52 protein-coding genes (1 of these 52 running past the window's edge) are annotated in these 57,671 nt (G+C 50.2%); 33 read left to right on the plus strand and 19 right to left on the minus strand.

Annotation, left to right across the window (positions count from 1 at the left end; genetic code table 11):
* Nucleotides 1-83: 83 nt before the first annotated feature.
* From wrbA to ACN0R1_RS14105, 9 genes are all read left to right on the plus strand, one after another.
* Nucleotides 84-644, plus strand: a complete 561-nt coding sequence (gene wrbA, locus ACN0R1_RS14065) for an NAD(P)H:quinone oxidoreductase (protein ID WP_417584022.1) — start codon at nt 84-86, stop codon at nt 642-644.
* Between the two features lie 86 nt (nt 645-730).
* Nucleotides 731-1,921: a winged helix-turn-helix domain-containing protein gene (locus ACN0R1_RS14070; protein ID WP_417583916.1), complete on the plus strand. Its 1,191-nt coding sequence runs from the start codon at nt 731-733 to the stop codon at nt 1,919-1,921.
* 95 nt (nt 1,922-2,016) lie between these two features.
* Nucleotides 2,017-3,039 carry a sodium:calcium antiporter gene (locus ACN0R1_RS14075; protein WP_417583918.1) on the plus strand — a complete coding sequence of 341 codons (1,023 nt, stop codon included), beginning with the start codon at nt 2,017-2,019 and terminating at the stop codon, nt 3,037-3,039.
* 112 nt (nt 3,040-3,151) lie between these two features.
* Entirely contained in the window at nt 3,152-3,700 is a 549-nt protein-coding gene (locus ACN0R1_RS14080) for a hypothetical protein (RefSeq protein WP_417583920.1), read from the plus strand.
* A 318-nt stretch (nt 3,701-4,018) separates the two neighbouring features.
* Nucleotides 4,019-4,234 (plus strand): AbrB/MazE/SpoVT family DNA-binding domain-containing protein, encoded by a 216-nt coding sequence (locus ACN0R1_RS14085; RefSeq protein ID WP_417583922.1) that lies wholly within the window; start codon nt 4,019-4,021, stop codon nt 4,232-4,234.
* Nucleotides 4,231-4,644, plus strand: a complete 414-nt coding sequence (locus ACN0R1_RS14090) for a PIN domain-containing protein (RefSeq protein ID WP_417583924.1) — start codon at nt 4,231-4,233, stop codon at nt 4,642-4,644. The genes ACN0R1_RS14085 and ACN0R1_RS14090 overlap by 4 nt, the downstream gene beginning before the upstream one ends.
* Nucleotides 4,645-4,973: 329 nt before the next feature.
* Nucleotides 4,974-5,744 carry a hypothetical protein gene (locus ACN0R1_RS14095; protein ID WP_417583926.1) on the plus strand — a complete coding sequence of 257 codons (771 nt, stop codon included), beginning with the start codon at nt 4,974-4,976 and terminating at the stop codon, nt 5,742-5,744.
* On the plus strand, nt 5,741-5,965 hold the full coding sequence (locus ACN0R1_RS14100) for a hypothetical protein (protein WP_417583928.1): 225 nt from the start codon (nt 5,741-5,743) through the stop codon (nt 5,963-5,965). Before ACN0R1_RS14095 ends, ACN0R1_RS14100 begins: the two co-directional genes overlap by 4 nt.
* 285 nt (nt 5,966-6,250) lie before the next feature.
* Nucleotides 6,251-6,814 carry a hypothetical protein gene (locus tag ACN0R1_RS14105; protein ID WP_417583930.1) on the plus strand — a complete coding sequence of 188 codons (564 nt, stop codon included), beginning with the start codon at nt 6,251-6,253 and terminating at the stop codon, nt 6,812-6,814.
* A gap of 432 nt (nt 6,815-7,246) precedes the next feature.
* Here ACN0R1_RS14105 and gap read toward each other — a convergent pair whose 3' ends face one another.
* From gap to ACN0R1_RS14130, 5 genes are read right to left on the minus strand one after another with little or no spacing between them, the layout of a single operon-like run.
* Nucleotides 7,247-8,248, minus strand: coding sequence for a type I glyceraldehyde-3-phosphate dehydrogenase (gap, locus tag ACN0R1_RS14110; protein WP_417583932.1), 1,002 nt, complete (start codon nt 8,246-8,248; stop codon nt 7,247-7,249).
* Between the two features lie 26 nt (nt 8,249-8,274).
* Complete coding sequence (locus ACN0R1_RS14115) at nt 8,275-8,937, minus strand: HAD-IA family hydrolase (protein ID WP_417583934.1); 663 nt, start codon at nt 8,935-8,937, stop codon at nt 8,275-8,277.
* Between the two features lie 60 nt (nt 8,938-8,997).
* Nucleotides 8,998-9,651 carry a response regulator gene (locus tag ACN0R1_RS14120; protein ID WP_417583936.1) on the minus strand — a complete coding sequence of 218 codons (654 nt, stop codon included), beginning with the start codon at nt 9,649-9,651 and terminating at the stop codon, nt 8,998-9,000.
* Between the two features lie 2 nt (nt 9,652-9,653).
* Nucleotides 9,654-10,097 (minus strand): response regulator, encoded by a 444-nt coding sequence (locus tag ACN0R1_RS14125; RefSeq protein ID WP_417583938.1) that lies wholly within the window; start codon nt 10,095-10,097, stop codon nt 9,654-9,656.
* Between the two features lie 35 nt (nt 10,098-10,132).
* Complete coding sequence (locus ACN0R1_RS14130) at nt 10,133-10,858, minus strand: DNA-binding protein (protein WP_417583940.1); 726 nt, start codon at nt 10,856-10,858, stop codon at nt 10,133-10,135.
* A 148-nt stretch (nt 10,859-11,006) separates the two neighbouring features.
* Here ACN0R1_RS14130 and rimO point away from each other — a divergent pair, with 148 nt between their 5' ends.
* Nucleotides 11,007-12,323, plus strand: a complete 1,317-nt coding sequence (gene rimO / locus ACN0R1_RS14135) for a 30S ribosomal protein S12 methylthiotransferase RimO (RefSeq protein WP_417583942.1) — start codon at nt 11,007-11,009, stop codon at nt 12,321-12,323.
* On the opposite strand, the gene ACN0R1_RS14140 is transcribed toward rimO, so the two are convergent.
* The gene (locus ACN0R1_RS14140; RefSeq protein ID WP_417583944.1) at nt 12,324-12,959 is read right to left on the minus strand and encodes a hypothetical protein; all 636 of its coding nucleotides are present in this window, start codon (nt 12,957-12,959) and stop codon (nt 12,324-12,326) included.
* A 66-nt stretch (nt 12,960-13,025) separates the two neighbouring features.
* Between ACN0R1_RS14140 and ACN0R1_RS14145 the strand changes: the two genes are divergently transcribed.
* Nucleotides 13,026-13,358, plus strand: coding sequence for a DUF1904 family protein (locus ACN0R1_RS14145; protein ID WP_417583946.1), 333 nt, complete (start codon nt 13,026-13,028; stop codon nt 13,356-13,358).
* Nucleotides 13,330-14,208 carry an NAD-dependent protein deacetylase gene (locus ACN0R1_RS14150; protein ID WP_417583948.1) on the plus strand — a complete coding sequence of 293 codons (879 nt, stop codon included), beginning with the start codon at nt 13,330-13,332 and terminating at the stop codon, nt 14,206-14,208. The genes ACN0R1_RS14145 and ACN0R1_RS14150 overlap by 29 nt, the downstream gene beginning before the upstream one ends.
* Nucleotides 14,209-14,214: 6 nt before the next feature.
* Here the strand turns inward: ACN0R1_RS14150 and folM are convergent, their stop codons facing one another.
* From folM to ACN0R1_RS14170, 4 genes are all read right to left on the minus strand, one after another.
* The gene (folM, locus tag ACN0R1_RS14155) at nt 14,215-14,919 is read right to left on the minus strand and encodes a dihydromonapterin reductase (RefSeq protein WP_417583950.1); all 705 of its coding nucleotides are present in this window, start codon (nt 14,917-14,919) and stop codon (nt 14,215-14,217) included.
* A gap of 40 nt (nt 14,920-14,959) precedes the next feature.
* The gene (gene folE, locus ACN0R1_RS14160; RefSeq protein WP_417583952.1) at nt 14,960-15,598 is read right to left on the minus strand and encodes a GTP cyclohydrolase I FolE; all 639 of its coding nucleotides are present in this window, start codon (nt 15,596-15,598) and stop codon (nt 14,960-14,962) included.
* Nucleotides 15,599-15,629: 31 nt separating this feature from the next.
* Nucleotides 15,630-15,995, minus strand: a complete 366-nt coding sequence (gene folX, locus ACN0R1_RS14165) for a dihydroneopterin triphosphate 2'-epimerase (protein WP_151055365.1) — start codon at nt 15,993-15,995, stop codon at nt 15,630-15,632.
* Nucleotides 15,996-16,117: 122 nt separating this feature from the next.
* Nucleotides 16,118-17,659 (minus strand): GNAT family N-acetyltransferase, encoded by a 1,542-nt coding sequence (locus ACN0R1_RS14170; RefSeq protein ID WP_417583954.1) that lies wholly within the window; start codon nt 17,657-17,659, stop codon nt 16,118-16,120.
* Nucleotides 17,660-18,068: 409 nt separating this feature from the next.
* Between ACN0R1_RS14170 and ACN0R1_RS14175 the strand changes: the two genes are divergently transcribed.
* The 9 genes from ACN0R1_RS14175 to yeiP all read left to right on the plus strand — a co-directional run bounded on the left by ACN0R1_RS14175 (nt 18,069) and on the right by yeiP (nt 28,227).
* Nucleotides 18,069-19,049, plus strand: coding sequence for a DUF4123 domain-containing protein (locus ACN0R1_RS14175; RefSeq protein WP_417583956.1), 981 nt, complete (start codon nt 18,069-18,071; stop codon nt 19,047-19,049).
* Between the two features lie 45 nt (nt 19,050-19,094).
* Complete coding sequence (locus ACN0R1_RS14180) at nt 19,095-21,056, plus strand: hypothetical protein (protein WP_417583958.1); 1,962 nt, start codon at nt 19,095-19,097, stop codon at nt 21,054-21,056.
* Nucleotides 21,057-21,108: 52 nt separating this feature from the next.
* A complete protein-coding gene (locus ACN0R1_RS14185) occupies nt 21,109-22,083 on the plus strand; it encodes a hypothetical protein (RefSeq protein WP_417583960.1) in 975 nt (324 codons plus the stop codon).
* 430 nt (nt 22,084-22,513) lie between these two features.
* The gene (gene alaC, locus ACN0R1_RS14190) at nt 22,514-23,731 is read left to right on the plus strand and encodes an alanine transaminase (RefSeq protein ID WP_417583962.1); all 1,218 of its coding nucleotides are present in this window, start codon (nt 22,514-22,516) and stop codon (nt 23,729-23,731) included.
* Nucleotides 23,732-23,795: 64 nt separating this feature from the next.
* Entirely contained in the window at nt 23,796-24,710 is a 915-nt protein-coding gene (locus ACN0R1_RS14195; protein WP_417583964.1) for an ABC transporter substrate-binding protein, read from the plus strand.
* A gap of 44 nt (nt 24,711-24,754) precedes the next feature.
* Nucleotides 24,755-25,891: an ABC transporter permease gene (locus ACN0R1_RS14200; protein ID WP_417583966.1), complete on the plus strand. Its 1,137-nt coding sequence runs from the start codon at nt 24,755-24,757 to the stop codon at nt 25,889-25,891.
* Nucleotides 25,888-26,838: an ABC transporter ATP-binding protein gene (locus ACN0R1_RS14205; protein ID WP_417583968.1), complete on the plus strand. Its 951-nt coding sequence runs from the start codon at nt 25,888-25,890 to the stop codon at nt 26,836-26,838. The genes ACN0R1_RS14200 and ACN0R1_RS14205 overlap by 4 nt, the downstream gene beginning before the upstream one ends.
* Nucleotides 26,831-27,589, plus strand: coding sequence for an ABC transporter permease (locus ACN0R1_RS14210; protein ID WP_417583970.1), 759 nt, complete (start codon nt 26,831-26,833; stop codon nt 27,587-27,589). Before ACN0R1_RS14205 ends, ACN0R1_RS14210 begins: the two co-directional genes overlap by 8 nt.
* Before the next feature lie 71 nt (nt 27,590-27,660).
* Complete coding sequence (yeiP, locus tag ACN0R1_RS14215) at nt 27,661-28,227, plus strand: elongation factor P-like protein YeiP (RefSeq protein WP_417583972.1); 567 nt, start codon at nt 27,661-27,663, stop codon at nt 28,225-28,227.
* Between the two features lie 51 nt (nt 28,228-28,278).
* Here the strand turns inward: yeiP and ACN0R1_RS14220 are convergent, their stop codons facing one another.
* On the minus strand, nt 28,279-30,048 hold the full coding sequence (locus ACN0R1_RS14220) for a SulP family inorganic anion transporter (RefSeq protein WP_417583974.1): 1,770 nt from the start codon (nt 30,046-30,048) through the stop codon (nt 28,279-28,281).
* Nucleotides 30,049-30,227: 179 nt separating this feature from the next.
* Here ACN0R1_RS14220 and ACN0R1_RS14225 point away from each other — a divergent pair, with 179 nt between their 5' ends.
* Nucleotides 30,228-30,674 (plus strand): SulA-like leucine-rich domain-containing protein, encoded by a 447-nt coding sequence (locus ACN0R1_RS14225; protein ID WP_417583976.1) that lies wholly within the window; start codon nt 30,228-30,230, stop codon nt 30,672-30,674.
* A 34-nt stretch (nt 30,675-30,708) separates the two neighbouring features.
* Here ACN0R1_RS14225 and ACN0R1_RS14230 read toward each other — a convergent pair whose 3' ends face one another.
* Nucleotides 30,709-32,877, minus strand: coding sequence for a methyl-accepting chemotaxis protein (locus ACN0R1_RS14230; RefSeq protein ID WP_417583978.1), 2,169 nt, complete (start codon nt 32,875-32,877; stop codon nt 30,709-30,711).
* Between the two features lie 140 nt (nt 32,878-33,017).
* Here ACN0R1_RS14230 and ACN0R1_RS14235 point away from each other — a divergent pair, with 140 nt between their 5' ends.
* From ACN0R1_RS14235 to ACN0R1_RS14260, 6 genes are all read left to right on the plus strand, one after another.
* Nucleotides 33,018-34,070: a YcjF family protein gene (locus tag ACN0R1_RS14235; protein ID WP_417583980.1), complete on the plus strand. Its 1,053-nt coding sequence runs from the start codon at nt 33,018-33,020 to the stop codon at nt 34,068-34,070.
* Nucleotides 34,051-35,607 carry a GTPase family protein gene (locus ACN0R1_RS14240; protein WP_417583982.1) on the plus strand — a complete coding sequence of 519 codons (1,557 nt, stop codon included), beginning with the start codon at nt 34,051-34,053 and terminating at the stop codon, nt 35,605-35,607. Before ACN0R1_RS14235 ends, ACN0R1_RS14240 begins: the two co-directional genes overlap by 20 nt.
* Nucleotides 35,608-35,728: 121 nt before the next feature.
* Nucleotides 35,729-36,607, plus strand: coding sequence for a DMT family transporter (locus tag ACN0R1_RS14245; protein ID WP_417583984.1), 879 nt, complete (start codon nt 35,729-35,731; stop codon nt 36,605-36,607).
* 125 nt (nt 36,608-36,732) lie between these two features.
* Nucleotides 36,733-37,743 carry a methionine ABC transporter ATP-binding protein gene (locus ACN0R1_RS14250; protein ID WP_417583986.1) on the plus strand — a complete coding sequence of 337 codons (1,011 nt, stop codon included), beginning with the start codon at nt 36,733-36,735 and terminating at the stop codon, nt 37,741-37,743.
* On the plus strand, nt 37,740-38,405 hold the full coding sequence (locus tag ACN0R1_RS14255) for a methionine ABC transporter permease (RefSeq protein WP_417583988.1): 666 nt from the start codon (nt 37,740-37,742) through the stop codon (nt 38,403-38,405). The genes ACN0R1_RS14250 and ACN0R1_RS14255 overlap by 4 nt, the downstream gene beginning before the upstream one ends.
* Before the next feature lie 29 nt (nt 38,406-38,434).
* Nucleotides 38,435-39,205 carry a MetQ/NlpA family ABC transporter substrate-binding protein gene (locus ACN0R1_RS14260; RefSeq protein ID WP_417583990.1) on the plus strand — a complete coding sequence of 257 codons (771 nt, stop codon included), beginning with the start codon at nt 38,435-38,437 and terminating at the stop codon, nt 39,203-39,205.
* A gap of 97 nt (nt 39,206-39,302) precedes the next feature.
* Here the strand turns inward: ACN0R1_RS14260 and ACN0R1_RS14265 are convergent, their stop codons facing one another.
* From ACN0R1_RS14265 to ACN0R1_RS14275, 3 genes are all read right to left on the minus strand, one after another.
* Nucleotides 39,303-40,280 (minus strand): NADPH:quinone reductase, encoded by a 978-nt coding sequence (locus ACN0R1_RS14265; RefSeq protein ID WP_417583992.1) that lies wholly within the window; start codon nt 40,278-40,280, stop codon nt 39,303-39,305.
* Nucleotides 40,281-40,385: 105 nt separating this feature from the next.
* Nucleotides 40,386-45,257, minus strand: a complete 4,872-nt coding sequence (locus ACN0R1_RS14270) for an OmpA family protein (protein WP_417583994.1) — start codon at nt 45,255-45,257, stop codon at nt 40,386-40,388.
* Nucleotides 45,258-45,284: 27 nt separating this feature from the next.
* Entirely contained in the window at nt 45,285-47,057 is a 1,773-nt protein-coding gene (locus ACN0R1_RS14275) for a C1 family peptidase (RefSeq protein ID WP_417583996.1), read from the minus strand.
* A 299-nt stretch (nt 47,058-47,356) separates the two neighbouring features.
* On the opposite strand from ACN0R1_RS14275, the gene ACN0R1_RS14280 reads away from it, so the two are divergent.
* From ACN0R1_RS14280 to ACN0R1_RS14300, 5 genes are all read left to right on the plus strand, one after another.
* Nucleotides 47,357-48,106 carry an ABC transporter substrate-binding protein gene (locus tag ACN0R1_RS14280; protein ID WP_417583998.1) on the plus strand — a complete coding sequence of 250 codons (750 nt, stop codon included), beginning with the start codon at nt 47,357-47,359 and terminating at the stop codon, nt 48,104-48,106.
* Nucleotides 48,103-49,143, plus strand: a complete 1,041-nt coding sequence (locus tag ACN0R1_RS14285) for a FecCD family ABC transporter permease (protein WP_417584000.1) — start codon at nt 48,103-48,105, stop codon at nt 49,141-49,143. The genes ACN0R1_RS14280 and ACN0R1_RS14285 overlap by 4 nt, the downstream gene beginning before the upstream one ends.
* Nucleotides 49,140-49,910 (plus strand): ABC transporter ATP-binding protein, encoded by a 771-nt coding sequence (locus ACN0R1_RS14290; protein WP_417584002.1) that lies wholly within the window; start codon nt 49,140-49,142, stop codon nt 49,908-49,910. Before ACN0R1_RS14285 ends, ACN0R1_RS14290 begins: the two co-directional genes overlap by 4 nt.
* Before the next feature lie 191 nt (nt 49,911-50,101).
* Nucleotides 50,102-51,571 (plus strand): acetamidase/formamidase family protein, encoded by a 1,470-nt coding sequence (locus ACN0R1_RS14295; RefSeq protein ID WP_417584004.1) that lies wholly within the window; start codon nt 50,102-50,104, stop codon nt 51,569-51,571.
* A gap of 59 nt (nt 51,572-51,630) precedes the next feature.
* Nucleotides 51,631-54,090 carry an acetamidase/formamidase family protein gene (locus ACN0R1_RS14300; protein ID WP_417584006.1) on the plus strand — a complete coding sequence of 820 codons (2,460 nt, stop codon included), beginning with the start codon at nt 51,631-51,633 and terminating at the stop codon, nt 54,088-54,090.
* Here ACN0R1_RS14300 and msrB read toward each other — a convergent pair.
* The 4 genes from msrB to ACN0R1_RS14320 form a co-directional block, all read right to left on the minus strand.
* The gene (gene msrB, locus ACN0R1_RS14305) at nt 54,060-55,139 is read right to left on the minus strand and encodes a peptide-methionine (R)-S-oxide reductase MsrB (RefSeq protein WP_417584024.1); all 1,080 of its coding nucleotides are present in this window, start codon (nt 55,137-55,139) and stop codon (nt 54,060-54,062) included. The genes ACN0R1_RS14300 and msrB overlap by 31 nt on opposite strands.
* A gap of 172 nt (nt 55,140-55,311) precedes the next feature.
* Nucleotides 55,312-56,787 (minus strand): ATP-binding protein, encoded by a 1,476-nt coding sequence (locus ACN0R1_RS14310; RefSeq protein WP_417584008.1) that lies wholly within the window; start codon nt 56,785-56,787, stop codon nt 55,312-55,314.
* Between the two features lie 3 nt (nt 56,788-56,790).
* Entirely contained in the window at nt 56,791-57,492 is a 702-nt protein-coding gene (locus ACN0R1_RS14315; protein ID WP_417584010.1) for a response regulator transcription factor, read from the minus strand.
* A gap of 36 nt (nt 57,493-57,528) precedes the next feature.
* Nucleotides 57,529-57,671 carry the 3' portion of a hypothetical protein gene (locus ACN0R1_RS14320; protein ID WP_417584012.1) on the minus strand. 124 nt of this gene lie beyond the right edge of the window, so only the last 143 of its 267 coding nucleotides appear in the window; its start codon lies beyond the right edge, outside the window — the gene reads right to left on this strand; it ends in the stop codon at nt 57,529-57,531.

The raw sequence follows: 57,671 nt of genomic DNA on the forward strand, positions 1-57,671 counted from the left end.
GGGAGTATCTGTTAGAGTTTTTCATAGCCTTATTCTCTCAAAGAAATAGGCCTCCACGAAAGCCGGTGTGATTCAATGGTCATATCGAAACCATGGCGAAAGCGGTGGCAGAAGGTGCTCGTAGCGTCAATGACACCGAGGTCACTATCAAGCGTGTGCCGGAAATTATGTCGGAAGAAGCGGCTGCAAAAGCAGGCGCCAAGCTCGACCAATCGGCACCAGTCGCAACACCTGATGAACTGGCAGATTATGATGCCATTATATTTGGTACGCCTACACGCTTTGGCAATATGTGTGCACAGATGCGCAACTTCCTTGATCAAACTGGTGGACTGTGGGCTGGCGGAAAATTGATAGGGAAGGTGGGTAGCGTATTTACGTCGACAGCTACACAGCACGGCGGACAGGAAACCACCATCACCACGTTTCACATCACCTTGTTGCATCACGGCATGATTATTGTTGGCGTTCCCTATACTTGCCAGGAAATCACCGATATGAATGAAATCACCGGTGGATCGCCTTATGGTGCAAGCACCCTTGCTGATAGCGATGGTAGTCGGCAACCGTCTGAGAATGAAATTAAAATTGCTCGGTTCCAGGGAGCTCATGTTGCAGAAATTGCCAGGAAGCAATCGGCCTGATAATTAAGGTGATGTATCGCGAATGTTTTGACGTGCGTACCCTGAAATGTACACTGATGGATAATCCAATACATTAGAGGTACGTCATGACCGCTATGCGCTTACGTCGCCTTGCCCTGGCTGCGCAAGGTTTGCTGCAAGCACAACCCTATGGTCGTGGTTTGGCAGGGTCTCGTAAGGCGATCAACCATATAGGCTATGTACAGGTTGATACCATATCGGTCGTCGAGCGTGCACACCATCATATTTTACATAGCCGAGTGCCTGATTTCGAGCCAGGTATGACAAATCAGATGCTGCGCGACGGCGATATTTTCGAGTATTGGACACACGCAGCGGCCTTTTTACCCATAGCCGACTTTCGTTTTTCCTTACCCTACAAACACGCCATCAAAAGTGGTCAGACCCACTGGTTCAGACACCCTGACAAGAAGCTTATGCGCGAATTGTTAGCCCGCATAGAGTCAGGCGGTCCACTGCGATCCCGGGATCTGGAAACCTCGACCATCCAGCGTGCAGGCTGGTGGGACTGGAAGCCTGCCAAAAAGGCACTCGAACAGTTGTATATGCAGGGCGACCTAATGATCAGCGACCGCGAAGGTTTCCAAAAAACCTATGATCTAACCGAGCGAGTACTTCCATCTCACATCAATACACAAATGCCCAGCATTGAAGAGTTTGCGATGCACATCATAGACCAACAACTACGCTGCCACGGGCTTGTTTCACTCAAAGGGTTAACCTATCAGCGTCGCAACCCTGAGCTACGCCAAGCTGTGAAAAACCGGGTAAACGAAAGGTTGGTGCAGGGCGAACTGGAAAGTGTGCAGGTGAACAGTGGTGAGGTCTTTATAGTGGAAGCAGGGGCGCTGGAACGCCCGCTTCCTCGGCTGAACAATCGCCTGCTAATTCTGTCGCCATTTGATAACAGCGTCATTCAACGGGAGCGGCTCAAAGCACTATTTCAATACGACTATCAGTTGGAATGCTATGTGCCCGCAGCCAAACGTCAGTATGGTTATTTCTGTCTACCGCTGCTATACCGTGGTGAGTTTATAGGACGCATGGATTGTAAGGCCCATCGCAAAACCAGCCATTTGGAGATTAAATCACTGCATTTAGAAAAACACAGTTTTGATGAAGATGCCGTCATCGCAGCATTTGTAGATGCCATTAAACAGTTCGGTCATTTTCAACAATGTGTCTCAGTGTCTTTGAGTTCAGCGCCTGATCATTGGCTACGTGCCATTCCTAATCAATTGACGTCTGTCATGTGACGAACCACACTTTAACGTATGATCAACCCCTTCAGCGATACCATGTCAGTCTTTTGTGATCGTTCGCAGGTAGCCCATACAGTCAGAGGCCCCGAGTGTTTCCATCCTTGATTATCAGCATCATAGCCTTTGGCATTGCGGCCCTGGGTATTATAACCGCCGGCAGCCGACTGGCACACTTGGCTGATGAGCTAGCCGATCGAACTGGCTTGGGCGAGGCATTGTTCGGCGTGTTGCTGCTGGCGGGAGTGACTTCGCTACCGGATTTCGCCGCGACCCTGAGTGCCGCAATGGATAATCGGCCCGACCTGGCTATGAGTAACGTCATGGGTAGCATGGCGGTAAACTTGGTGTTTCTAGGTATCGCAGACATAGTCTATCGCAAAGCCAATCTGGAGCATGCTGCCGCATCTTCTGTTAACCTGATGCTGGCAGGGTTGCTGATCGTGTTGCTGACGTTACCGCTACTCGCCATCGTCTCGCCGACGATAGCCGAGTGGGGTGTTCATCCGGTTACTCCGGTGATTGTTATTGCCTATCTGTTTGGGCTACATCTGGTTTTGCGTACAGAGGCCAAGCCTATGTGGTTTCCACGTCTGACAAGCGAGACCGTACCAGATAAGCCATCACCACAACTTCAAGGTAGTCTTATCAAGGCGTGGATTAGCTTTGTTGCTCTGGCAGTTCTAACGGGTATTGCTGGCTGGATTTTGATGGAAGCCGCCAAGGGGATCGCCGATAAAACCGGGCTTTCTGACACGCTGGTTGGTGGTCTACTGACAGCTCTCGCCACATCCACCCCCGAACTTGTGACCACGATCGCCGCGATACGCTTAGGTGCACTGACCCTGGCCGTGAGCAATATCTTCGGCACCAATTGTTTTAATATGCTGGTCGTGGCTGCTGCCGATCTGGGCTATCCTCACGGCTCTATCTACCATGATATGGCTCCAGTCCAGATGACCTGGGGTCTGGTCAGCATTCTGATGACTGCCATTTTACTGCTCGGCATGGTACGCCGCGAGACCTATGGCATAGGTCGAATAGGCTTTGAAAGTGCATTGATCCTGACGGTTTATGCTGTGGCACTGGGTATCGTCATTATTGCAAATGGCTAAATTTAACTCGGTGTAGGCACTTCTCCGTGTGCCAGCATACAGACGCATTGGCCACATAAGACTAGCTTGAATTTCATCTGTCTTATAAAAGGCCATCCTCAGGAGAAATATCATGAACGACTATCGTCACCACGTATCGGGATTTTTTGCCCTTCGTGTCGAAGCTGAAAACGCCGTTTCAAAACTGGTTGATAAAGGCTTGTCACGTGAACAAATGCATATCTATTCAGCTGATTCCAATTCACCATCACCCGCACCGGAAGGTAAGAGCGACGCCACACTGAAAAACATATTAGTGGATGGGGCAGTGGGCACCGCTGTTGGCACAGGTGCCGGTGTCCTTGGTAGTGTGGCACTGGCAGCGACCAGCGTGACGCTATTTGTCGCCAGCCCTGTGGTTGCACCGCTGGTGCTGATAGGCTGGGGCGCAAGCCTGGGTGGTTTGATCGGAACCGCAGTCGGTTCAGCAGATGACTCCGGTAAGAAAAAAGAAGGCACGCTTTCAGACCTGATAGGAGATGCAATCGCAAACGGTCATGTCGCCCTGGTAGTTGAAACCCGGACTGAACAGGAAACCGCAATGGCAAGCGAAGTGATCAAGGATTCAGTTGGGGAATGTAAAGATACTGATGATAAATTACACAATGAGCCAATAAGCTAGCAGCAGGATAACTCGCCGCTTCAGTGGCAAGTAGTAATCAAACCAGGCTTGGTTACTCAAGTAGCGAGCCCTTTACCACAGCTAATATCCAGTACCTTCTCAGGCATGCTTGGCAACAGCTTCAAGGCTTTTAAACTATCTTCTTTAGATCCAGGTCCCCAACGGTCTAGCAGTTGGTAGACGCATATCAATCCGCCGCTGCCGCGATAATGCGACTGGTGTAATAACTTGACCGCCATTTTTTAAATTATTTACATCTTGTAATAAGTAAATATTGCGTTATCTTTACTATATGGAAAATGTAAAGAGATTAATGTTATGCCAAAAGTCAGCGCTAAAGGACAAATCACTTTGCCCGCCAGTCAAAGAGAGGCTATCGGTGTAAAGCCAGGGGATGAAATCGAAACTTACGTCCTGGGAGATCAGATCAATATCGTTAAAAAAGTATCTGGGGCAGCCAAGGGTATGTTGAAAAACGTCGAAGCAAAGGCTCCGATAAGCGATGAGCAGTCTATGGAGTCCGCCCTGTCGTGATCGCCATTGATACTAACGTGTTGTTACGGTATTTGCTTGAAGATGACCCTGTTCAATCAGCCAAAGCGGCAAAGCTGATCGGAGGGGCTGACGCTGTGCTTGTCACTGATGTGGTTTTGGTTGAAACCATATGGACACTGAGAGGCGCAAAATATCAACTGGGCAAGCCAGAACTGATTGACGTGATCAAGGCATTATTTCAAGAGCCAAACATTCGATTTGAAGATGGACAGGCAACCTGGACTGCGCTCGATCAGTATCGTAAATCAACTGGAGCAGATTTCGCCGATGCTCTGATCGTGAACAAGGCAAAGCTGACAGCCAGTAAGCTAGGTGAAGCATTCGGTGGGTCCTACACCTTCGACAAGGCTGCACAAAAATTGCCAGGATCAAAAGAGCCTAATAGTTAGATTCAAATGAGCGCTTCTTTGGAAGCCTGATTGGCTGCTGAAAACTCTCTAATGGACTATTGATGGAGAAAAGGTGTCATTATCCGACCTGAGGAGAGCCGCTTAATCAGACCGCTGATCACCAGATTTGACAATAACTCATGGTAGAAATATTCTTACATTGGAGTTTTGCTATGAGCATCTCTACGCCCTGAAAAACTTTATTGCAGATCAAGGATGTCTTCATTCTTCCTTCTGCTGCCAACTGATCCGTTAAGAGGCGTCCATACCAGGAAATACTATGAGGCTAAGCGGGATTAAGCCTAATAATACAATCGAAAGGAAGCATTATGATATCGTTAAATGTAGGCATTTCTGAAAAGCGTGATATTGAAGTTGTTCTCAGGAATATTCAGTCCTCTCCGGCTCATGAAATAACAAATTTCACTACTAGTTTTGCAAGAGGCAATGAAGCTGCCTGGTCTCGTTTCTTAAAAGGCGCTTATAACCATCCTATAACATGGTGGGTTGGGATATTTCAGCTCCAGATGCAAATGGGGATATGGGGACAAGGCTATAGAGCGACTGCGAGAATTAGAGCCAATCGCTTATGGCAGATTAGTGAACCATTGAGAGTTGAGGTAAGTTCTAGCTTAGAAGGTGAAGAGACCCCTCTTTTAGCTGCTATTGTGAGATACAACTTAAAATATCGTAAAGCGGATATTCTAGGGCGACTGTCTGGAGGGCGGTTCACTAACTATGCGAGCATGGGTGGACGCTTTGGCAGTCAACGCCTTTCAAATTTTGCTAAATTTACTGGAGGTGCCACAAATTTTGGAATTGCCAGTTACGGTGCAGCCATTAAAGCAATTACGAATGGGTATGGCTCGCTTGAAGCAATAATTCAAGCTATTTTAACAGGGCGCCCTGAGGAATTTTCTATCAATCTTCACAGTGAAACCAACACTCCCCTTAGCAGCGAAGAGCAAGAAATGCTCGATAACCTTAGGTTGGTACTATCTGAGGTCATATCGCTAACCCAAGTAACACCGGGCCCTATATCGATTAATGAATTCTGTTCAAAGCCTGAGAATATAAACTTAAAAGGTCTTTGCAAATGAGTCGGTTTATTCAATCTCTGCTTGGTAGCGCACGAAGCTTTTTAGCCGATATTATGGGGCAACTATTGGCAGTGTTAATGTTCATTGTTGCCGGGCTTGCGTGGTTATATTTTAATACAGTCTATGCTGTAATTCCGGTTCTTATCATAGGAGTTCTGATAGGCGGATACGTATATGGCTGGGTAGAAGGTAGCAATAAAAAACAGAATAACGAAAAGTAAGCCGATATTTTCTCCTGTGCTGTCGCTGAAAAGATCAGTGTTATGATTGCTTATATGAAGCACTTGAAGGATGTGTATGTCACCGATGACTATCACTCACAGGCTGCACAGAAATTGCCAGGGTCAAAAGAGCCCAGATTGGCTGCTGAAAACTCTCTAGCGGACTATTCTCAGCAGCCATAATCTGTAATTAAAGGAACAAATTTCTGACAAATTAAGCAGGAAAAAGATGCACTGGAGATCTTCAAAAAAGACCTGGGCAGCTTTGTACGCTTCTATGAGTTTATGTCACAGATAGTCGATTACGATGATAAAGAGCTGGAAAAACTCAGCCTGTTTGCCCGTCATCTTCGGCCCATGCTGCGTGAAAAGCTCGATCAGGATGATGATGTCGATCTGAGCAACGTAACACTGAGCCATTACCGTTTGTCTAAAATTCGACAGCAGAATCTGAAACTCAAAGAGGATGCGGCAGACTTCACCCTCGACCCCAATACCGATATTGGCTCGGCGAAAGCCAGGGATAAAAAAGAGGAGTTCCTGTCGGTTATCCTGAAGCGCCTCAACGAGCTGTTTATTACCGACAACCTGACTGAAGATGACATGCTCAACTACGCCCGTACAGTGGCAGATAAAGTAGGGGAGAATGAGAAGGTGATGCACCAGATCCGAAACAACTCATCGGAACAGGCTTTTCTGGGTGACTTTCCAGCTGCGCTGGATGAAGCCGTGATGGATAGTTCTGATGCTCATCAGAATCAGATGATGCAGATACTCAGTAACCCTCAGGTGGCTCAGGGTTTTGCGCGGGTTGTGTTTGACCTGCTGACAAACAGCTATAAGCATTGATTAGATTATGAACGTTTCACAGGTGTGCTGTGTTATGTTTTGCCATACTTTACCCACGAAACTGAATTCTTCGACACTCTCCGCACGAAAGCAGATTTGATTCAGATCGGTAGATCTGCCATCAGCGACTGGTGGCTGTCGTCGTATGCATAATGGCGTTGATAGCCGTACCCATAATTCCGATTACGTTAAATAGATCAGGGCAGACCTGTGAACACAACCAAGGACCGTTCTGTATCATCTCTATTTATATCCTATTTAACATAATATACATTATACGAAGTTATATAATACGTCATAGAAGGCGTTTAAACGAAGTTAAAGCCTACTAACTTTTACAAACTAACCGTTGGATACATGCTTTATAATAGACATAAACAAAAACGCCGACCCATTTCCGGGTCGGCATTCTGCTCTTGCTGATTGGTTTGGTCAGTATTGGTAACGCTGCACTACTTGAGCCATCTCCAGGAGTTTGTTGGCATAGCCCCATTCGTTGTCATACCAAGCCACTAGCTTCATGAAACTCTTGTCTAACGCAATGCTGGCATCAGCATCAAAAATACTGGTGCAGGCCTCACCAATAAAGTCTGTTGAAACCACTTTATCCTCTGTGTAGCCAAGAATGCCTTTTAGGTGTGTCTCACTGGCAGTCCGTATCTGTTCGCAGAGTTCGCTGTAATCTACGTCACGCTGCAACTCAACGGTCAGATCTACCACGGATACATTAGAAGTCGGCACACGAAATGCCATGCCCGTCAGTTTGCCACTGAGCTCAGGTATTACCTTACCAACAGCTTTGGCTGCACCGGTGGATGACGGGATGATGTTATCCAGAATTCCGCGCCCGCCACGCCAGTCTTTACTTGATGGGCTGTCGACTGTTTTCTGTGTTGCTGTCACGGCATGTACCGTAGTCATCAAGCCTCTACGTATGCCGAAGCTATCGTGTATCACTTTAGCTAATGGTGCTAAGCAATTGGTTGTGCAGGATGCATTTGATAGGATCGGTTGCCCTGCATAGGTGTGATGATTGACACCGTAGACAAACATCGGGGTGTCATCTTTACTGGGTGCCGACATGATTACACGGCGCGCTCCGGCTTGTAAGTGTGCTTTCGCTGTCTCCGCTGTTAGAAAATGTCCGGTGGATTCAATCACCACATCCGCGCCCTGCCAGTCTAGCTGCTTAGGATCAGCGCAGGCACTTAAACGAACCGGCCGTTCATTTATGAAAAGCTGGCCTTGATCCACTCGAATATCGCCTGCAAAGCGCCGTTGCACACTGTCATACTTTAATAAGTACGCGAGGTATTCAGGTTCCAGCAGATCATTAATTGCCACGACCTGTACCTGATCAGAAAAGTTTTCATGGGCAGCACGCATGACCATGCGTCCGACTCGGCCAAACCCATTAATTGCTATTGTTATCATGTGACATCTCCCTTGTTTTTATATAATTAGGCAGACAATCGAGCCTGCAGCTCAGAAAAATCTTCTATCATTCTGTCAGGCATCGATTTTTGAATCGCCTCACCATGATTATAGCCATAAGGAACAGTCCATACCGTTACTCCAGCATTGCGTGCCGTAGCCACATCGGTTGAGGAGTCACCGATAAACAGAACCTGATCTGGTAACAAAGTGTATTTCTGCATCAAAAAATGAACAGCCACTGGGTCTGGCTTTTTCTGCTCAAAAGAGTCGCCACCGAATATGTCATCAAACAAGTGGTCGAGTTGATGGGCCTTTAAGACTTTATCAGTGCCGCGTTTAAATTTATTGCTGACAATGCAGAGCTTACGCTTTGATTTACTTAGTATTTCTAGAGTTTCTCGTACCGATGGATAGAGTTTACTAAGGGTGCCTGAACGCCGTTCATAATGTTTGTAAAACAGGTTCAGCAGTGACTCAAAACTGACCTGATCAGTTAGTTGGTGATGCTCCAGCACCTGGGTCAGAAAATGTGGCGCCCCCTTTCCTACCCAGTCTCGCGCCTGAGATAAGGTAATGACGGGTAATTCAGACTCCTGCAGCGCGTCATTCATGGCATAGGCCACCTCTTCCACTGTATCAAGCAGAGTGCCATCGAGATCAAAAATGATCATTTCATAGTGATTCATTCAAAATACCGTTTAATTGACTTGAAAGCCGCTGTCGAACACAGACCTAAGAGCATGAACTCAACTGGCAGTAAAACCAGAACGAACCGCCAGCTTGACCAGATCGGCGTTATTTTTGAGCTTGAGTTTACGCAGAATATTGGCGCGATGCGCATGTACCGTTTTCGGACTGAGAGACATAGCATCAGCGATCTTACCGGCTGAGTAGCTTTCAGCCAACATGCTAAACACTTCAAGTTCGCGTTTGCTCAGGCAGGATGCGGGTGATTGGGTATCCGCTCCATCCATTTCACTTTGTATTGAAGCAGAAAAATAAGGTATACCGTTCGCCACGGATTCAACTGCCCGAATCAGCTCATCTGGTGCACAGTGCTTGGTCAGATACCCCATGGCTCCGGCGGTAACAGCCTGGGTTGGATAGGGCTCACCACTCATGGCGGTCAGCACCAGAAGCTTGGCTTTTTTGTCCATGGCAATGATTTTGCGAATGGTTTCAAGCCCGCACGCTGAAGACACTTCCTCTGATTCTTTTTTGAAAGGAATGGATAAATCTAAAACCACGACATCAGGCTTGTGATCTTTACAGGCCTTGATTGCGCAGTAGCCGGTTTCTGCCTCGGCTACCACCTCTATGTCAGGGTTTTTCTGTAATATCTGCTGGTAACCGGCACGGATGATGGAATGATCATCGACCAGTAGTAAACGGATTGTCATATTCAAACGCCCTTTTTCAAACTATCTGCACCTCGGTATACGTCATGTATATCCAGGTCAAGCGCATAAGGCGATATTCCCTCCGCTGGGTCCAGATGAGCCGGTTGCGCCACCAGCTCATCACTAAATCCTATCAGTTGTACGCCCTCCTTGCGACAATGTTGTAAAACTTTTTCTAGTGCACGTATGACGGCCAGCTGTCTATCGTTGAGCTGGTCGCTTTTTTTCTGATCGCCACGACGCTTGGAAGAAACCTGCCGAACAATATAATCGCTCTCATCAATCAGCTGCACAGTGATACCGGCAACCTTCTCTGCGACTAACGCCACCTTGGCCGTTTCAAACAGTTCCAGATCCCGACAACAAAATATCTCACCAGTCGCAGCGTTACGAATCATATCGCGAATACTTTGAACTGAGCTACCTGCAGGTATAAATTGTTCCATAAATTCAGCTGATTAAACTCATGATTTAATTGGGATCATACAGAATATCGCGCTTTAATCAGCTCCATCTGATGCCGCTGTTCCAGTGCTTGCTTTTCTGCCTCATTTAACTGGCGGCGTAACCCGGCATTGTCCGACTGCAAATCGGTATTTTGTTTTTTCAGCCGAGCTATTTCCTCTTCCTGAATGCGGATTTTAACACGATATTCAATGACTTCATCATTTTGTGGTTTTCCAGGTGAAATTTGGCTGGCATGAAGCAGTTCGCGCTCGGCGGCATCCAGTCGGGCGGAGGTGCGAAATAACTTTTCTTCCAGCTCGCGATAATCCTGGCTATGTTGTCGAAACTCCTCAAGCAGCGAGGCGTGACGCTGCAGTAATGTCTGATGCTCCTGCTGCAACAAAGAAAGCGCATGACCACCTCCCTGCTCCGCCTGCTTGAGAGCTTGCTCCAGGACACTGATCTTGTCGGTGTATTGCGCGGCCTGTTCGTGAAAGCGCTTCTCGGCGTAGGCCAACGCCCGATCCCAGGTCTGACTGGCAAGCTTAAGCACCGGCTCTGGTAGTTCAGGGTGCGCCTGACGTCGGTTAAGCCGCTCACTGAGGGTTCCCCACCATTCGCCAAGCGCTCGATTGATGGTGGTAATGCTGCCGGTACCGATAAGCTCACGCACATTTTGCTGCGTTGGGCGGATACCCTGCTCTAACAGCGTATCAGCCGCCTTGAACACGGATTGGTGGGTATTGCTGGATCTAGCCATATTATTAGTACACGATACGTATTGAATGGTATGTATTGTTAGTCGATATTACCATGCTATACGCTGCACGCAAGCGAGTTTTCTCGCTAGTAGCAGCAGTTTTGGTTAAAATCGCGTTTTGATTTTTTCATTGAGGTTTTTGGATTACATGAATGCACCCAAGGTAGGTTTCGTCAGTCTGGGTTGCCCCAAGGCACTGGTCGATTCTGAGCGCATCCTTACACAGCTCCGCACTGAAGGTTATGAGATCTCCCCTTCCTATGATAATGCCGACATAGTGGTGGTAAACACCTGCGGCTTTATCGACAGCGCTAAAGCTGAGTCTTTGGATGCCATTGGCGAAGCGATCAAAGAAAATGGTCGCGTCATAGTGACTGGCTGCCTGGGTGTAAATGAGCAAGAGATCCGCAACCTGCATCCACAGGTGCTCACAGTAACAGGGCCACAAGCTTATGAGTCAGTTGTTAACGCGGTGCATGAACATGCACCGCATCAAGCTGAGCATGATCCGTTCATTAGCCTGGTACCGCCTCAAGGCATCAAACTGACACCCAGACATTACGCGTATGTCAAAATCAGTGAAGGCTGCAACCATCGCTGTACCTTCTGCATCATCCCCTCACTGCGTGGTGATCTGGTATCCCGTACCGCTGATGAAGTGATGCGTGAAGCCGAGGGACTGGTGAAAGCTGGCGTTAAAGAACTATTAATAGTTTCACAAGATACAAGTGCTTACGGCGTTGACTTAAAGTACCCATTAAGTATTTGGAATGGCCGCCCTGTGAAAACGCGCCTGCTTGAACTCTGCCAGGCATTAGGTGATCTGGGTGTTTGGGTACGCCTGCACTATGTCTACCCTTACCCATCCGTGGACAAAGTAATCCCGCTGATGGCCGAAGGCAAGATCCTCCCCTATCTGGATATTCCATTCCAGCATGCCAGTCCACGCGTATTGAGCATGATGAAGCGCCCGGCTCACGCTGAGAACACCCTGGAGCGTATCCGCACCTGGCGTGCTATCTGCCCTGAACTGGTTATTCGCAGTACCTTTATTGTTGGCTTCCCAGGTGAAACCGAAGAAGACTTTCAGCTGTTGCTGGAGTTTCTTGAAGAAGCGCAGTTGGATCGTGTTGGCTGCTTCCAGTACTCCCCTGTCGAGGGTGCCACAGCAAACGACCTGGCGGAAGCTGTGCCAGACGAGATCAAACAGGAGCGCTGGGAGCGCTTTATGGCGGTTCAGGCGCGCATCAGTGCAGCCAGACTGCAGCAACGCATTGGCACCGAAATCGATGTGATTATCGATGAAGTGGTTGAGGAAGGTGCCGTAGGACGCAGCAAAGCCGATGCCCCTGAAATCGATGGCCAGGTATTCCTCGACAACGCCACTCACCTCAAACCCGGGACGATTGTCCGGGCACGGGTGGTGGATGCCGATGAATACGATCTTTGGGCTGAGCCTGTCTGATTAGCGGATTATCAGGCGCTGCCCTGGCGGCGCCTGAGGTACCAGATCGCAGTAGAGGGTTCCACGTAACAAGCGTTCCTGCTCCAGGTAGCGACTAACGCCGCGCTGCAGCTGCTGACGCGTTGCTGCCATTGCGATACACTCGCTAGTCGCTGACCATTGCAGCGCCTGAGCCGAACGACACAAGCTCACCACCTGTCCATCAAAGCCTGCGTACACGGATTGCTGATAGCGATTGCGCGTGTCAGACAGGGTAAGTTCCACCGCGTAACCGCTAACAAGGTCCATCGCCAATGGACGCACAGGTTCCCAGCGGCCTCGGATATAGCCTTCGGCCGACTCCAGTATGCATTGAACCCGCTCACCGTAACCCGCATCACGACGGCGCTGCTCCAGCTCAGCGGCCTGTTTGATGGCCTCAGCTTCACGTGCTCGTGCTTCTGCCTCGCGGCGAGCTTGCGATGCCTGATCCAAAGCGGCCTGTTGACTGCGCGCAGTCAACTGCTGCTGTGTCGTGAGTAATAGCCATTGCTCTTCAGGTATCCCTAACGGGTAGCGGGCAGCACAGCCACTTAAACCTGCAAGCAACAGAACCAGACAGATGCGTTTGTACGTAACATGATTGATGTTTAACATGGCGCTACTTTATTCGGTGTAAAATGACTAGCAGCTTAACCATCCAGTATTTAAGGAAATTTGTTAATGCCACAACTTCAATTTCACGGTATTGATTCACAAGCCGTTCAGCGTTGTTCACGCCAACTGGTCGATGATCTTTGTCAGGCCATGGACACCACGCCAGACAACTTCCTATTGGAGGTCATGCACTCCACCCAGATTCTATCGGGTGAGGTTGTAACTCCCTTCCCGTTCGTCGATGTGCGCTGGTTCGAACGTGGCCAGACTGTCAGAGATCGAAGTGCGGCCGTGATTGCGCAACACCTCAACGCTCAGGGTTATAATCCGGTAGAAATTATCTTCACCGCGTTAGAGGCGAATGCTTATTATGAGAACGCTAGCCACTTCGGTGACTAAGGTGGCCTCCGCCCCACCACTGACAGCTGATGCTGATGAAAAATTGCTGCATTTTATCCAGCAGCATCCTCGATTAGTGGTGCTTACAGGCGCGGGGGTTAGCACCGACTCGGGTATTCCGGATTACCGCGATGCACGTGGCGAGTGGAAGCAAAAGCAACCCGTCCAGCACCAGGCCTTTATGACCCAGCCAGCCGTTCGGCAACGTTACTGGGCCCGCAGCCTTCCTGGTTGGCCAGTAATTCGTGATGCACAACCCAGCGGCGCACATTTCAGTCTTGCTGAAATGGAGCGTAACGGCCATTTGCAACTGCTAGTGACACAAAATGTCGATCGATTGCATCAGAAAGCCGGCTCTCATCAAGTGACTGATCTGCATGGGCGCTCTGACCAGGTAATTTGCATGGCCTGCCATTATCGTACTGAGCGGGATGAAGTACACAAGCGGTCGGCTGAGATCAATCCTGAGTTTGCGGCGATCAAGGCCATAGCGGCCCCCGATGGCGATGCGCATGTGGAAATGGACTTTTCTCAATTTAGAGTGCCTGATTGCCCGAAGTGCGGCGGTATTTTGAAACCGGATGTGGTGTTTTTCGGCGACAATGTGCCCAAAGAGCGGGTAGAAAGCAGCCTGGAGGCTCTCAAAGCCAGCGATGGCCTGCTGGTAATTGGCTCATCGCTGATGGTTTTCTCGGGATTTCGTTTCTGTCGCCGCGCGGCTGAATGGGGTATACCGATAGCCACGCTTAGTCTGGGGCGCACGCGTGCTGATGAACTGTCTCAGTTGCAAATCAATGCGCCGATTCGGGAAACCTTGGAGCAGGTTTGTGGTGTGCTGGGTGCCAGTTGACCTTGCTTATTTCAAATGACGTCCACCATCAACGGCCAGGCTGCGACCGGTGACATAGCGACTCTGTAACAGGTAGTCCACAGCCTGTAACATTTCATCTGCGCCAGCTTCTTTGCTCATCAATGACTTGGAGCGGGCTTTTTGCTTGTATTCTTCACTGTCACCGTCATTGAACAGGATTAGCGCCGGAGCAATACTGTTGACCTTTACCTTAGGCGCCAGCAGTTGGGCAAAAGACAGGGTCATATTGGCCAGGGCGGCTTTGCTGGCGGCATAGGCAATATGTTTTCGACTGCCCTTTTCTGCCACATAATCGGTCAGATGAATTATATCAGCGACCTCGGAGGCCATTAGCTGATCCTGCAGCGCCAGATTTAACTGATAAGGCACGGCAACATGCACCTGCATCATGGTCTGAAGTGTGGCCACGGCTGACTCGGCACCGCGATCCGGTAACCAGTCTGAAGCGTTATGGATAATGCCACGCAATGCGGGTGCCTGACGTTGCACTTGCTCAATTAATTCAGTGACCTGAGTGGGTTGATTGAAGTCACACCGAACTAGCTGAACGCCCTGCTCGCTTAACTCTGCCAGTGATGATCTATCAGTTCGATAAGTCCCTATGACCTGATAACCTTGCGCCTGCAGGTGCTCAGCAAGGTGTTGACCAATACGCTGACCAACACCGGTAATCAGTAGCGTTCCACTCAACACCCTTCTCCTTATCTAAACAGCATCTATCGCCAGTGACTTACTTTAGAAATTCTGCACGGGTATGAATGTTCGCTTTAAAAACCCCACCCAGCGCCGTGGTTGAAGTGCGCGAGTTAACGTCCATAACCCCTCTCGATTTGACACAATAATGTGTCGCCTCTATCGAAACAGCAACATTTTCAGTTTCAAGTAAGGTTTGTAATGCTATCAAAATCTGCTGTGTCAGACGCTCCTGAACCTGAGGTCTTTGCGCAAAAAACCTGACTAACCGATTGATTTTAGACAATCCAATAATCTTATCACCGGGTATATAGGCTACTTTGGCCGAACCATCGATGGTAATAAAATGGTGCTCGCAAGTACTGGTAAGACCTATGTCAGATACCTTTACCATTTCATCCACTTGCATCTTGTTTTCGATCAACGACATGGTTGGAAAGTTGTTATAGTCGAGACCGGAGAAAATCTCATACACATACATCTTGGCAATGCGATGAGGGGTTTCGGCCAGACTATCATCATCCAGATCCAGCCCTAGCGTCTGTACTACATCCGTCATGGATTGCTTAATTTTTTGGTACTTTTCGTCGGCTGTTAAACGCTGCTCTGTAAGCGGTGTTTCCAGCCCTCGATCAATAAGAACCTGACGAACGCGTGCGGCTTCCATTGATATCATCCTAAGTGCTCCTGTGTGCTGTCGTTGTGCTTTAGCACTTATCGTAATGAAGGGTTAAGGAGACAGAGTCGGCAAATCTCAACGCATGAGGCTTGTCGATTCGTACCTGAGCATGGGTTACCACATCCGGTTCCGCGCAGATATTGAGCACATCGGATACCAGTTTCTCCAGCAGGAGAAACTGCCCATCTTCGACATGTGCAATAATCTGCTTAGTAATACCCTTATAGTCCAGCGCCGCATCCACCTGGTCAGTCAAACAGCCACGATTAACCGGATAATGTATCTCCGCATTAATCACGACATCTTGTTTTTTTTCACGCTCTTCCGGATTGAATCCTATAAAGGTTCGAAGTCGCAGGTTGGTAATCTTGATGATGGCATTACTAAAAGGCATTAAATTAGTCTCCGGCCTGTGTTATCTCAACTTACGCACTAGGGCATGAAAATGGAGCACAGCAGACCATAAAAAACCCAGTATTTTACTATAGTATTCATCAGTGTCACATCAAAGTAACACTATTCTGCATCGTCGAACCATTTCAACTGGTACAAATCATTACGTCGATCACGCAAATTATTGACTGAACCCTCAAAATGCAACTGCTGTAGTTTATCAATATCCAGATCAGCAAATAGCAATTGCTCGGAGTTGGCTACAGCTTCACTTTGTATCGCATCGTGCGGAAAGAACAGGTCTGACGGCGTGAATACAGCACTTTGAGCATACTGTATATCTACATTGTCGACACGGGGCAAATTGCCACAAGAGCCGCCGATCACCACATAGCACTCGTTTTCGATGGCCCGCGCCTGGGCACAATGTCGAACCCGTAAGTAGCCATTTTTGGTATCTGTCCAGAAAGGCACAAACAAGATATCGAGCTTCTGTTCTGCAAGAATACGGCCCAGTTCAGGAAACTCGACATCGTAACAGATCAGTATTCCTACTCGGCCAGCATCGGTTTCAAAGGTTTGGATACGGTCGCCACCGCTGATAATCCAGTCACGTCGCTCTGAGGGCGTAATATGAATTTTACGCTGCTCTTCCACACTGCCATCTCGACGACAAAGATAGGCTACGTTGTAGACCTGGTCATTGTCGATCAGGGGTAAAGAGCCAGCAATGATATTGATGTTATAACTGACCGCCATCTGTGAGATGCGATAACAGATCTCTTTAGTAAAGCCAGCCAGAAAGCGCATGGCCTCTACAGCCGACAAATCAGGCGCCAGGCCCATCAAGGGGGCGCTGAAAAACTCCGGAAAGAGTGCAAAATCTGAACGGTAATCAGACATGGCATCGACAAAAAACTCAACCTGATTTAACAGGTCATCCACCGAATGGGTTTGCTGCATTTGCCATTGCACCACCCCGACGCGCACTTGTGACTTGATACTTTCATAAGCGATGCTGTTATCGTCGCGCTCGTAAAAAATATTGTCCCATTCAAGCAGCGTGGCAAAGCCGGCAGAATTAGTGTCTTCGGGCAGGTAGCCACGCATAAGACGCTTGACGGTAAAATCGTTGGATAGTTGAAAAGACAGTATTGGATCGTGGATGCTTTTACGCCCCACTGCCTCGATATAGTCTGTGACTTCCATCTGATCAGCCACTTTATGGTAACCAGGCAGACGACCACCGGCTAAAATCGCACGCAAGTTCAAATCACGGCAGAGCTCTTTACGCGCCTCATACAAGCGCCGCCCTAGCCTTGCGCCACGGTAGTTGGGGTCGACAAACACATCCAGTCCATAGAGCGCATCCCCCTTGGCGTTGTGACCAGGGATACGCTTTTCATTGATCACCTCATCATAGCGATGCGGTATGGAATACTTGTCATACTTAACACACAGCGTCAACGCCACGGCCACCACATGATCATGGTCAACTATAGCGATCTGGCCTGCAGGAAATAGCCTGATAAGCTTGGCCAGCGTTGCTTCCGACCAGGCACCACCAAGATCTGGATAGACTTTCGCCATAATATCAGCCAACTGAGGGTAATCAGCCAGTGTAATGGGACGTATATTAAGGCGAGTACCTTGAGGTTCAGTCATCGACAGTTTCCTTGCGCTACATCATTATTAAGCGCGTTATTCTAACATAGAAAGCCGCTCACCCCTTCAATCTATCCATTTATGGCGGGGCAATTGAACTATTTCAGGGTGGCTTTAGGGTTACTAGATAGCCTTGAACCAATAGCTATTCTAGGGCTAATGGGCCGTATCTGTCTGACACGCCATGGACCCATCCATGGGGGCTCCAGTGCGCCGTCCTGGCGCACAGGGTCAGCCAAATCCGATCCCATCAGCCCCCACCAACCTGGGTGCCAGCTCATAGGACCTCCAAAGAAAAGCCGTTAGTACGACAGCCTGAGTAATAAACTTGCGTGAAGGGTTTTGCTCAATTAGTATTTACTTACTGAGCAGGTAGCAAAGCCGTTATACAGTAAGAAAGGATGCACATATGGATATATCTCAGTCAGTCTGGGACATGGCGCCCGGTATAAGTGCTAGTGAGATCAACTGGCCAACGCTTCTGGCTATCAAAACATCGAACCTCTGGGCGCTGGTTGATGGCGTCAATTGGCCGGAAATACAGTCCATTCTGGCCGAACACCTTCCATCCCATGCATGTCTTTATAGCACTACAGATCCCGATTCGCAGCGGATAGCCCCTTGGTTGATTCGGATTGAACCTGACTCGCCCCTACTCAACCTACTACAACACCGCGATCCAGATACTCATGCGTTTGTTCTATTTCACAGTAGCCTGGGCCTGAAGCAACTGCGTGATCACTTTCGCCATTTTACCTTGCTGTGGACTCCAGCCAACACCGATGCACCAGTGTACTTCCGCTTTTATGATCCACGCGTACTGCTCGACATGGCCTGTGCGCTCACTGGCAATAAGCTGATGCAGTTTTACGCTGGTATTGATGCGTTTTATGCGCCCCTGTCAGCACGGATGCGCCTACCGGAATCAACGGGGCTGGAAGCGATGTTGCCAGGCGAGCAAGCAAATGCCCAGGGCCGTTTGATCCAGCTTACCTTGCAGGATAGCACCCAGACACCTGCGCGTTCAGCACGCAGTTTTCGAGTCAATCAGTCGGAGTACGAGGCGTTTTTACACTTGGCACAGCAACGCAGCCCCTTAAATCTGGCCGCGGAGCTCTACACCACTCATAAACAGATGTTCCCGGCAGAGCTCTATCAGAAGGTGGCTCTCATAGCTTGCCAGCAAGCCCCTGGCTACAACCTGACCACTCAAAACGGGCTACGCATTCTGGCCAGTTGTTTGCTATGGCTTGGCCCTGAATTTCCTCAGAATGACCTGGCAGCTGAAATACTGCTGACAGACGAGCAGCCTGATCGAATCCATCATCTGCATGCCTGGCTGCAAACAAACCAATCCATTGAGGTGGCGAAAGCTGCCTGGAGCCTATAAACACTTAAGGATTATTGGCCTCGTGCCAATCACAGGATGTCAACGATGAATGATCAACCACCCAGCGACCAGAGCCCCTTCCCAATCCTGCCATTGCTTGTGCATGATGTCGAATTGAACACGGCCTGTGTCCCCTGTCAGGCCGCTTCATCCTGTTGCCGGTTTCAGGGAAAAATTAAAGATGCCGCTGATCCTACTCGTTTTATTAGCTGGCCACTCTGTCCTACTGAGCAACAGCCAAACCCTAGTACCCGGCTGCTGGTAATTGCCGATCAAGCAGACATCAACGCACCTGAACTTTTCGCCCGTGTCAACGTGACGCGTGAAGGTGATGAGTGCCGCAAGCCACCGGTCAGTGACCAAGCCGCATCTATCCATTATCAGATTCTGGACAAAGATAATGAGTTATCATTACAGACAGCAGCTGCTCAAGACCACTTTATACGCATGCAGGACACCGCCCATTGGGGGCTGCTGGATGCCACCACTCACTATGCCAAGTGGGTGCCTCGGCAAACATTGATCACCCTGACACTACTGGATAGCCTCCGGACGCTGGATCAACAGCTTTCAGGCCGCACAAACACCCGTTTTACACCGATGCTGTGTGGCAACTACCCACCGTCGAGAGCTGAGTTTCAGGTGATTCCGTTTCCTGAATTGAAGATCAGTGGCACTGTACGTTGGGGCGTAGTGTTTACCCTGCGCACCCGAGCCCCCTTCGTGAGTGCGCAATCTGAAGAATCGACGTCACTGGATCTCGTCTATGGCAATACCAAAATCTCCCAGGGCACGGAGAAAACGTCTGACGCCTCCGCCTCTCTATCGGAACCAAGCCCGAATGCGCCCGCCCCCGGATTTTTTGGCATATTGGATAAACTGATTGGCGATCTTTCAGATACCCAGCAAAAAGGACGTCCCAGGCCGGATAGCGAACAGCCCAACACGGATCATGGCTCCCGCGTTACCTTCAGCGTCAGTGCTGAACTGACGGTGGGTGGCGTCGAGCTCAAACCCAAGTCGAACTCACCGGATCTGGAATTAGAGCTGGGCGGTATCAAGTTTACAACCACAGCGGGTGTGACTGGCACAATTGATGTGATTGAAACAGCGGTAACCATGTTTGCCCCCGCCACGGCGCGCCGGTTTACAGAGGTACGTGGCCAGTTAGCCAGGGGGAAGCGTGTCAGCGGTGACCTCCAGGCCAACTTGATACTGGCACTGAAGGGTGAGACGCAAAGGGCCATAGACAGTGATCAAGCCCTGACCCTGTATGCCCACCCGGACCCGCGTGCGACCTATGCACACACAGGATTCAAATACACTCTTTCTGGCCAATACAAGGTGTTTGGAAAAGCCGAATTGAGTTTTCATGTCGGGCTTGAGGTTTGGGGTGTGCGTGCCAAGGCTGGTGCCGCCGGTTCCCTGCATACCTCCTGGTGTGTTGAGTTTCGTCATGCCTCTGATAACGGTCAGTGCCAGTACCGCAACTACTTTGAAGGACTGAAAGCGGAGGTGAGTCTGTATGCGAAGGTAGATACAGATGACACAGCAGCGGAAGCTGGAGGTGGGATGAGTAACTCATCTAATACCAGTTCGACTCAAGTAGAACTGCACCAAACCTCGTCAAGTGTTTTTGAGCAAGTGGCAGCGAACAATGAAGCGTCTGCGCGTCAAGCCCAGGAGTTAAGAGAAAACGCGGTACGGATTAAACAACTGAACACGGCAGAAGCTAAGCAGGTGCTAAGAGATTATGCTTTAGTTAATCCCATTGCCCGTGGTAGCGAAATAGAACGACTGGAAACGTCACTTGCACATTTCCCCAATGACAATGATAACCAAACTGCCTTGATGAGCCTACTGGCAGAGGTGTCGAAGGATTATCACGACTATCAGTATCGCGACCGATTAGGAGAACTTCATGAACTACTGGCCCCCTCGCCGAATGGCCCGATTACGGAAAATAACCCGAAATGGAAAACGTTTAGCTTTGGGGCTAGTGACTAGCTTGGCCATGCTGGGCGTGGCGTTATTACTACTGAATCAAAAGGGAACAGAGATGGCACAAGCATCGGACTATGTGATTGATCGGAATTATTATGTCATCGTGCACTCCAGAGGTGCGGTGTATGATGTTTTTATCAATGGTATTACCACTAAAAAAGAACATGATGTTGCTGCAAGTAATTTTACTCTTCCAATAAATCATTTAATGCAATCTGATGTAAACCAAATCACATTTAATTTCAGCCCAACTGAGGTTGAGTATGATGAATCGGGTACGGTGATTATCGGGCCGCATGATAATTTCTTTATCCATATCTCCATTGAGTCAGTTCATCTGGATACACGTGAGCGCGAACGCATCACTCTGGTCGACGCCCGCTATGATATGGAAACCGGGCAACTGGTTAGTAATGAAAAAACAATTTTTGATACGGAACCTGTGTACCAACAACCGCATATGCACACCACAGGCGAGTTGAAGCTAAAAGGCAATCATGTCTGGGTGAACCATGGGCTGGTGCAACCAATCGAAAGCCAACACCTGATCGCTGAGTTCACTACACCGGATCGTTTTCCACGTTTTCATTGGCTGGATGAAGCCATTGTACTGGAAGACAGTCCTGCCCTGCGCCAAGGGCTACGCAATGCCTATCGGCATGTGCATGACCTGATTGAACGGGGAGATTTTCGGGGAATGCGTCAGTTGATGGATGAACGGTGGCGCCATACAGCAATCACTATGAATATAGGCAACTCGGCAGATGATTTTATCCGTAGTGGGGATACCCATAAAAGTTTTGTCAACAAACGTGAGGATGGTCGGACTTTGCGCCCCTTACCTTTTGACCAGTTGGAAGCACCAATCGAGCTGGATCAACTGCAGTTTATGGCGGATGGACGCTTGGTACGTTTGCTGCCAGATCCTATTCGTTGGCGCCGTCCAGGTGCGAGAGAAACTACCTACTCAAGGTTTGTGTTTTATGTAACCGAAGATTATCAATGGAAAGTGGCGGCGATTGTACTTTAGCGTAACGGGAGTGCGCTCAGCACAGCAGGCTGATCTGACTCAGTAGTGTATCGGCCTGCTGTTTAAACGGAGTTTTCAGGAAGGAATATGCATCTAGATCCATCACGTTTATTCTGCTCCATCTAACACCTGATCTGGCACAGAGTTGCGGGCGGGGTGGTGGTATCACTTTGGGGGGACCGTCTGCCGCCCGGATGGCGGCAGTCGAGCGTGCCAGGGATGGCGAAAGCGTGTCACACCAAAGTGATACTACCACCCCAGCATGGCACTCACCCAGCAGCGCACTAATCCCAAAAAACCATCAACCCAGCACCCAGTCCAAATTAAGCATGGCACTCTGAAAAAATTCTGCTAGGATGCGTTTTAATGGCTGCAGATGGCAGTCAGCGTCGCTCGGACGGTTCCGGGCGCTTACGTAATCGAGAAAACTATGACTGAGAAAGCACCGCTTCGTTTCGAGCGTATCGAACGCCTGCCCCCCTATGTATTCAACATCACTGCTGAACTAAAAATGGCTGCGCGCCGTCGTGGCGAAGATATTATTGACCTGAGCATGGGTAACCCGGATGGAGCCACTCCGGCACATATCGTTGAAAAACTCTGCAGCGTAGCTCAGCGACCTGATACCCACGGCTATTCCACCTCCCGCGGCATTCCTCGCCTGCGCCGGGCCATCAGCCATTGGTATCAATCGCGCTTTGATGTTGAGATTGATCCGGAAACTGAAGCCATCGTGACCATCGGTTCAAAAGAAGGCCTGGCTCACCTGATGCTGGCCACCCTGGATCGTGGTGACGGCGTGCTGGTTCCTAACCCCAGCTACCCGATTCATATCTACGGCGCGGTTATAGCTGGGGCACAGGTGCGCTCAGTGCCGTTGATTCCTGGAGTCGATTTTTTTGCTGAGCTGGAACGTGCCATCAAAGAAAGCATCCCCAAGCCTAAAATGATGATTCTGGGCTTTCCATCGAATCCCACAGCACAGTGTGTGGAGATGGACTTTTTTGAGCGGGTCATAGCACTGGCTAAAGAACATAATATCCTGGTGGTACATGATCTGGCCTATGCCGATATTGTCTTTGATGGCTGGAAAGCACCGTCAATTATGCAGGTTCCGGGGGCTAAAGAGGTCGCGGTAGAGTTCTTCACCCTCTCCAAAAGCTACAACATGGCAGGCTGGCGTATCGGCTTTATGGTGGGTAATCCTGAGCTGGTTAACGCACTTGCCCGCATTAAGAGCTATCATGACTATGGGACCTTTACCCCCTTGCAAGTGGCGGCTATCGCGGCCTTGGAAGGAGATCAGCAGTGCGTAAAGGATATTGCGGCTACTTACCAGAAGCGACGCGATGTATTGGTCAAAGGCCTGCATGAGGTTGGCTGGATGGTTGAGAAGCCTAAAGCCTCTATGTACGTCTGGGCTAAAATTCCAGAGGCTTATGCCGACATGGGGTCGCTGGAGTTTGCTAAAAAGATGCTGGCAGATGCCAAAGTTTCTGTTTCTCCTGGCATAGGTTTTGGTGATTATGGCGATGATCATGTGCGTTTTGCTCTGATTGAGAATCAGGACCGTATACGTCAGGCATTGCGGGGGATTAAATCAATGTTCCGTGCAGACGGGTTACTGCCGGGTAAATCGACGCAGTAACAACCACACGTCAGGCGCTCTTATTGAGCGCTTGACTGATAAACTCAGAAAAACAGGATTTTTTATGCATTTATCAGGCTTTTTCCGGACACTGCTTCTAACTAGCGCTGTTGCGCTATCCACCTCAGTCTTGGCACAACAGGCCGTTGTAGTATCCTCCAAGATTGATACTGAAGGCTCTGTACTGGGTCATTTGATCTATCAGGTACTGGATGATGCCGGCATTCCGGTGACCAACCGGATTCAACTGGGTGGCACCAGTATTGTTCGCAATGCTTTAATCAGTGGTGAGATAGACCTTTATCCGGAATATACCGGTAATGGTGCCTTCTTCTTTGATCGTGCGGATAGCCCGGTCTGGAAAGATGCTCAAGCCGGTTATGAACTGGTTAAAGAGCTGGATTATGAGCAAAACCAACTGGTGTGGTTAAAGCCGGCAGACGCCAACAATACCTGGGCGATGAGTGTCCGTGGTGATTTGTCACGTAATGAAAACTTGGTCACTTTGGATGATCTGGCTGACTACCTGAATAACGGCGGTGCATTCAAATTTGCCGCTAGCGCTGAATTTGTCGACTCTCCCAGTGCCCTTCCAGCGTTTCAAGATGCCTATGGCTTTAGCCTGGAATCTGAGCAGTTGCTGATCCTCTCCGGTGGCAATACCGCCGCCACCCTACGCGCTGCGGCCCTGCAAACCAGTGGTGTGAATGCTGCCATGACCTATGGTACCGATGGCGGCTTGCAGGCACTGGATTTAATCGTATTGGAAGACACTCGCGGTGTTCAGCCAGTCTATCAACCGGCACCGGTTATCCGTGAAAGCACTCTGGAAGCCTATCCGCAAATTGCTGAGTTGCTGGAGCCCGTATTTGCCGCCCTGGATCTGCAAACCCTGCAGAAGCTCAACGGTGATGTGGCCGTAAATGGTGAAGATCCGGCACAAGTGGCTCGACGTTTTTTAGACTCACTCGCGCCTTGAGGATCACCTAAGCGCTTATGAGGGTTATACCGACAGACAAAGTGATGCCAGTATTGAGCTGCGCATCACTCCTGGCGTTTTGGTTACTCGATTTCCTGACATTTCAACCCAATCGCATTGTTCCTGGAACCGGCTTCAGTCCTGAAGCCGCCCTCGGTTGGCCCTGGGCGCTGAGTATGACGGTTTTGCTGTTATTCATCCTGGCCGCTTCGTTTACCAGCTTGCGCGCCAAGCACACCCTGCAACTCCTGTGTGTGTTGCTATTATTGGTTCAATTACCGCTCAGCCTGGCTGGCTTCAGTGCAACGCATGTTCCGGACTCCCTGCCCCATGCTCGCACAGGTATCGCCTCGGGTTTCTGGCTACTGCTGTTTTTTGCCGCACTCATGCTGATTGAGCTGCAGCAAAAAATGCACCTCAGTCGCTTAAGTATCACAGCTTTACTCATGCTGCCACTGAGTTGTCTAATCTGGGTCACCTACACAGGGCAGATTGAATCCCTCGCTTTGGTGCGCGAATACGCGTCGCGCTCGTCACAATTTCAAGATGCGCTGCAGGTCCATTTACTGTTGGTGTGTGGGGCTGTGGGCTTCAGTCTGATATTGGGTTTTGTGCTGGTACTGTTGATGCGCCAATGGCCCGCTGTACAGAAATTTGCCTTCGGGCTGTTGAACTTTATTCAAACCATACCCAGCCTGGCCTTGTTTGGTTTGCTGATTGCGCCACTCGGCTATCTGGCTTCTCGCAGCGAATTCCTACAGGCTATCAACGTGAGCGGTATCGGTTGGGCTCCGGCATTAATTGCCTTGATCGCCTACAGTCTTCTACCCATTGTTCGTAATGTATTCATAGCATTAGAAGAGGTACCTGATGCAGTGCTTGAATCAGCCAAGGGCATGGGAATGAGCCAGACACAGGTGTTTTTACAGGTGCGGCTTCCGCTGGCCATGCCGGTGATGCTGGAAGGTGTGCGCATTACCAGCATTCAGGCCATTGGCCTGACCGCCGTTGCGGCATTGATTGGTGCAGGTGGTCTTGGCAGCTTCATTTTTCAAGGGCTAGGACAAGCGGCCATGGATATGATTTTACTCGGTGCCCTGCCTATTCTGGTAATGGCACTGCTGGCCGATCTATTCTTCTCTGGTCTGGCCGGTTTCTTCCGCTATGGAGCCAAACAATGATTGAATTGCATCAGGTCACCAAACGCTTTGGCGATACACTGGCCGTGGATGCGATTGACCTGCGTATCAATCAGGGTGAGCTGTGTGTCCTGGTCGGTACTTCCGGTTGTGGCAAATCCACCACCTTGCGCATGATCAATCGCTTGATCCCTCACACCTCGGGTCGACTGACGATCGAAGGCGAAGAGATCAGCCAACTGGATGAGCAACAGTTACGTCGCCGTATTGGCTATGCCATCCAGAGTACCGGTCTTTTTCCGCATTGGCCGGTTGCACGCAATATTACCCTGGTACCACGATTGCTGGGCTGGCCGGAAGCCCGTGTAGCTGAGCGGGTTGAGGAGTTGCTCGACTTACTGAACCTGCCCTTTGCTGAGTTTGCGCATAAGTATCCCTCTGAGTTATCCGGCGGCCAGGCGCAGCGCGTAGGCGTAGCCCGTGCACTGGCAGGTGATCCGGATATCTTGCTGATGGATGAGCCTTTCGGTGCTCTTGATCCGATCACCCGCGAGTCGTTACAAAATGAGCTCTTGCGTATACAGCGTCAGATCCACAAAACCCTGGTGTTCGTTACCCATGATATGGATGAAGCACTGAAACTGGCCAGTCAAATCGTGGTGATGGATCAGGGTAAAATTATTCAGCAGGCCAGTCCCGCTGAACTGTTACTCAACCCCGCCAATGATTTTGTCGCCCAGTTACTGGGGGGTGAAGACCGTGGTCTGAAACAAGCCGGACTTCTGCGTGTTGCTGAACGCATGTTACCCATTTCCAGCAATAACCCCTCGTTAGATCAAGCCCCTGTGATTCAGTTGCAGGACAGCCTGCGTCAGGCGTTATCCATGATGCTCTGGCACCAGTGCCAGCAATTACGAGTGTACAAAGGCGAATCGCTGGTCGGTTACCTGCCATTGGATCGCATCATCCAGGCTAACCGCCATGCCTAGCCGGAAACGTCTGTTCTTCTGGGGGTTACCGCTGTTTTGGGCGGCCTGTCTGTTATTAGCCACTGTCGGCCTCCCCTGGCTTGAAGAGCTGTTTAAACAGGTTGCACCCGGACACAGACAAGTGATCTATACTCGCGACAGCTTTGCCTTGTTGTTGGGAAATCATCTGCGGCTGGTGGGTCTGGCGGCGTTGATTTCTATCAGCCTGGGTCTGGCAGGTGCTGTATTTGTTACCCGTCCTTATGGGCGTGATTTTCTGCCACTGGTCAGCCAGGTGGCGTCGATGGGACAGACTTTCCCACCCGTAGCGGTGCTGGCCTTATCGGTCCCCTTACTGGGTTTTGGCGCCCTGCCAACGATTATGGCGCTGGCCCTCTATGGCTTGCTACCGATTGTGCGCAACACCCTGGTCGGCCTGAACAGTGTTGACCCGGCTATACTCGAATCCGCACGCGGCATGGGCATGTCACCCTTTCAGGTGTTATGGCAGGTGGAACTCCCTCTGGCAGCCAATGTCATCCTCGGAGGCATCAGAACCTCCGTCACCATCAATATCGCCACCGCCGCCATCGGCTCGACCATAGGTGCCACCACGCTAGGTGACCCGGTTATATCAGGGCTGGTCAATGGCAATACCGCCTATGTGCTTCAGGGGGCTATATTGATTGGCTTTCTGGCAGTAACGGCCGACAGCTGTCTGGATCGGCTGCAGCAGTCAGTGAGTCCACGTATGGACAGCCGAGCCCTATAACGAAAGATATTTCTCGAATGCGCCACGCGGCTCAGTTAAAATCAGCCATCTATAATCTTTGAGAATTCAATATGCCAAAAGCTTCAGAAATCAAACGCGGTCATGTTGTTGAAATTAATGGCGCCTTGTATATCGCTATCCAGGTCGATGTAAAAAGTCCATCGGCGCGTGGCGCTGCTACACTATATAAAGTCCGCTTTAATCAGGTGCCTGGCGGGCGTAAGCACGAAGAAACCTACGTTGGAGATGATTTCGTCAAAGATGTACAACTGGAACGTCGCAAAGTGTCTTTTCTGTACAAGGAAGATGACCAGTACACCTTTATGGATCTGGAAGACTATAGCCAGTACAGCATCAATGCCGACGCGATTGAAGCACAGCTACCCTACCTGATGGATGGTATGGAAGGTATCACCGCTCTATTAGTCGACGGTTTGCTGATTACGGTAGAACTTCCTGGTACCGTGGTGATGGAGATCATCGAAACGGTTCCAGGCATGAAAGCCGCCAGTGCCACTGGGCGCAACAAACCGGCACGCTTTGCTACCGGTCTGGAAATCCCGGTACCTGAGTACCTGGAAGCCGGTCAAAAGGTTAAAATTAATACCGAAACCGGCAAGTTCCTATCACGCGCCTGATGTAAACCTCACAGCCAACTCAAGACTCACGGTGTTTTGAGTTGGCTGTGATTATCTCGGCGCTTCTGGTTTTACTTCTGACTCTGACTTGGCTTCGGCTTCTTCTGCACGTTCATGCAGTACCTTCCAGGCATCATAGGTGCTCATGTAAACCACACCACTCATCTCATCCAGAAAATCAGTTTTACGCAGTTGATCCATGACCGGTCCTTTGACTTCAGCCAGGTGCATTTGTACGCCAGAATCCTTAAGGCGACTGTTGATTGTGCGCAGGCTATCGAGGGCAGAGGCATCGATTAAATTCACAGCCTGGCAGGTCAATACCAGATGATTCAGTTTTGGCTGATTAATCACCAAACCCATGACAATATCTTCAAGATAACGTGAATTGGCAAAATATAAGCTTTCATCAATGCGTAATAAGGCAATTTTATCGTCAGTTTCAACCTCATGACGTTCAATATTACGAAAATGCTCACTGTTGGGTAACCGACCTATCACCGCGTAATGCGGACGACTGGTACGGTAAAGGAACAGCAGTAGTGATAGCCCAACCCCGGCCATAATGCCAATTTCAACCCCTTGGGTTAGCGTAGCCACAATGGTGACCAACATGGCGGCAAAATCACTCTTGGCATACACAAAGGTGTGCTTTATGGCGGGGAGATCAATCAACGACAACACCGCTACAATAATAGTGGCACCCAGCGTAGCAACCGGCAGAAAAGCGATTAAAGGGGTCAGAAACAAGGCTGCCACCAGTATACCTATAGCTGAAAAGGCACCCGTGGCAGGTGTGGCTGCACCCGCATCGTAGTTGACGCTGGATCGTGCAAAACTACCGCTGACTGGCATCCCTCCAGTGAAGGCTGAACTCAAGTTAGCAGTACCCAGAGCAATCAATTCCTGATCCGGATCGATACGTTGACGCCGTTTAGCGGCCAGGGTCTGGCCTACTGTTACGGATTCAACAAAACCAACAATACTGATCAGCAAGGCGGCCAGAAACAAATCACGCCACAACTCCGGTATAAACGTCGGTAAAGTGAAAGGTGGCAAACCAGCCGGAATATCCCCTACCACTTTAACGCCAGCCTGATCCAACTGCCAATACCAGGTAACCAGCGTGGTAACAACAACAGCCAGCACTGGTGCAGCCTTGCTGAACATATCGGCGGTATGTGGATTTAGTCTGGTAAGACTCAAGAGTGAACGCCCCCAACGCCGATTGGCATAAAGGAAGATCAAGCTGCCAAAACCTATCATTAGTGTCAGAAGATGAGCCTCTGGGATACGGACTATCAGTCCATACAACACCATAATGAAATGCAGCCCTTCGGCTTCCAGGCCTAAAATATGTCGGGCCTGACTGGCTGCAATAATCAAACCGGACGCAGTAATAAAGCCGGAAATAACCGGATGACTGAGAAAATTGGCCATAAACCCAAGTCGAACCAGGCCCATCAACGTCAGCATCAGACCGGACATCAGCGTCAGGATGAGCACCACGGTGATGTACTCAGGTGTGCCCTGCTGTGCAAGATTACCTGCGGCGGCTGCAGTCATCAGTGCGATGACTGCAACGGGTCCAACCGCTAAGGTGCGACTAGTACCGAAAATAGTGTACAGAAACAGAGGCGCAATACTGGCATAAAGTCCAACTTCAGGAGGTAAGCCCGCCAACATGGCATAAGCCAGAGATTGCGGGATCAGCATAATGGTAACAATCACGGCCGCCAGCAAATCACTGGCCAGTGTCTCTTTGCCATAAAGAGGCAGCCATTGCAGTATGGGAAAATAACGTTTGAGCTTTAGGGACACAACCTATTCCTTTGTAGCATCAGCCCGAGGTAGATTTTCATAAAGGTTATAAGTATATACCAAAACAACATCCATCAGATTCATCTCTGCAAATATTTACCAACCATATTTTCTTGATAAATCATCAAAAATATTTGACATCAGCACTATCACTGTATATAAATACAGGTACTGTATAAATGAACAGTTATAGAGGTGCTATCATGTATCAAGCGCATACCGCTGTCGAATCGATTGTTCGTGACCCTGAGCAAATTCTGCCGTTATTGGCCGAGGCTAGCGGGCAGTCACGCTGGATTACGCTGATTAATCCTCCCGCTCTGCCGGACCGGAATGTGTTGCTGCAAGCCGGTATAGATATGCACAAAGTTCGTATTATCCATACACAAAACCGCCATCAATGGCTAAAAACCCTAAGTACCTGTGTGTGTAATGGACTGAATAGTCTGGTTGTTGCCTGGCCTGAGCCATCCGTCAGTGCAGCCACAGTCAAAGCCTTGGCCGATGCCTGTCGTCATGGTAAGAGCTTTTGCCTGCTATTAGGTAATCGCCAGAGCAATCAGCCAATGCAGCAGGCCATCATGGCGGGTACACGCCAGGAAGAACAGCTGCAATTGGCGCTCTAAACCAGTATACAGTCGCTAACCACCCGAGGGGTGGTTAGATAGAAAAACGTTTAACCAGATCACCCAGTGTGCTGGCAGTACGGTTGAGGTTTTCACTGGCCCTGACATTATCCAGCACCGCCTCACTGGCTTGCTCCGATTGACGGCGAACACTATGCACCCCGGCATCGATGCTATCCAGTTGTTGCAATTGCTGACGGGTATGCTCACCAATTTCCAGGTTTAGACGACTGATAGTCGCCACCTGCTGAATGACCGATTCCAAAGACAGCGCTACAGATTCAGTCGCCTGGGTATTTCGGGCCACCTGCGCCAGGCCCTCAGTCATGGACTCAACACCCAGGTCTGATCCAGCCTGGATTTGTTCTATCAAACCACGAATTTCAATCGTGGCATCGCTGGTACGTTGCGCCAACTGTCTGACTTCATCAGCAACCACAGCAAAGCCACGACCATGTTCACCAGCTCGTGCGGCTTCTATCGCCGCATTCAACGCCAACAGATTAGTCTGGCCAGATACATTTTGAATCACACTAATGACCTGGCCGATATTGTCGCTCTGTAGTTTCAGAGACTGGATTACTTCATTGGAACGATTAACTGTTTCTGCAAGACTGGCCATCTCACGCTTGGCATTTTCAATGTCTTGCTGGCTCTGCTTGATCACCTCATCGGCGGCACGTGCTTGTTCTCCCGCTTCTGCACCACTGTTGGCTACTTGCCGAACCATATCAGCCAAAGCACCGGTTGAATCAACAATGGCCTGTTCACCTTTTTTCTGCTGTTCCAGCGCATCACGTGTTGTAGTGGATGTATTCGCCATCAACCTGGCACTTTCGCTAATATTCTGACCCGATTGCGTCATATCCAGTACATTCTGACGCAAGCCATCAATCATTGCATTTACCGAGCCAATAACTGCTTTCAGCTCGCCGATAGCACCTTCATCACTAACCCGTGTACGCAGATCATTGTCAGTGACACGACGTACTCCACTGACAAACTTAGCCAAAGGTTTCACTATTAAACGTTGCAGATACAGAGCGACGACTGCGCTGATAGCGAAAGCGATCAGGATAAACACCAATAACACAATGGGTATAGTTTGCGCATTTTTCTGGGCCTGAAGTGCGCGATTGCCGGCTTCATCTATGCGCTCAACCTGATCAGAAGCAACGGCACGCTGCACCGCATTAAGTGAGGTTCCAATCTGGCGTTCAACTTCAGGGATACTTTGCAGAGACAAAGTTAACTGCTGTACAGAAGATGTTAGATCGCTGACTACAGAATGGGTGCTTTCATTGGACTGATTAATAAGTCTGAGCGCATTATCTAACACCGCCGCTGAAGTCTGGCTAGCCGCAATCTGATCGGCTGTTGCGGCTTGGGTCTGTTGGGCAAGTTCATTGGCTTCAGCCGCTGTACGGTTGGCCAACTCCAGGCTACCACTTTGGATCTGGATTGAAAGGTCAATCATTTTTTCGACAGACGATACGATTTTTTGTCCAAGTGCGGTTCGTTCCGGCGAGTCTTCCATACCAGCATACTGACGTACCTGGGTGCGGAAAGGACGCAGATCACGACGCAGATCCACCAGCAATGAGCGGGTATTATCGCTTTGATCTACATTAAACATGGCGCTGGTCATCGCCGAGGTACCGCGATAGACCTGCTGCAGATTTTCTTCCATCGACTCCAGCGCCCCGGATTCACCCCGGCTCAGCTTATAAAAGTCGATGAGCGTGTGTAATGAATGCTGGTTGATTTGTTGAGCCGCGGTGATCATGGAATGCAACGGGCCAGAAACCAGCTCCAGGTTGGTAGCAATATGCCGGGTCACTTCACTGATTTGATTCATGCTCTCATTCTGCTGAGCTGAAACATCTCTTAACTGAGTAAGCCCGGCATCGATTTCACCACTGGCCGCTTCCGTTTCATCCAGACGTAGCTGTAACGTTTGAAGAGTAGCCAGCGAATCCTGCGCCTTCGAAAGCTGTTTCACTTGTTCTTCCATCTGTGTCAGCGCATCCACTGACTGAACTAAGCTATCAGCCACACTCGCCGTTTCAGATTGCAAAAAAGTCAAATCATCACTAAGTTGATTAGCACTGAAAATGGCAAAGCCACCAATCAACAGCAATATAGCCAACATTAAGCCAAACATGGCATTTATGATGAAACGTACTGTCAAAATACCCGTCATATCCAAGCACCCTTAGACCAAAGTTTACGCAAATATAACAGATTGATTGAAAAAGACTTACCCCTAAGAACATTTTTGAGAAGAATTAACGACATGACATCACAACTATCTGTTATAACCTATTACTGCAGGTTAGCTAAATGAACTCTGAGAGCCGTATAAACAACCCCTTACCTACCCTATGGCTGCTGGGTAAGACTGGCGCGGGAAAATCATCCTTAATTCGCTTTTTGACCGGTAATCCAGCCGTGGCTTTAGGTGCAGGCTTTCGCCCCTGCACGCAAACTGCCGATGCGTTTGACTTCCCTTCCGATGCAGCCTTGTTGCGTTTCCTGGATACGCGTGGTCTGGGAGAATCAAGTTACGATCCGACTGAAGACATTCATGCCTGCATGTCGCAGAGTCATGCCTTACTAGTCTGTATGCGCGTGGATGATCCGGAGCAGAGTGATCTTGTAAAAGCACTCAAGATAATAAAAAAATCTAATTATATCAAATCGATAATTCTGATACATACTGCAACTTCTCAGATCGCTGATCAGCGAGAACGTCAAGCGGCTCAGGCATTTAATCAGCAACAGGCCGAAAAGGCCTGGGGAGAGTCCTTGCCGACAGTGGCCATGGAACTGGCTGATCCATACAATCCAACAGGGGGTGAAGCTCTGTTGCACTGCTTGCTTGAACACTTACCTGAAATAGCCCGCTGCAGCCAACGTGCTCGACTGGTTGCCGCCGAACAGCAAGCATTTAAGCAACACAAACAAAAACTACGCCATTACGCTTCAGCGGCAGCGGCTACGGATACGCTGCCGATCGTCGGCCTGGTGTCTGTACCAGCATTGCAGGCGGCCCTGTTACGCAGCCTGGCTAAAAAGTACGCAATAGATTGGGATCGACGCGCCATTTCTTCGTTTATCGCCACGCTGGGTACAGGCTTTGGTATCCAATACGCCTCGCATTTAGGCCTGCGCCAATTAGTTAAACTCATTCCAGTGTACGGACAGACCGTGGGTAGTCTGGGTGCCGCCGCTGTCAGTTTTGCAACCACCTACGCGATTGGACGCATTGCGTGTAAATACCTGTATTATCAGAGTCAGGGGGAATCCCTGTCTGAAACGGAGATCCAACAACTCTACCGCCAAGCCTTTGAGTCTATCCGGGAGGTTGCCGGACGTGAAACGTCTACTAAATAGTTATCGCATCAGCCACAAGCTGTTTACCAACTTGATTCCACTGCTGTTGATAATGATCGCTTTCCCGCTGCTACTGTTAGCCGGATTCGGTCTGATCGCCCTCTACCAGTTTGGCTATCTGCTGCATTTTGTTGTACTCCTGTCACTGCTGAGTCTGGTGTTTGCGCTGGTTGTTCGAGTCGGTCGCAAATCTATAACAAAACAGAGCGCTAACAATCTTCCACCCGATGAAACGCTGGTTGCCGCCAATACAGATTGGAGCGATTTTGACCTGCAGATTTGGCAACAGCTGAATGCGCAAATGGATAGTCTGCTGGATGAAAATGATCAGTGGGAAGTGTTACGGGAACATGCTCTGGCACTGATCAGCGCCACGGCCAGCGCCTACCGAGCTGGGAAGACAGGTGGTGAACTCGCCTTCACTCTACCGGAATTGCTGAGCATGACGGAAGAGATCAGCCGACGCTACCATTTGATTGTGATGGAACACCTGCCCTTTGCCGAGCAGCTAAAACTTTCGACCATCAAGCGCCTTTACAGCCACAGAGACAAGGCTGACAAGGTACAAAAAATCTGGGCGGTATACCGCGCTTACCGACTATTTACGCCTACTGGACTAATCTCAGAAGCCCGCTCGCAGCTAGCCGGATACCTGTTAGATGACGTCAAAGCTGAAGTGAGCTACAAACTTAAAAAAGCATTTTTACAGGAAGTTGTCAGCGTGGCTATTGATCTCTATTCAGGTCGATACCTGACGACGGGGACACTGGATTCAAGTGCCGCACAGGCTGCCGATAAACAACATATGGTCAGCCAGCCTGATCCCTTAAGGATCTGTCTTATTGGTCAATTAAAATCAGGAAAATCAAGTATAATTAATGCATTAACACAACAATGCAATGCTGAAGTTGACCATCTACCTGCCACCAACAGTGTGCAGATACATCAACTCAACGCCGAAGGTGTTCCGCTGATTCACTTGGTTGATTTACCCGGACTGGATGGTAATCCCAAGACAGAAAAGCTTCTGCTTGAACAAGCCAGTCAGGCTGACCTACTACTGTGGGTATTAAAAGCCAATCAACCGGCCCGTGCTCTGGATGTGAATTTCAAAGCAAAGTTGGATACCTTTTACCAACAACCCAACCACCTCTCACGCAAGCGCCCGATTATGCTTGCTCTGCTTAATCAGGTTGATTTGTTAGCACCTCTGTCAGAATGGGCTCCTCCCTATGATCTGGATAACAGTACCGCAGCCAAGGCCGATAGCATTCGGGAGGCCTTAGCTTATAATCAGTCTCTGTTACAGCCAGACCATCTGCTCCCCCTGAGTCTGGCTCCGGATAAGCCACACTATAACCTGACAAACTTGCTGCAGTTGCTTGATCAACACTATGACCAGGCCCTGCAAACACAACTCAATCGTCGGCGACTGGAAATGGGAGTGGATTTCTCCACCACTGAGCAATTTCGCCGTGTGTACCACCTGGGTAAATCACTATTCAGAGCCGTCAAAGGTTCAGAGAGGACACCATGAGATCACCCACCTTGATCTGTCACCTCAATGGTTTTAACGACCATTTGCCAAATCCCCTATTAAGTCACCGCGCTACAGCATTACAATAGTCCAAACTAAAGCAATCACAAGGTCCTGCTTTATGCAACACAGCGCATTAAAATCAGATTTTCTGCTGGTACTGGTCACGTTGCTGGCAGCAACCAGTTGGGTGTTTTCACGCGAAGCACTGACTGGTATAGCTCCACTGCAGTTTATAGGTGGTCGTTTTCTGTGTGCAGGGTTGATTCTGGGCGCTTTCGGTTACAGTGCACTGAAGCAACTTGCCGGAGAGTCCTGGCTTCGGGCTCTGATGACCGGCGTGGTGATGGGAATGGCGATGTGCTTCTGGATCATGGGGTTATATCATTCAGATAACATGGGCATTGGGGCCTTTATCACCAGCCTGAGTGTCGTGTTTGTACCCATCGTCGGACGATTTCTATTTGCCACACGTACCCCGGTAAGCACCTGGGTGGCGATGGCGATTGCCTTAGTCGGGCTAGCTTGCCTTCGCTTAGAAGGCGGGTTTGCCTTATCAGTCTCTGATCTGTTTTTTCTTGCCGCCGCTCTGATGTTGTCACTGCACTTTAACCTGAACAGCCGTTACGCTGTCCGGATTGCATCCCTGCCATTAACAGCCATACAACTCAGCATGACTGGTTTGTTGGCCCTAGCCATGTCAGCCCTGCTGGAAGCTGAAGCTGTTAACCTCACCGGCTCGTTACTCGGCTGGTTAATTGCCAGTATTGTCATTGGAACTTGTATGCGCTTTTTTCTGCAAGTCAAAGCTCAGGGTATGGTGAGCGCCAGTCATGCAGCGGTTATCATGACGCTAGAGCCAGTATGGGCCAGTCTGATTGGTGTGTTTCTTTATGCAGAACAGATGACCGGGTTACAACTGATTGGGTGCTGCCTTATTTTCAGTGCCTTGTTGGTTAGTCGATGGCGCTTTCTGTTACGACGCCCCGCATGTAGCTGATGCCTACTGCATAACCTACTATTTTTCTACAGGGCTTGTTTCAAATAATTGCCAATCTGGTATAATTGCATATCAATTTAATTTTTTATTACTTAAAAGCATACAGCCCACAAGGTTAACTCTCTGTGATCCAATTTGAACGTGTGCATAAGACTTATAAGGTCAGTGGGCGCGAGATTACGGCGCTGGAGACCTGCAACCTGCATATCCCGCAGGGGCAGATCTTTGGTCTTATCGGCCACTCAGGTGCCGGTAAAAGTACTCTGCTGCGTTTGATTAACCGCCTGGAAGAACCCAGCGGTGGACGTATTCTCGTGGCTGACGAAGATGTAACGGCACTGGATGCCAAGGGCCTCAGACGCTTTCGCCAAGGGCTTGGGATGATATTCCAGCACTTCAACCTGCTGGCATCCAAAACGGTTGCCGATAATGTCGCCATGCCATTAAAATTGGCCGGTGAGTACTCAAACGCACAGATACGTGAGCGGGTTGCGATACTGCTGGACCGTGTGGGCCTCAGTGATCATGCATTGAAATACCCTGCCCAGTTATCCGGTGGACAAAAACAACGCGTTGGCATCGCCAGAGCGCTGGCCACAGAACCCAAAATTCTGCTGTGTGATGAGGCCACCAGTGCGCTGGACCCTCAGACTACCGCTCAGGTCCTGCAACTGCTGAACGAACTCAATCGGGAACTTAATCTGACCATCGTACTGATTACCCACGAAATGGATGTGATCCGTCGTGTCTGTGATCAGGTTGCGGTGATGGATGCCGGACACATTGTGGAACAAGGCCCGGTAGCTGACGTATTCCTGCACCCTAAACACCCGACTACGCGGCGCTTTGTGTATGAAGCTGAACAGGTGGATGAACAGGAAATGGCTAATGACTTTGCCCGCGTAGAAGGTCGGATTGTGCGCCTGACGTTTCAAGGAGAGGCAACCTATGCACCGCTACTCGGTCAAATTGCACGTCAGTCTGGCGTCGATTACAGCATACTCGCAGGCCGAATCGACCATATACGCGACACCCCTTACGGGCAGTTAACCCTGTCGCTGGTCGGAGGCGATGCCAGCGCGGCAATCGAACAACTGCAAGCCGCCCAGGTCACTGTTGAGGTACTGCGGACATGATTCAATTTTTCAGCAATGTCGATTGGTATGATATCTGGATGGCAACTCTGGATACCCTGCTAATGCTGGGCGGTTCCATGCTGTTTACATTACTGCTGGGATTACCGCTGGGAATTCTGCTGTTTATGACTGGCCCCAAGCAGATGTTTGAGCAGAAAGGGCTCTATGCGCTGTTGTCTTTGTTCGTTAACGTCCTGCGCTCGCTGCCCTTTATTATTCTATTGATTGTGATGATTCCGTTAACCCTGATGATTACCGGTACCTCACTGGGTGTTGCAGGCGCCATTCCACCCTTGGTGGTAGGTGCAACGCCCTTCTTCGCCCGCTTGGTTGAAACAGCGTTGCGTGAAGTGGATCGCGGTATTATTGAAGCCACTCAAGCGATGGGTGCCAATACCCGTCAGATTATTATCAATGCACTTTTGCCCGAGGCTCGCCCCGGCATTATTGCGGCGACAACTGTAACTGCCATTACGCTGGTTTCCTACACAGCCATGGCGGGTGTTGTCGGCGCAGGGGGCCTGGGTGATCTGGCGATACGCTATGGCTACCAGCGCTTTCAGACCGATGTAATGGTAGTCACGGTGGTACTGTTATTAATACTGGTACAGATCTTACAAATGCTTGGAGATCGACTGGTTGTTCATTATTCACGCAAGTGAATGCATTTTATTACCAATGGAGAGAAACAATGAAAAAACTGTTTGTAGCCTTTGCTGCACTGGCGGCTTTCTCAGTACAAGCTGAAACTCTGAGTGTTGCGGCTACCGCTGTGCCCCATGCTGAAATTCTGGAATTCGTTAAACCTGGTCTGGCCGAACAGGGTATAGATTTGCAGGTTAGCGTTTTCACTGACTATGTGCAGCCCAACGTACAGGTCGCTGAAAAACGTATCGATGCCAACTTTTTCCAGCATCAACCCTATCTGGATGAATTTAATGCCAGCCGCGGTACAGAACTGGTAACCGTAGCAGGTATCCATGTTGAGCCGTTTGGTGCCTACTCAGCCAAGCATACCCAGCTCGATGAACTGCCACGTCGCTCAGAGGTTGCTATTCCCAATGATGCAACCAATGGTGGTCGCGCCTTACTGCTGCTGCAAACCGCAGGCCTGATCACGCTAAAACCGGAAGCCGGTATCACCGCAACACCACGTGATATTGCCGACAATCCGCTGCAACTGCGTATTCGTGAAATTGAAGCAGCGACATTGCCACGCGTGATGAACCAGGTCGATTTGGCGTTGATCAATACCAACTATGCCCTGGAAGCTGGCTTGTCACCACAAGACGATGCCCTGGTGATTGAAGGCAGTGAATCACCCTACGTCAACATTCTGGTAACGCATGCAGAAAATACTGATAATGCCGCACTACTAGCATTAATTGAGGCGCTAAAAACTGACGCCGTGCGTGAGTTTATCCTGGAAAAGTATGAAGGTGCTGTGGTACCGGCTTTCTAAGTAGCCACTCTAGACAGGGGCACCTATTTAGGTGCCCTTTTTTATATCCTCAGATGCATGGATGTGCAAGAGCGGCACATAAGCCAGTACTTAAAAGCTAAGGTAACAGAATACTCGATCCCATGGTTTTGCGGCTTTGCAGAGCATCCTGTGCCTTGCCTACATCAGCCAGCGCATAACGATTGGCAATATCTATATGGATTTCGCCACTTCCGATCATGCCGAAGAACTCTTCACACATCATCTCCAGTCGCTCACGGGTATCAGCATAGCCGTTGAGGCTTGGCCGGGTGACAAACAACGCGCCTTTCTGATTCAGAATAGCCAGATTAACGCCATCCACCGGACCGGATGAATTACCGAAACTGACCATCAAAGCACGGGGCTTGAGGCAATCGAGCGAGGTAATCCAGGTGTCCTTGCCCACCGAGTCATAGACAACATCACACATGTCACTCTGGGTCAGCTCACGCACCCGCTCAACCACTGACTCTTCGGAATAATTGATCGTCGCCCAGGCACCGTTTTGCATAGCCAGCGCCGCTTTTTCTGCCGAGCTGACCGTGCCGATCAGTTTAACCCCCAGCGCACGGGCCCATTGACAGGCAATCGATCCAACCCCACCGGCGGCGGCATGAAACAGAATCGTTTCTCCACCCTGCAGGGCTCGCGTCTGACGCAACAGATACTGTACCGTCAGCCCTTTAAGCATACTTGCTGCCGCTGTTTCGAAGTCAATAAAGTCTGGTAAACGGATCACTTTTTCCGCTGGTAAGGTGTGCTGCTGAGCGTAGGCACCCAAGGGCCCTTGAGCATAAGCAACTCGGTCACCTTCTTTCAGATAAGTCACGCCCTCACCTACAGCCTCTACATAACCAGCCCCTTCGGTACCTAGTCCAGAAGGCATAGAGGGCGCCGGATACAAGCCGGTACGAAAATAGATATCAATAAAGTTCAGGCCAATCGCCTGATTACGAATCCGCACTTCACCCGGACCTGGATCTTGTGCGACAACATCTACCAACTCCAGTACGCTGGAATCACCGGTTTTGGAAAACTGGATACGCTGACTCATAATTTCTCCATCAATAGAAATACTTGTTTAACAGCTTATGACATGCTGATTTCTTTGATCATACGAGTCAGCACGGGATAGCACAATTCACATATTCTTATACCGCTATTCATGAAAATTCACTCGACTAATTGGAAAGTCACGCACATTTTCCAGCATGGGCACGGTAGGATGCTGTGCGCCTTGAGTAATCTGCGGTACCCGACGTGAGGTGTAGGAAATGATTTCATGAATGCTGTTAAAGCCGTCCTTGTTACCCGCTTCTTTATCCGCTTCCCCGGACAGAGCTTCTAACAATGCCGAAGTAAAAGCACCATGCCCTCCACCAAAACTGGCATCTTCAAGAGACGACTGAGAACCTGTAGAGGATGCAAACACCACCGTGCCGGTGCCATCAGAGAGCTGCTGGACAGCATCTTCAGCCGTTACACGCCCACGCCGCCGCGGCCCCATGCTGCCTGCATGGCAAATGTCCATCATCAATACCGCCTTCTGGTTGATCGGACGCGACTGCAGGAAGTCGCGGAATCGATCAATCGATATCCCTGTATAAGGACGCTGCATATCGCCATCATGGGTCATTAAAAACAGATTTTGTTCATTATCCTGCACACCATGGCCTGCCAGGAAGATGACGATCAGGTCTTCAGCCGAGGCTTGGCGCAGAAAGTCATTGAGCTCAATCCGAACATTTCGTTCGGTGGCCTCTGAATTCACCAGAACACGCGTATTGACCTTACGGAACAACTCACCCTCTTGGGCTGTCAAGGCCTCAGCCAGGGCTTCGGCATCGCGATGAGCAAACTCCAGATTCTGCGTGCTGATTTCATAATCGGATACACCAACACCAAAGAACCAGAGTTGTGTATTGGCCGACAACTGAGGCAGGCTTTCGCGCTCACGGCGGGTGATTTCAACAACCTGGCGCTCCAACTCGGCATCCCGATAGCGCAAGACTGCTTCAATGCGGTTATGACCAGGTTGTAAATTAAATGCACGCTCAACACCCAGTATTTCCTCATCCTCCCAGACGGCTTCCTCCTCGAACCCACGACTCAGAGCGATGGGACGACCATTAAGAAAGTAGCGGAACTCAGGGTCTGGCAATTCAGCACTGGCCTTGGTCACTTCAAGGCGCAAACGATAGACCTCGTCATCCGTTTCAATGCCCGTCGCTGATACCCGCTTCACACTATAAGGTGTTTCAAAAAGCACTGGGTCAACGGTAGGTATTTCTTGCGGTTGTGGTTCTGGTATCGGGTTACCGTCCATCAACGCCTGCAAACGCTGTTGCAATAGATGGCTACGTTCAAGGCGACCACGCAAGGCTTCAAAAGGCAAATAGTTATCCCCCAAAGACCAGAAAACGCCCTCGGCACCGGTCTGGGAAGCGGCAAAATGCCCATTAGGAGCATAAGCAATCCACTGATCATCTCGTTTCACTACAATCGTCAGATGTCGCTCAAGTGTAGACAGGTCAAAGAAGAGTAATTCATTTGCCTGGGTCTGCGCGATCACCAGATTACGTGCCTCATGCACCTGTACCTGACGTAATGAATCAGGGAAGGTCACCCGCCGCTCTCCAATCACCATATGGTCTGGCGCCCAGTTCAGTTCAGCACCAGTTTTCAGTGGAATATGGAAGGTTGTGCGTACGGCACCAGCATTCATATACGCCCCGGTCAAAGGGTCATAACGCCGTAAACCTTTACCGCGATAACTGGCAACCAGTGCGCGGTCTTCAAAACTGAGTCGAAACAGATCCTCGCCGACAGTGACGCGGGAGACATGCGATGCGTCAGCCAAGCGGTACACGTTCACATGCTCAGATGCTATGCGTGCACGCCCAAAACCATCTTGCCAAGCCGTATGGACCGCCAGTAAGCCCTGTGCAGGATCTAATGCCATGACAGAAACTTCGGGTTTGATCACTCGACCATAACGAATGGGTGCAGTGATCAATGGCAGCTGTACGCGCCCGCGTTCACTGAAATCCTTTCCGTCAATGATGGCTACTATACCCACCGCATCTTCACGTTCACCCTGTCCATGAGGCACCCCAGCTACCACCAGTGTATCCCCTTCAGCCAATACGCTACTGGTGACATCAAAACCAATTTGGCGGACACGGCGCTCCTCAAAGCTATTGCTGTCAAAAATCACCAAATGCCCCTCACGATCCACAGTTACCAGGCGTGTACTCTGATCATCGGGTTGGCTCCAGCCCAGCTCAGTTTCTGTCACCATACGATGTACACGTCGACCACTTCTCAGATCAAAGACATAAGTTCCATCCGCATCTTCGGTAATGGCATAATCATTGACGCGGTCCAGATGCAAGCCTGTTGATTTAACAGCCAGCCCTTGCATCTGTGCGACTTCATTGAGATCGGAGGTGTTACGCCAGCGAATGCTATCTTCACTGCCAATCACAATCTGCTCACCATCTGGGGTAAAACCTAACCCTACCTGCTGCCCATTTTCTTCAGCAGTCGCCATAAAACGCCCCGTTTCCATATCCAGCAGCGCAATGCCCACATCCCCTTTGGTAAAGTCATTCATCACCATCCACGGCTTAGACGGATGTGGCTCCATGCGCTTGGGAATCAACGGCATCGCCACTTGGCGTGATATCCAGTTTTGGGTGTCATAAATGCTTGCCTGACGGCTATTATCGGCAACCACCAGCCAACGGCCATCACGACTGGCTCGCATCGAGTGCGGCCAGTCCGTGCCAGCCAACTCACGCTCAACCGTCAGATCAGCCGCTCGCCAAATCTTCATGCCCGCACCAAGAACCTGATCAGTGACGATACGATCGCCATCGGCCAGCCACTCAACCATACCTATACTTCGGGTCGGTCCAACACGGCTAACCGCGCGGATACGGCGCTCAGACAAATCATAAATACGCAGATAACCATCAAGGTTGGTGTATACCAACTCATCACCATAAGGGCTCCAGGCAAGATCCAGAATGGTGGCGTCATCGGGTAATTGAGTGATGACATGACCGGTTTTTGTATCGTAGATATACAGCTCATTCTGTTTTCGGCCACTCACCTCTGTATAACTGCTCGCCGCCGCGAGATAGCGACTATCAGGCGAAAATGCACGTACCCTGCCACCACGAAACAGCTCTCGCACCTTAACACCGCGACGCATGTCCCAGAGTTGTATCGGCCCCATTCCCGTTGCCATCAAGCGGCCATCCATAGAAACCGCTAAGCCTGTTGCATCCAGCTGTCCAGATACGGCCACCTCCGGTTCGCCAACATTGCCATAAGGACGAATTTCAACGCGACGATTACGCTGGCGCCCCGCTTCGGTGTCATTCGTTGCTTGCGGATGAGAGGCTCCATGCCCAATGCTTTGTAAACGCTCACGTGGAATCCCATGCTCACGACTCAGATAGTCAGCTACGGCCGCTGCACGGCGATCTGACAAAGGTAGATTAATCGTATCGGAGCCGGTGCTGTCGGTATGTCCCTCAATCAGAAAAACATAGCGATCGCCACCTGGCGCCTGAAGGGCGCGTGCCGCGTCAGCCAGCAAGGTATAAGCGCTAGGACGTAAGCGGTCAGAACCTACCTCAAACTCAACGGCCAGCATCAAGCTCTCACCAAACTGCTTTTCCCAGTTTTCCAGAAAAGGATAACGCGCATAAAAATCTCGACGTTGTGCTTCAAGACCTATGGCGCGTGTCAGGCGCTCACGGATATCCGCCAGCCAACTTTCATTCACCCCTGTAACGCCTTGTTCTGGTAAACGATTGGAAGTTTGAGTGGCTGTAACATAATCCCCCGCACGAAGCCGATTCTCGATCAGTAACGCCAGCATGAGATTGCGTCCTGCTTCAGTCGATATTGACTCAGCCTGTTCACTCAACAACTGTCGAGCCGCCTCCAATTCATATCGATGATGCAGCGGGTAAACGGCTTGGGTAACAGCCTCGGTTCGTGCCACATCATGAGGCGCTAGATCAATGGAGCGTTGACGCAAGGCTTGTGCTCGCTGTGGCTCGAAACGATGTACTTCATAGCTTTCAGCCAGTGTGGCTAATACCTGCCAATTATCAGGTAGCTCAGCCGCCCACTGATCAACGAAAGCCAGTGTTTCTGTGGGCAGATAACTAGTCAGTGATTCAAGTGCATTTTTTAAGGGTTCTGCATGAGGATGTGCTAAAACGGATTGCTGATACAAAAACAAAGCATCTCGGTGGGCCCCCATGCTGGCCAAGCGATCAGCTAAAAGACGATAAGTAGCTGCATCCTGATTACGCTGTGCATACTCCAACACCTCGCTTACGACCTGACTTTGGTCCATGCCGAGCCTGTCCAGTGTCAGGTTCATGTAACGGCTGATGGTTTCATCATCGCCACCTGCATTGGCCGCTGCAAGATAATAGCGTGCTGCCGCTTGAGGATCATGCGCATGAAACTGTGCATGCAACCCTTGGATAAACAGCACCACCCAGGCATTTTCGCCGAGTCGGGTTTGTTGTTCTTTTAGAAAAGCCGATGCTCGCTCAGGGGACGCCAGGTTTTCCAGCAGGTGGAAATATATTGTACGAACCAGATAATAATCATCTGGGTCGGTGTTCAGAATTTCCTGGTACAGCCTCAATGCATCCTCGTTGTGCCCTTGATCTCTGAGCGCAATGGCAAGATTGAAACCGGCTGTCGTCAAGTTTCGGTCACTGTCATAAGCCTGGCGATATAAATCAATAGACTCTTCCTTGCGCCCTTCTACGGCCGCTAACCAGCCACGAGCAAATAAACCCTCTGGCTTCGAACCGTAGTGGTCTGCCAGATAGCGACGTATAATGCCGCGTTCGACTCCACTGGGGGAGTCAACACTGGCATCAACCAGGTCCCGGGGAGCCTGCTGCGCATAATCGGCATGGACAACCCCAGTTACAGCAAAACCGAGCCAAAGCACCAGACTTAGCAGGTGAGAAGACAGCTTATTATTCATTGTAATTTTCTCCGCACGGTAAACGACCTAGGTATCGTCTAAAACGACTCGAATTATCTGACTGGTAGTATTACCAGCCGCATCCGTTGCGCTGATTTCCACCTCAATTTCTTGCTCACCCAAAGGGAGCTCCAACGTAGCTTCGAAAGGACCGCGAGAAGAATAGCGACTCTGCAATGCTCCCGATACCTGCAGGGTTTGAATGGCACTTTCATCCTGGGCAACACCTTGTATTTGAAATTTCCGGGAGTCGACACGGTAGATGCGTTGACCACTGGCAACCTCCTCAAAAATATCAGTTGTAGGTGACTGCACGACAATTTGGGGGGGATGTTGATCTTGATAATCTGTCGAAGGTGCAACATGTTCGATTTCAACAATCATGGGTAACACAGCCCCCTCTGCAAGGTAGCCTTCAGCGCCGATTCCTCCAGTAACATGAGCAAGAACCTCTGGCTCAACAAGACGTTTTCCAAGCGCCGAGGCTAAACGCGCTTGCGGCCCACCCGAGCCGGCATTAACACGCGCCAGTATATTCTCCATATCCAACGGTTCACGGGAAAACAGCACGATGTAATAATCTGTACCCAGGGTGTCATCCATACGGGTGTAAAAATCTTCAGTGGGGCCTGGCATCACCAGCGTTTCACCTTCCATCAGCAACGCGCTGGTCTGATGGGTCCGTGGAAAAATCTCGACATAACGACCCGTCAGATCGCCACCCATCACATACGCATAGCCATTATGCACACTATCCAGTTCAACACGGAATCGTGTGCCTGAAGGGTAGGCCTGATCCATTCGCCAGGTGAGTGTGTCCGTTTGTGTTGCCGTCATCCGTTGCCCATCGATATGCATAAAACCAAGGCGGCCACCTAGATTAGGCACCGCCGGTAGTTCAGGTTCTATTGGAATGATTTCATAAGCCTGCATAACAAAACGTGCATAGTCGTCATAACTGACCCATACATAGCCTTCATCAGCCCAATCAGTGCCCCAACTGTTGATGATACGAAAAGCCCCCCCAAATCGTTGATCATCGTAACCCACCACCGTCATGGCATGGCCATACAGCTCATCTGGATACAATTCCAAGGTTTGGTAATCAGAGGCTGTAGGTATCCAATGTCCACTGTTGGCACGAATGGCCCGACTGTCCATAAAACTATCAGGCACCAGCATGCCGATAATCACCGGGCGATCCGCCGCCAACGCACGTCGTGTTGGTACATGCGTCGCGCGCGCACCTGGTGATGTCAATGCCCGCCACCCGGCGATGCGGTAACTGGCCGCTTGTGAACGTTGCTGAGGTTGAATTGGCTGAGTACAGGTATTGGCGTCATAGGGAAACTCACTCAGCGGCACCACTCCTTCCCGTTCAATAAGATTAAGGGCGTGATGAATCATAGAGCCGGAATCACAGCCATCGAGTGCGATTTGATTATAGACATAGGCAGGAGAGAAAACGTGGCGATCCACTACATGTCGGGGAGCTAACTCATGCACACGTGCTTCGGTCATGGTACGGGCAGCATAGGCCACAGCCCAGCCAACACAACTGCCTTGGTTGCCTTGATCACCCGGTGTGGGGGTGAAGGCTTCAAGACTATGGCGCCCCGGTAACCCTTCATAATTGCCCCGCGTCAGTGGTGCTCCCCGCGGAACCTGACCGTAAGCTTGCATATCCAGTACGGCGCCTGTGCCAGGAAGGCTTTGTCCCCAGACTGGAGCAAAACTGCCCAATGCCAGAGTCAATGCCACGAAACACCCACTGAGTGCCTTACATCTTGCTTGCTGCATCAGATCGTCTCGCGTCAGTTGACCCACTTGCGGTCAAAGTACTGAAGAGGAATTCAGCCATATCACAGACTGGCGATTTAAATGGAGTATAAACTGCACTCGTCCACTGTCAAGTTGACACAAATATACTCAGTGTTTGAATGACTCACTTGGCGCATTAGCAGTTATGCTACTGATGTTAAACTAGATCACCTGAATCAATAGAATAGATGCATGTGACATCATGTCACATGGTACACATCATCTATTTCAATAAAATGACCATGTTTGAAAATATCTATTTCTACAAGGTCTTACTGATGAAATCATTTGTTTTCCGTTTTGTCTCAGTCGCATTGATCTGTGCCAGTCAAGCAGCCATGGCCGAAATGACTGTCATCGCTATAGACTACAATGCCCAAACACTGGAACGGCATATTCAATCAACTCGCGTGCTGGGTGAAATTCTGGGTCAGTCTGAACGCGCCGAAAGTCTGGTATCACTGTACAAAACCAAAACTCAAGATACCTTGGACCGAGTCACCGCAGCTGGACCGACAGGTAAAAAAATCTATGTTGAATTGGCCCAGAAAGGCCCAGATGAAATCGGCAACAGCTACGGCAGAGGTATGTGGGCTGGGGTTATCAATCTGGTTGGTGGACACAACATTGCTGAAGGGCAGATTGGTAACTGGGGGCCACTGTCAGCCGAGTATATTATCAGCCAACAGCCTGACATCGTATTACTGGCGGGTTCTGAATGGGTCAACCAACCCCACTCGGTTCAGATGGGCTTTGCTGCGTCCGATGAAAGAGCACAGGAACGCTTGAGCAGCTACGCCAAACGGCCGGGCTGGGAGAGCTTCCCCGCCGTGCAAAACAAAGCCATGTACGGCATATATCACGGTGGCAATCGAACGCTGTCTGACTTCGTCTATGTCCGGGCTATTGCTAAGGCGCTGTATCCACAAGCCTTCACCGACGTAGATCCGGCTCAAGAGCTGCTAGATTACTACAACGAATGGATGCCCATTGACGCTGACGGCCTGTTCGTAACCCAACTGAAATGAGTGCAGCGACCCACCACCCTAACCTTCTGCATAGCATCGGTCTCAGGCGTCAGTTAGTACTGGTAACAGCCGTTGTCATTCTACTAGCGCTGATGGCCATCGATCTGACAACAGGACCTTCTGGCATGACGTTGAATACGCTCTGGCAAAGTCTCTGGAGCGGACCCAACGGGCCGGATCGTGCTGCTGCCGCCATCCTATGGCAGATACGCCTGCCACAAACACTCACGGGTGCACTGGTCGGCATTTGCCTGGGCATGGCGGGACTGATGATGCAGACCATTCTGGCTAATCCGCTGGCTAGCCCCTATACCTTGGGGTTTTCGGCTGCCGCTGGGCTAGGGGCTGCATTGGTGATTTTATTTGGCAGTAGCTTACCTTTAGCACTCTGGATCAGTGTGCCAGTCGCCGCCTTTATTTTTACCCTGCTAGCCTGTTCTATGGTGTACCTAATGGCTCGTTTTCGCAGCAGTTCGACAGAAATGCTCGTGCTCTCCGGGATAGTGGTATTGTTCTTTTTCCAATCATTACAGTCGCTGTTGCAATACCTCGCGGCGCCAGAAGTGCTGCAACAAATTGTCTTCTGGCTGTTCGGTAGCCTGACCAAAGCTTCCTGGGTATCGGTCACAATCATCGCCATCATTTTGATCTTCAGCCTACCCTGGATACTACGAGATGCCTGGAATTTGACATCACTGTGTCTGGGAGATCTGAATGCAGCCAGTCTTGGACTTAACGTGGCCGCATTGCGCCGTCGGATCTTTATTCTGATAGCCTTGTTAACCGCTGCCGCCGTCAGCTTCACCGGCACCATCGGGTTTATCGGCCTGATGCATATCGGTCGAGCACTGGTCGGCGAAGATCACCGGTTTTCACTGCCCCTGGCCGGTATTCTCGGCGCGATAATTCTGGTTGCCGCCTCGATCGTCGGCAAGCTGATTTCAACGGGTGCCGTCATTCCAATTGGTATTGTCACCGCTATCGCGGGAATACCCATGCTGGCCATTGTCATATACAAAACGGGCAACCCCAAATGAGTCCTCTAAGCCTGATCAAACTGGAAGTGAAACGTCAGCACAAAACCCTTCTGCATCCACTAACCGCCAAGTTGCCTGGCCAAGGCCTGATCGGCGTGATTGGTCCCAATGGCGCAGGCAAATCGACCCTGCTCCAAGCCCTGGCCGGCATTTTGCCCCACAGAGGTCACAAAATGCTGGGAGATCATTGGCCCAACACTGACCAGATCGGCTTTCTACCACAGGAATTCAGCGTTCGTTCGCGCCTGTCCGTCGCAGAGTGTATTTTACTGGGACGGCGTGAACAGCTGGGCTGGCGGCTGAATGACCGAGATTTGAAAGAAGTCGAACAGGTACTAGCGCGTTTTGCCCTTTCCCACCTGGCCAATCAGCGTATGGATCAGTTATCTGGCGGCCAGCAACAGTTGGTACTGCTGGCCCAACGTTTATCTCGCCGCCCCCGCCTGCTCATTCTGGATGAGCCGACCAGTGCGCTTGATCTACACCACCAGTTAGAAGTACTGACCCATTTAAAGCATTATTGCCAGCAACACCAGGCTCTGATCATTACCTCCTTACATGATCTGAATCTTGCTGCACGTTTTGCTGACTACCTGGTGCTACTCGACAAGGGTCAGATGTGTTTAGCTGACAAACCTTCAGTCGTGCTACAGGAAAACCACCTCAACCCCGTCTACCGAATTACGGCTGAAATTGTAATGACCGCTTCCGGCAACCCGGTGATCGTACCACAGCGCTTGGCCAACGCCAGTACGGCATTGGCCTAATGCTGTAACAGGCCAGTCACCCTTGATTGACTTGTTTCAAGATCTTTCTCAAATTTTGCCAAGGTAGACTTCGACAAGAATTAGTGCGCCCGCCGACAAGAATAAATCCTAACCTCTAGAACATAATAACGACACGTGCCGCACTGACGAGGCACCACCGACATTACGTGTCGTTATTTAGGGGAACTATCATGACAGAGCACATTTGCACACCCGGTTGCACACATGGCATCACAACTGAGAATAAGAAAGATGTCGTTGAAGAGTTTGATACAGCTCGACGCTCTTTTATACGCAATGCATTTGTTGGCGGCGGAGCTGTCTCTCTCGGAGCTATGGGCGTGTCCCTGTCACCGATGAGTTATGCAGCAGCAAGCACTGCGGCTAATACAGTTGATACTGACGCGCCAGGTCCGATGCATTATTACATTCCAGCTACACCGGACACAGTTCTCTGGGGTTACTTTAGCAAGATTGCTAAACCAGTTGTTGAAATCGAATCCGGTGATTTTGTAACCATCGAGACGCTGACCCATCATGCCAATGATGATGCTGAACGTATGGTAAAAGGTGACCCTGGCGCTGAAAGTATTTTTCATTGGGATGCGCAGCGCAAAGGTGTAGATCGACGTGGAGCTGGACCTATGGATGCGAAGATTGGTGCTGGCGGTGGTGCCGGCGTACATATTTGTACCGGCCCTGTACACATCAAAGGCGCTGAACCGGGTGATATTCTTGAAGTACGTATCGCCGATGTCACTCCAAGACCCAGTGGTAACCCAGATTACAAAGGCAAAACGTTTGGTAGTAACGCGGCAGCTTGGTGGGGCTTTCATTATGGCGACCTGCTGACTGAACCAAAACAACGTGAAGTCGTCACCATCTATGAAGTCGATGCTACAGGTGAACGTAATTGGGCCAAGGCGGTCTACAACTACCGTTGGACACCACAGACCGATCCATTTGGCGTGGTTCATCCCACTATCGATTATCCGGGTGTACCAGTTGATCACAGCACGATCACCAAAAAAGATAATATTCTGCGAGATATCCGCATTCCGATCCGGCCACATTTTGGCACCATTGGTGTTGCGCCCGCCGAAGCCGATATCGTGAACTCCATTCCGCCAAACTACACAGGGGGTAATATCGATAACTGGCGCATTGGTAAGGGAGCGAAGATCTACTTTCCAGTGGCCGTGGATGGTGCCATGTTCTCCGTGGGTGACCCTCACGCTTCTCAGGGTGATTCCGAACTCTGCGGCACCGCCATCGAGTGTTCATTGACCGGCACCTTCCAGTTTATTTTGCACAAAAAATCCGACCTGCCCGACACATCACTGGCCGAACTCAACTACCCTCTGCTGGAAACTCAGGATGACTGGGTGCTTCACGGCTTCAGTTACGCCAATTATCTGGCTGAACTGGGACCCAATGCCCAAGAGGATATCTACAGCAAATCTTCGGTTGATCAGGCCCTGCGGGATGCCTATCGTAAGATGCGCCACTTCTTGATGACTACCCAGCATCTGGATGAGGATGAGGCGATCTCTCTGATGACGGTGGCAGTCGACTTTGGCATCACCCAAGTAGTCGATGGCAACTGGGGGGTGCATGCGATTCTGAAAAAATCCATGTTCCCTGCTCGTGACAGAAGCTGATCGTGTTGGCGTAACACTTGCTAAAGTAAAGTTCACTCAACCAGGAATGAAACATTATTGTGACTGACCTGAAACGTTTTTCTGCCAGTGTTATACCGGAAGAGCTACGTCAACCGGCCTGGAATGACATACTTTCCAGGCTTGGGTTGGCTAGTACGGCAAGCTCGAACCTTACTGAGGACGGTGACCATATAGCGCTGTCAGTATCGGCTAGTAACTCAGTATTTGTACACCTCACAGCAACCCCACAGATCTTGTCAGCTATTGCGACTAGCAAAGCCTCCCGTCCCTCACAAGGCACCGTATTGGTGCTCGCTTTGCTTGATGGCACCGCACAGGTGCTGGATGCCGATCAGACAGTCGAACTGCGTTCGGGTGACATCATGTTGCTGGACTCAAGCCAATCCTGGCGACTGGTCTTGCAAACCCGTTTTAGGCTTATGCTGATCAAACTGGAGTCTTCCAGTTTTCTGCACAGGTTAGTACGCACCGGTAGACAGGAAGCAAATCGTATCAGTACACAACAGGGAATTGGCACGTTATGCCTGAATATGCTGCAATCCCTGACAGATCAATTACCTCATCTAGCTAGCAATGAACTACCGGCCTTGGAAGTGACACTGGCCGAGCTGCTGGTAGCCTGCCTCTCAGGTAAACATTCAGATGCACAATGTGATGTGACGGATGTGCAATTGGCCCATTTGCGCCGTGTTTGTCGAACAGTGGATTCCCAACTGGACGATCCGGAGCTAAATATTGAACAGATCGCTGCGCTGGAAGGTCTGTCGGCAAGGTATTTACAGAAGCTGTTCAAAAATAGTGGCACAACCTTCAGTGAATACTTGAAAAGTCGGCGGATACAGCATTGCTGCATTGATCTGGCCAATCCAGCCCTTGCACAATTCAGCATTACTCAGTTGTGCTACCGCTGGGGCTTTAATGATGCAGCGAACTTCAGTCGCACTTTTTCCCAATTTATGGGCATGTCACCAAAGAACTATCGCGCCGCGCCACCTCAGGATCTGCATGAACAATTGCGACGTGGCTGTCCTCAGACCAAACCCTCAGTCCGATCATCCTTTACCCAACCCCAGGAAGCTCCAATGGAGCATGCAATTCAACAGCGCCGCAGACCTTTTCAGGAAGTGCTGGATGATCACGCACGTTATGCGCTTTCATTGAGACTTGCCCCCAAACGCGTGCCTGTTTCAGATGATACGGAACCCACTCAAACTAATAATCACTCACCACGACAGTATTATCTACCGGTATCGGATAAGACTGTTCACTGGGGATATTTCAGTAATGAAATTAAACCGGTACTGACTATTCGCTCCGGCGATATTGTGACCATTGAAACCTTGTCCCAGCATGCAACCGATGACTGTGAACGCATGATAGATGGTGATCCAGGCGCCCAAAGTGTATTCCACTGGACACGCACGGAGAAAAACGTTAACCGTCGCGGTGCAGGTCCAATGGATGCAACGATATTTGGTCGTGGTGCCGGCGAGGGGTTTGGCGTACACATCTGTACGGGCCCAGTGTATGTTACGGATGCAGAACCCGGTGATGTGCTGGAAATACGCATAATTGATATTCAACCCCGCCTCAGTTGTAATCCAGCACATCAGGGTAAACACTTCGGTAGTAATGCCGCCACCTGGTGGGGCTTTCAATATGACGACCTGCTCACCGAACCCAAAAAGCGTGAAGTGGTGACAGTTTACGAGGTGCATCAACACACTAATCCACCCCATGCCAAAGCAATTTATAACTTTCGCTGGACACCCCAAACCGACCCCTATGGCGTCGTGCATCCGACAATAGATTATCCAGGCATACCGGTTGATCACTCCAGCATCAACAAGCAGTTTGGTATTCTTGCCAAAGCCACGATTCCGGTCCGTCCCCATTTTGGTGTGATGGCCGTAGCTCCGCGTGAAACCGGTATGGTCGACTCTATTCCCCCCAGCTATTTTGGTGGCAATATGGATAACTGGCGTGCTGGCAAAGGTACTAAACTGTTCTTACCTGTTGCCATCCCAGGTGCACTATTTTCGGTCGGTGATCCGCATGCTTCTCAAGGGGATTCTGAACTTTGCGGTACCGCCATCGAATGCTCTTTAACGGGTGTTTTTCAGTTGGTATTGCACAAAAAACATGACCTAAAAGACAGTTTTATGGATGGACTCAGTCATCCCTTTTTGGAAACGCCGGATGAATGGGTATTACAAGGCATGAGCTTTTCCGACTATCAAGCTGAGTTGGGTCCTAATGCGCAAATTCAGGTATATAAAAATTCATCCATGGAGGCTGCCATGCGTGATGCCTTCAGAAAAGCGCGTCACTATTTGATGAAAGAGCACCAGTTAAGTGAAGATGAAGCTATTTCATTGATTTCTGTAGCTGTAGATTTTGGCATTACCCAGGTCGTGGATGGCAACCTGGGCGTACATGCGATTATTCGCAAGGCTATTTTTCCAGACTATTCCACTTCACTGACCAACGCACCGTAGCCTTGCGCTTCCATCTCTTCCAGCGGGATGAATTTCATCGCCGCCGAGTTCATGCAATAACGCAAACCTGTGGGTGCCGGACCGTCGCTGAATACGTGTCCTAAGTGAGAGTCAGCATAGCGGCTACGGATTTCAGTGCGAACAGTGAAAAAGCTTCTATCTTCCTTCTCTACGACCCAATCCGATTTGATAGGCTGGGTAAAGCTGGGCCAACCCGTACCTGAGTCATACTTGTCACGGGATGAGAACAATGGTTCACCGGATACAATATCCACATAGATACCCTGGCGTTTCTCATCATTGTATGCATTTCTAAAAGCACGCTCAGTACCGTCTTTTTGGGTGACGTAGTACTGCTCCTCGGTCAACTGAGCCTTGAGTTCACTGTCGCTTGGTTTTACGAAGCTTTCAGGGTCGAATCCCATCGATCCGTCAGATCCAGCCTGCCCGGATACATCAGTGTTTTGCGGACGATACTGGGAATAATCGACTTCCATATCATCTCCCCACACGGATTCAATGAACTGGTAGCGACCTGAGTTGAAGGTGTAATACTTGTAGCGTAGCGGATTCTTGTCGTAGTAATCCTGATGGTACTCTTCCGCATCGTAGAAAGATTTGAAAGGGACGATTTCGATCACTACCGGATTGTCATAGCGACCAGATGCTTCCAGTGCCATGACTGAGGCTTCAGCGGCTTGCTTCTCTGCCTCATTATGATAAAAAATACCCGGCCGATATTGCCGGCCACGGTCCACGTACTGACCGTCCGCATCTGTTGGATTAGCGGTCCGCCACAGGGCCTGCAGCAGTCCTTCGTAGGTGATCACCTCTGGATCGTAATAGACCTGTACGGCTTCAGTATGTCCAGTCATTCCACCAGCAACCTGCTGATAGTTCGGATTGACCTCATCACCACCACTGTAACCAGACACGGCCTCTACCACACCAGGGACTTTTTCAAAGGCTTCTTCCACGCACCAGAAACATCCGCCCGCGAAAGTGGCAATTGCCAGATCAGGGTTGTCTGGCGCGTATTTTGATTCCATCTCGCTGGATGCGCTCAGTTGGAATCCCGCCAACACTATGGCAGCCGTTGTGAACATCAGTAACAGATAGCGTTTCATAACCTTAACCTCTTGTCCTGTGAGTACAGTAATCAGTTTGACTGATATTCATCACAGACCGTTCTCCGATTTATTACTTTTTTATAACAATGGATCATTTGGGCAGGTATACCGGTAAGCCTATACAGAAGGAAGCGCCCCCGACGGCACGGTTTTCAACCCGGATATCACCGCCCTGTAGCGCCATAATACGGCGGGCTATCGCCAGTCCGAGCCCGGCATGGCCAGCACCAGAAGCATCTCCCCGATAGAAAGGATCGAAAATATGTGGCAGGTCTTTCTCTGGAATACCTGGGCCAGTATCGCGCACACATACCTCTGGTACGCCACTTTCCTGGCCAAGGATCACTTCAATACACCCCCCAGCAGAGCTGTAAGCTATGGCATTACCAATCAGGTTATCCAGCACACGTTCGGTCATGGCGACATCCGCATAGGCTATGGGTAGATCCGGATCTCCACTCAGGATGAGCTCCAGTTGGCTGTCTTGTGCGGCCTGGCTGTGTTTTTGCACCACGTCGTGCACCAGCTCTGCAAGCGGAAATGGCTCCGGCACAGGCTGTTTTTCCTGTGCCTCAAGTGCCGCCAGTTCAAACAGCTCATCAACCAGGCGGCTTAACCGCCGACCTTCCTTGAGGGCGATATCAAGAAAGCGCTCTTGCTCTTGCTGACTAAGACGATCACGTCTTAATTTCAAGCTTTCGATATAGCCCTGCATGGAAGCCAGTGGCGTACGCAGGTCGTGGGACACCTGGGCAACCAACTGACGCCGCTGAGCATCTTTTTCCGTCAATTGCTCGATCTGGGTGGCAATCCGCCGAGCCATATCGTCAAAGGTCACACCCAGATAGTCGATCTCGTCACGTACCACGGGGCGCTTGTCGCGCCAGGTGACCGATGGCTTCTGAGTCATATCACTATTCTCGAACGCCTCTACCAACTGGGTCAGGTCTGTCAGACGGCGGGTGAGCAAACGAAAAATGGCCAACCCCGCTACCATGACTACCGCCAGACTGATCAGCAACGCCCAGATACTCAGCTCCAGTATCTGACCACCCCGAGCCATGGTCTCGGCGGCATCATATTCTTCGCCGCGCAGTACCACATAAAGATAGCCATCCGGCTTCTCTACTGAAGGCACTGGGGTTACCGAAAATATTTTCTGACGGTCATGGCTACGGGGATCATCACCCAGAATGGGATAACGACTCATATCCTCCATCAGCCGGCGAAGCGGCTCCAGCGAGACCTGTTTACGTTTGATTTTTGCCGGATCGGCGGAATAAGAAAGAATGGTGCCATCCAGATCCAACAGATAAATTTCAATGCTGGGGTTGATGGTCATGTAGAGTGCAAACAACTCTTCCAAGGCGCTACTGTCTAGCTGACCTTCGCTAACGAGGTTTCTGTCTGACACCAGACTATTGGCCAGATCCCGATGCAACGCCTGGTTTACTGACGCACTGTATTCACGCAACGAATAGAGGCTGATAAAGGTATACAACAGGCCAACGGCGAGTAACAACAAAAACAGCCCCAAGGCCAGCCGAGTGTAGAGTGTTTTCAGCATGTGTTATTCCCGAAAGCGATAGCCCACCCCCCAGACAGTCTGGATAAACTCTGGCTGAGCCGGATTGGTTTCGATCTTGCCACGCAAGCGATTGATGTGGGTATTCACGGTATGCTCGTAACCTTCGTGGTTGTAACCCCAGACTGTATCCAGCAATTGGACACGACTAAATACTCGGCCCGGATGACTGGCAAAGTGCCACAGCAGATCAAACTCACGAGCCGTGAGTTCCACCTCCTGGTCTGTTACAAACACGCGGCGGCGCACCGGATCAATACGTAGCCCATCGACTATTAACTCGTCACGGCTGGTTTCTACCACTGGCGCAGAGGCCATGGCATCCACCCGCCGGAACAGCGCTTTCACCCTGGCAGCAAGTTCGGCTACGCTGAAGGGCTTGGTGAGGTAATCATCAGCCCCCATTTCCAAACCCAGAACACGATCTAACTCGGTGCTTTTAGCGGTAAGCATCAGTACTGGCACATAGCCTGATCCAGAACGTATCTCACGACACACCGACAACCCATCCAGTCCAGGCAACATCAGGTCAAGAATCACAAGATCAATATCACCTTCACGAAACCGTTCAAGACCCGTATCCCCCCGTTCATAAAGAACGGGGTTCATGCCTAGTTCGGCTACATGCATACGCACGAGCTCACCTATGCCCGGGTTATCTTCAACTATCAGTACGTTTCGAGTCATAGCTTCCTGGCTCTGGGGCCCTTTAAAGGCCTCTGGTTAATTCATGCTGTCGTCGTTCATTTCCATATCATCCATCATATCCATATCCTCTTCCATCTCCATGTTATCCATTGGCATTTCCACAGCATCCATGCTCTGTTCCATGGAATCAGACATATCATCCTTCTTCATGTCATTAT

The sequence above is a fragment of the Nitrincola sp. genome (assembly GCF_048264025.1).
GTDB lineage: Bacteria > Pseudomonadota > Gammaproteobacteria > Pseudomonadales > Balneatricaceae > Nitrincola.

Bases quoted from the DNA above. Each gene is read 5' to 3' on its own strand.
- ACN0R1_RS14185 (WP_417583960.1), top strand. From the start codon at position 21,109: ATGGCACAAGCATCGGACTATGTGATTGATCGGAATTATTATGTCATC.
- ACN0R1_RS14070 (WP_417583916.1), top strand. From the start codon at position 731: ATGACCGCTATGCGCTTACGTCGCCTTGCCCTGGCTGCGCAAGGTTTG.
- ACN0R1_RS14295 (WP_417584004.1), top strand. From the start codon at position 50,102: ATGACAGAGCACATTTGCACACCCGGTTGCACACATGGCATCACAACT.
- ACN0R1_RS14225 (WP_417583976.1), top strand. From the start codon at position 30,228: ATGAACAGTTATAGAGGTGCTATCATGTATCAAGCGCATACCGCTGTC.
- alaC (WP_417583962.1), top strand. From the start codon at position 22,514: ATGACTGAGAAAGCACCGCTTCGTTTCGAGCGTATCGAACGCCTGCCC.
- ACN0R1_RS14115 (WP_417583934.1), bottom strand. From the start codon at position 8,937: ATGAATCACTATGAAATGATCATTTTTGATCTCGATGGCACTCTGCTT.
- ACN0R1_RS14130 (WP_417583940.1), bottom strand. From the start codon at position 10,858: ATGGCTAGATCCAGCAATACCCACCAATCCGTGTTCAAGGCGGCTGAT.
- folE (WP_417583952.1), bottom strand. From the start codon at position 15,598: ATGATATCAATGGAAGCCGCACGCGTTCGTCAGGTTCTTATTGATCGA.
- ACN0R1_RS14210 (WP_417583970.1), top strand. From the start codon at position 26,831: ATGCCTAGCCGGAAACGTCTGTTCTTCTGGGGGTTACCGCTGTTTTGG.
- ACN0R1_RS14255 (WP_417583988.1), top strand. From the start codon at position 37,740: ATGATTCAATTTTTCAGCAATGTCGATTGGTATGATATCTGGATGGCA.
- ACN0R1_RS14290 (WP_417584002.1), top strand. From the start codon at position 49,140: ATGAGTCCTCTAAGCCTGATCAAACTGGAAGTGAAACGTCAGCACAAA.
- ACN0R1_RS14230 (WP_417583978.1), bottom strand. From the start codon at position 32,877: ATGACGGGTATTTTGACAGTACGTTTCATCATAAATGCCATGTTTGGC.
- folX (WP_151055365.1), bottom strand. From the start codon at position 15,995: ATGCCTTTTAGTAATGCCATCATCAAGATTACCAACCTGCGACTTCGA.
- msrB (WP_417584024.1), bottom strand. From the start codon at position 55,139: ATGGAATCAAAATACGCGCCAGACAACCCTGATCTGGCAATTGCCACT.
- ACN0R1_RS14105 (WP_417583930.1), top strand. From the start codon at position 6,251: ATGTCACAGATAGTCGATTACGATGATAAAGAGCTGGAAAAACTCAGC.
- ACN0R1_RS14100 (WP_417583928.1), top strand. From the start codon at position 5,741: ATGAGTCGGTTTATTCAATCTCTGCTTGGTAGCGCACGAAGCTTTTTA.
- ACN0R1_RS14095 (WP_417583926.1), top strand. From the start codon at position 4,974: ATGATATCGTTAAATGTAGGCATTTCTGAAAAGCGTGATATTGAAGTT.
- ACN0R1_RS14180 (WP_417583958.1), top strand. From the start codon at position 19,095: ATGAATGATCAACCACCCAGCGACCAGAGCCCCTTCCCAATCCTGCCA.
- ACN0R1_RS14120 (WP_417583936.1), bottom strand. From the start codon at position 9,651: ATGACAATCCGTTTACTACTGGTCGATGATCATTCCATCATCCGTGCC.
- ACN0R1_RS14235 (WP_417583980.1), top strand. From the start codon at position 33,018: ATGAACTCTGAGAGCCGTATAAACAACCCCTTACCTACCCTATGGCTG.
- ACN0R1_RS14275 (WP_417583996.1), bottom strand. From the start codon at position 47,057: ATGCAGCAAGCAAGATGTAAGGCACTCAGTGGGTGTTTCGTGGCATTG.
- ACN0R1_RS14125 (WP_417583938.1), bottom strand. From the start codon at position 10,097: ATGGAACAATTTATACCTGCAGGTAGCTCAGTTCAAAGTATTCGCGAT.
- ACN0R1_RS14200 (WP_417583966.1), top strand. From the start codon at position 24,755: ATGCCAGTATTGAGCTGCGCATCACTCCTGGCGTTTTGGTTACTCGAT.
- ACN0R1_RS14150 (WP_417583948.1), top strand. From the start codon at position 13,330: ATGAGAACGCTAGCCACTTCGGTGACTAAGGTGGCCTCCGCCCCACCA.
- ACN0R1_RS14265 (WP_417583992.1), bottom strand. From the start codon at position 40,280: ATGAGTCAGCGTATCCAGTTTTCCAAAACCGGTGATTCCAGCGTACTG.
- rimO (WP_417583942.1), top strand. From the start codon at position 11,007: ATGAATGCACCCAAGGTAGGTTTCGTCAGTCTGGGTTGCCCCAAGGCA.
- ACN0R1_RS14280 (WP_417583998.1), top strand. From the start codon at position 47,357: ATGAAATCATTTGTTTTCCGTTTTGTCTCAGTCGCATTGATCTGTGCC.
- ACN0R1_RS14270 (WP_417583994.1), bottom strand. From the start codon at position 45,257: ATGAATAATAAGCTGTCTTCTCACCTGCTAAGTCTGGTGCTTTGGCTC.
- ACN0R1_RS14245 (WP_417583984.1), top strand. From the start codon at position 35,729: ATGCAACACAGCGCATTAAAATCAGATTTTCTGCTGGTACTGGTCACG.
- ACN0R1_RS14205 (WP_417583968.1), top strand. From the start codon at position 25,888: ATGATTGAATTGCATCAGGTCACCAAACGCTTTGGCGATACACTGGCC.
- ACN0R1_RS14140 (WP_417583944.1), bottom strand. From the start codon at position 12,959: ATGTTAAACATCAATCATGTTACGTACAAACGCATCTGTCTGGTTCTG.
- yeiP (WP_417583972.1), top strand. From the start codon at position 27,661: ATGCCAAAAGCTTCAGAAATCAAACGCGGTCATGTTGTTGAAATTAAT.
- ACN0R1_RS14315 (WP_417584010.1), bottom strand. From the start codon at position 57,492: ATGACTCGAAACGTACTGATAGTTGAAGATAACCCGGGCATAGGTGAG.
- ACN0R1_RS14085 (WP_417583922.1), top strand. From the start codon at position 4,019: ATGCCAAAAGTCAGCGCTAAAGGACAAATCACTTTGCCCGCCAGTCAA.
- ACN0R1_RS14175 (WP_417583956.1), top strand. From the start codon at position 18,069: ATGGATATATCTCAGTCAGTCTGGGACATGGCGCCCGGTATAAGTGCT.
- ACN0R1_RS14195 (WP_417583964.1), top strand. From the start codon at position 23,796: ATGCATTTATCAGGCTTTTTCCGGACACTGCTTCTAACTAGCGCTGTT.
- ACN0R1_RS14170 (WP_417583954.1), bottom strand. From the start codon at position 17,659: ATGACTGAACCTCAAGGTACTCGCCTTAATATACGTCCCATTACACTG.
- ACN0R1_RS14260 (WP_417583990.1), top strand. From the start codon at position 38,435: ATGAAAAAACTGTTTGTAGCCTTTGCTGCACTGGCGGCTTTCTCAGTA.
- ACN0R1_RS14145 (WP_417583946.1), top strand. From the start codon at position 13,026: ATGCCACAACTTCAATTTCACGGTATTGATTCACAAGCCGTTCAGCGT.
- ACN0R1_RS14310 (WP_417584008.1), bottom strand. From the start codon at position 56,787: ATGCTGAAAACACTCTACACTCGGCTGGCCTTGGGGCTGTTTTTGTTG.
- ACN0R1_RS14285 (WP_417584000.1), top strand. From the start codon at position 48,103: ATGAGTGCAGCGACCCACCACCCTAACCTTCTGCATAGCATCGGTCTC.
- gap (WP_417583932.1), bottom strand. From the start codon at position 8,248: ATGATAACAATAGCAATTAATGGGTTTGGCCGAGTCGGACGCATGGTC.
- ACN0R1_RS14080 (WP_417583920.1), top strand. From the start codon at position 3,152: ATGAACGACTATCGTCACCACGTATCGGGATTTTTTGCCCTTCGTGTC.